This is a genomic window from Caballeronia sp. 11_S32, assembly GCF_056930355.1.
In genome coordinates, this window is the sequence record NZ_JBXOWH010000003.1 from 1,580,290 (window position 1) to 1,637,661 (window position 57,372).

Annotated in this window: 51 protein-coding genes and 1 tRNA gene (2 of these 52 cut by a window edge); 24 read left to right on the plus strand and 28 right to left on the minus strand. The window is 63.8% G+C overall.

Annotation, left to right across the window (positions count from 1 at the left end; translation table 11 throughout):
- On the plus strand, positions 1-70 hold the final stretch of the coding sequence (locus tag AC1Z32_RS18920; protein ID WP_483480045.1) for a DUF4118 domain-containing protein. It extends 2,711 nt beyond the left edge of the window; only the last 70 of its 2,781 coding nucleotides appear in the window; the start codon falls outside the window, past its left edge; it ends in the stop codon at positions 68-70.
- A gap of 66 nt (positions 71-136) precedes the next feature.
- Entirely contained in the window at positions 137-721 is a 585-nt protein-coding gene (locus AC1Z32_RS18925) for a GNAT family N-acetyltransferase (RefSeq protein ID WP_483480046.1), read from the plus strand.
- On the opposite strand, the gene AC1Z32_RS18930 is transcribed toward AC1Z32_RS18925, so the two are convergent.
- Complete coding sequence (locus AC1Z32_RS18930) at positions 705-1,604, minus strand: LysR family transcriptional regulator (RefSeq protein WP_483480047.1); 900 nt, start codon at positions 1,602-1,604, stop codon at positions 705-707. The two genes, AC1Z32_RS18925 and AC1Z32_RS18930, sit on opposite strands and share 17 nt — an antisense overlap.
- 108 nt (positions 1,605-1,712) lie before the next feature.
- Between AC1Z32_RS18930 and AC1Z32_RS18935 the strand changes: the two genes are divergently transcribed.
- Together AC1Z32_RS18935 and AC1Z32_RS18940 are read left to right on the plus strand one after the other, a co-directional pair.
- Entirely contained in the window at positions 1,713-2,561 is an 849-nt protein-coding gene (locus tag AC1Z32_RS18935; protein WP_483480048.1) for a nitrilase-related carbon-nitrogen hydrolase, read from the plus strand.
- Between the two features lie 82 nt (positions 2,562-2,643).
- Positions 2,644-3,921: an amidohydrolase family protein gene (locus AC1Z32_RS18940; RefSeq protein ID WP_483480049.1), complete on the plus strand. Its 1,278-nt coding sequence runs from the start codon at positions 2,644-2,646 to the stop codon at positions 3,919-3,921.
- 43 nt (positions 3,922-3,964) lie between these two features.
- Here AC1Z32_RS18940 and AC1Z32_RS18945 read toward each other — a convergent pair whose 3' ends face one another.
- The 3 genes from AC1Z32_RS18945 to AC1Z32_RS18955 form a co-directional block, all read right to left on the minus strand.
- Positions 3,965-5,425 (minus strand): MltF family protein, encoded by a 1,461-nt coding sequence (locus tag AC1Z32_RS18945; protein WP_483481682.1) that lies wholly within the window; start codon positions 5,423-5,425, stop codon positions 3,965-3,967.
- A gap of 84 nt (positions 5,426-5,509) precedes the next feature.
- The gene (locus tag AC1Z32_RS18950) at positions 5,510-7,288 is read right to left on the minus strand and encodes a SulP family inorganic anion transporter (RefSeq protein WP_483480050.1); all 1,779 of its coding nucleotides are present in this window, start codon (positions 7,286-7,288) and stop codon (positions 5,510-5,512) included.
- A 50-nt stretch (positions 7,289-7,338) separates the two neighbouring features.
- Positions 7,339-8,760 carry a DUF2252 domain-containing protein gene (locus AC1Z32_RS18955; protein WP_483480051.1) on the minus strand — a complete coding sequence of 474 codons (1,422 nt, stop codon included), beginning with the start codon at positions 8,758-8,760 and terminating at the stop codon, positions 7,339-7,341.
- A gap of 405 nt (positions 8,761-9,165) precedes the next feature.
- Between AC1Z32_RS18955 and AC1Z32_RS18960 the strand changes: the two genes are divergently transcribed.
- The gene (locus AC1Z32_RS18960; protein ID WP_483480052.1) at positions 9,166-9,384 is read left to right on the plus strand and encodes a hypothetical protein; all 219 of its coding nucleotides are present in this window, start codon (positions 9,166-9,168) and stop codon (positions 9,382-9,384) included.
- 73 nt (positions 9,385-9,457) lie between these two features.
- On the opposite strand, the gene AC1Z32_RS18965 is transcribed toward AC1Z32_RS18960, so the two are convergent.
- The 6 genes from AC1Z32_RS18965 to fixL all read right to left on the minus strand — a co-directional run bounded on the left by AC1Z32_RS18965 (position 9,458) and on the right by fixL (position 18,519).
- Positions 9,458-11,569 carry a M3 family metallopeptidase gene (locus AC1Z32_RS18965; protein WP_483480053.1) on the minus strand — a complete coding sequence of 704 codons (2,112 nt, stop codon included), beginning with the start codon at positions 11,567-11,569 and terminating at the stop codon, positions 9,458-9,460.
- A 173-nt stretch (positions 11,570-11,742) separates the two neighbouring features.
- Entirely contained in the window at positions 11,743-12,597 is an 855-nt protein-coding gene (gene folD, locus AC1Z32_RS18970; protein WP_483480054.1) for a bifunctional methylenetetrahydrofolate dehydrogenase/methenyltetrahydrofolate cyclohydrolase FolD, read from the minus strand.
- A gap of 213 nt (positions 12,598-12,810) precedes the next feature.
- Positions 12,811-13,713 (minus strand): DUF2950 domain-containing protein, encoded by a 903-nt coding sequence (locus AC1Z32_RS18975; RefSeq protein ID WP_483480055.1) that lies wholly within the window; start codon positions 13,711-13,713, stop codon positions 12,811-12,813.
- A 59-nt stretch (positions 13,714-13,772) separates the two neighbouring features.
- The gene (locus AC1Z32_RS18980; RefSeq protein ID WP_483480056.1) at positions 13,773-15,185 is read right to left on the minus strand and encodes a DUF3300 domain-containing protein; all 1,413 of its coding nucleotides are present in this window, start codon (positions 15,183-15,185) and stop codon (positions 13,773-13,775) included.
- Positions 15,186-15,352: 167 nt separating this feature from the next.
- Positions 15,353-15,988 (minus strand): oxygen response regulator transcription factor FixJ, encoded by a 636-nt coding sequence (gene fixJ / locus AC1Z32_RS18985; RefSeq protein WP_014190971.1) that lies wholly within the window; start codon positions 15,986-15,988, stop codon positions 15,353-15,355.
- Entirely contained in the window at positions 15,985-18,519 is a 2,535-nt protein-coding gene (gene fixL / locus AC1Z32_RS18990) for an oxygen sensor histidine kinase FixL (RefSeq protein WP_483480057.1), read from the minus strand. The genes fixJ and fixL overlap by 4 nt, the downstream gene beginning before the upstream one ends.
- A 282-nt stretch (positions 18,520-18,801) precedes the next feature.
- Between fixL and aceE the strand changes: the two genes are divergently transcribed.
- From aceE to lpdA, 3 genes are all read left to right on the plus strand, one after another.
- Entirely contained in the window at positions 18,802-21,495 is a 2,694-nt protein-coding gene (gene aceE / locus AC1Z32_RS18995; protein WP_483480058.1) for a pyruvate dehydrogenase (acetyl-transferring), homodimeric type, read from the plus strand.
- 80 nt (positions 21,496-21,575) lie between these two features.
- The gene (aceF, locus tag AC1Z32_RS19000; RefSeq protein WP_483480059.1) at positions 21,576-23,201 is read left to right on the plus strand and encodes a dihydrolipoyllysine-residue acetyltransferase; all 1,626 of its coding nucleotides are present in this window, start codon (positions 21,576-21,578) and stop codon (positions 23,199-23,201) included.
- Positions 23,202-23,304: 103 nt separating this feature from the next.
- Entirely contained in the window at positions 23,305-25,365 is a 2,061-nt protein-coding gene (lpdA, locus tag AC1Z32_RS19005; RefSeq protein WP_483480060.1) for a dihydrolipoyl dehydrogenase, read from the plus strand.
- Between the two features lie 156 nt (positions 25,366-25,521).
- Here lpdA and AC1Z32_RS19010 read toward each other — a convergent pair whose 3' ends face one another.
- Both AC1Z32_RS19010 and AC1Z32_RS19015 read right to left on the minus strand, forming a co-directional pair.
- Positions 25,522-26,097: a phasin family protein gene (locus tag AC1Z32_RS19010; RefSeq protein WP_008350468.1), complete on the minus strand. Its 576-nt coding sequence runs from the start codon at positions 26,095-26,097 to the stop codon at positions 25,522-25,524.
- A gap of 753 nt (positions 26,098-26,850) precedes the next feature.
- Positions 26,851-27,066 (minus strand): hypothetical protein, encoded by a 216-nt coding sequence (locus AC1Z32_RS19015; protein WP_483480061.1) that lies wholly within the window; start codon positions 27,064-27,066, stop codon positions 26,851-26,853.
- Between AC1Z32_RS19015 and pbpG the strand changes: the two genes are divergently transcribed.
- Positions 27,059-28,054, plus strand: coding sequence for a D-alanyl-D-alanine endopeptidase (gene pbpG, locus AC1Z32_RS19020; protein WP_483480062.1), 996 nt, complete (start codon positions 27,059-27,061; stop codon positions 28,052-28,054). The genes AC1Z32_RS19015 and pbpG overlap by 8 nt on opposite strands.
- Before the next feature lie 74 nt (positions 28,055-28,128).
- On the opposite strand, the gene AC1Z32_RS19025 is transcribed toward pbpG, so the two are convergent.
- Entirely contained in the window at positions 28,129-28,944 is an 816-nt protein-coding gene (locus AC1Z32_RS19025; RefSeq protein WP_483480063.1) for an IclR family transcriptional regulator, read from the minus strand.
- A gap of 190 nt (positions 28,945-29,134) precedes the next feature.
- Between AC1Z32_RS19025 and AC1Z32_RS19030 the strand changes: the two genes are divergently transcribed.
- Both AC1Z32_RS19030 and AC1Z32_RS19035 read left to right on the plus strand, forming a co-directional pair.
- Positions 29,135-29,869: a (Fe-S)-binding protein gene (locus AC1Z32_RS19030; RefSeq protein ID WP_483480064.1), complete on the plus strand. Its 735-nt coding sequence runs from the start codon at positions 29,135-29,137 to the stop codon at positions 29,867-29,869.
- Between the two features lie 25 nt (positions 29,870-29,894).
- Positions 29,895-31,307, plus strand: a complete 1,413-nt coding sequence (locus AC1Z32_RS19035) for a LutB/LldF family L-lactate oxidation iron-sulfur protein (protein ID WP_483480065.1) — start codon at positions 29,895-29,897, stop codon at positions 31,305-31,307.
- Positions 31,308-31,348: 41 nt separating this feature from the next.
- On the opposite strand, the gene AC1Z32_RS19040 is transcribed toward AC1Z32_RS19035, so the two are convergent.
- The gene (locus tag AC1Z32_RS19040; RefSeq protein ID WP_483480066.1) at positions 31,349-31,864 is read right to left on the minus strand and encodes a hypothetical protein; all 516 of its coding nucleotides are present in this window, start codon (positions 31,862-31,864) and stop codon (positions 31,349-31,351) included.
- A gap of 274 nt (positions 31,865-32,138) precedes the next feature.
- Here AC1Z32_RS19040 and AC1Z32_RS19045 point away from each other — a divergent pair, with 274 nt between their 5' ends.
- On the plus strand, positions 32,139-32,357 hold the full coding sequence (locus AC1Z32_RS19045; RefSeq protein WP_483480067.1) for a hypothetical protein: 219 nt from the start codon (positions 32,139-32,141) through the stop codon (positions 32,355-32,357).
- A gap of 77 nt (positions 32,358-32,434) precedes the next feature.
- On the opposite strand, the gene AC1Z32_RS19050 is transcribed toward AC1Z32_RS19045, so the two are convergent.
- Positions 32,435-33,634, minus strand: a complete 1,200-nt coding sequence (locus AC1Z32_RS19050) for an amino acid aminotransferase (RefSeq protein ID WP_483480068.1) — start codon at positions 33,632-33,634, stop codon at positions 32,435-32,437.
- 387 nt (positions 33,635-34,021) lie between these two features.
- Here AC1Z32_RS19050 and uvrB point away from each other — a divergent pair, with 387 nt between their 5' ends.
- From uvrB to AC1Z32_RS19080, 6 genes are all read left to right on the plus strand, one after another.
- Positions 34,022-36,118, plus strand: a complete 2,097-nt coding sequence (gene uvrB, locus AC1Z32_RS19055) for an excinuclease ABC subunit UvrB (RefSeq protein ID WP_483480069.1) — start codon at positions 34,022-34,024, stop codon at positions 36,116-36,118.
- Between the two features lie 369 nt (positions 36,119-36,487).
- Positions 36,488-37,033, plus strand: a complete 546-nt coding sequence (locus tag AC1Z32_RS19060; protein WP_483480070.1) for an iron transporter — start codon at positions 36,488-36,490, stop codon at positions 37,031-37,033.
- Positions 37,034-37,088: 55 nt separating this feature from the next.
- Positions 37,089-37,421 carry a cupredoxin domain-containing protein gene (locus AC1Z32_RS19065; RefSeq protein WP_483480071.1) on the plus strand — a complete coding sequence of 111 codons (333 nt, stop codon included), beginning with the start codon at positions 37,089-37,091 and terminating at the stop codon, positions 37,419-37,421.
- Between the two features lie 67 nt (positions 37,422-37,488).
- A complete protein-coding gene (locus AC1Z32_RS19070) occupies positions 37,489-38,340 on the plus strand; it encodes an FTR1 family iron permease (protein ID WP_483480072.1) in 852 nt (283 codons plus the stop codon).
- Complete coding sequence (locus AC1Z32_RS19075) at positions 38,337-39,752, plus strand: 4Fe-4S binding protein (RefSeq protein WP_483480073.1); 1,416 nt, start codon at positions 38,337-38,339, stop codon at positions 39,750-39,752. The genes AC1Z32_RS19070 and AC1Z32_RS19075 overlap by 4 nt, the downstream gene beginning before the upstream one ends.
- Positions 39,753-39,790: 38 nt before the next feature.
- On the plus strand, positions 39,791-40,204 hold the full coding sequence (locus tag AC1Z32_RS19080) for a GlcG/HbpS family heme-binding protein (RefSeq protein ID WP_483480074.1): 414 nt from the start codon (positions 39,791-39,793) through the stop codon (positions 40,202-40,204).
- 275 nt (positions 40,205-40,479) lie between these two features.
- On the opposite strand, the gene hemP is transcribed toward AC1Z32_RS19080, so the two are convergent.
- The 4 genes from hemP to AC1Z32_RS19100 form a co-directional block, all read right to left on the minus strand.
- Positions 40,480-40,728, minus strand: coding sequence for a hemin uptake protein HemP (gene hemP, locus AC1Z32_RS19085; protein WP_483480075.1), 249 nt, complete (start codon positions 40,726-40,728; stop codon positions 40,480-40,482).
- Between the two features lie 160 nt (positions 40,729-40,888).
- Entirely contained in the window at positions 40,889-41,377 is a 489-nt protein-coding gene (locus AC1Z32_RS19090) for an SRPBCC family protein (RefSeq protein WP_483480076.1), read from the minus strand.
- 39 nt (positions 41,378-41,416) lie between these two features.
- Complete coding sequence (locus tag AC1Z32_RS19095) at positions 41,417-41,815, minus strand: OsmC family protein (RefSeq protein WP_483480077.1); 399 nt, start codon at positions 41,813-41,815, stop codon at positions 41,417-41,419.
- Positions 41,816-41,944: 129 nt separating this feature from the next.
- Entirely contained in the window at positions 41,945-42,817 is an 873-nt protein-coding gene (locus AC1Z32_RS19100) for a pirin family protein (RefSeq protein ID WP_483480078.1), read from the minus strand.
- A 173-nt stretch (positions 42,818-42,990) separates the two neighbouring features.
- Between AC1Z32_RS19100 and AC1Z32_RS19105 the strand changes: the two genes are divergently transcribed.
- Complete coding sequence (locus tag AC1Z32_RS19105) at positions 42,991-43,953, plus strand: LysR family transcriptional regulator (RefSeq protein WP_483480079.1); 963 nt, start codon at positions 42,991-42,993, stop codon at positions 43,951-43,953.
- Positions 43,954-44,295: 342 nt separating this feature from the next.
- On the opposite strand, the gene AC1Z32_RS19110 is transcribed toward AC1Z32_RS19105, so the two are convergent.
- The 9 genes from AC1Z32_RS19110 to AC1Z32_RS19150 form a co-directional block, all read right to left on the minus strand.
- Entirely contained in the window at positions 44,296-44,718 is a 423-nt protein-coding gene (locus AC1Z32_RS19110; protein ID WP_483480080.1) for an ExbD/TolR family protein, read from the minus strand.
- Between the two features lie 17 nt (positions 44,719-44,735).
- Positions 44,736-45,482: a MotA/TolQ/ExbB proton channel family protein gene (locus AC1Z32_RS19115; protein ID WP_483480081.1), complete on the minus strand. Its 747-nt coding sequence runs from the start codon at positions 45,480-45,482 to the stop codon at positions 44,736-44,738.
- Between the two features lie 33 nt (positions 45,483-45,515).
- Positions 45,516-46,244 carry an energy transducer TonB gene (locus tag AC1Z32_RS19120; RefSeq protein ID WP_483480082.1) on the minus strand — a complete coding sequence of 243 codons (729 nt, stop codon included), beginning with the start codon at positions 46,242-46,244 and terminating at the stop codon, positions 45,516-45,518.
- 327 nt (positions 46,245-46,571) lie between these two features.
- The gene (locus AC1Z32_RS19125) at positions 46,572-46,808 is read right to left on the minus strand and encodes a (2Fe-2S)-binding protein (protein ID WP_062606598.1); all 237 of its coding nucleotides are present in this window, start codon (positions 46,806-46,808) and stop codon (positions 46,572-46,574) included.
- Positions 46,809-46,983: 175 nt separating this feature from the next.
- The gene (gene murI / locus AC1Z32_RS19130) at positions 46,984-47,859 is read right to left on the minus strand and encodes a glutamate racemase (protein WP_483480083.1); all 876 of its coding nucleotides are present in this window, start codon (positions 47,857-47,859) and stop codon (positions 46,984-46,986) included.
- An 11-nt stretch (positions 47,860-47,870) separates the two neighbouring features.
- Complete coding sequence (bfr, locus tag AC1Z32_RS19135; protein WP_483480084.1) at positions 47,871-48,347, minus strand: bacterioferritin; 477 nt, start codon at positions 48,345-48,347, stop codon at positions 47,871-47,873.
- Positions 48,348-48,550: 203 nt separating this feature from the next.
- Positions 48,551-50,074, minus strand: a complete 1,524-nt coding sequence (locus AC1Z32_RS19140; RefSeq protein WP_483480085.1) for a fumarate hydratase — start codon at positions 50,072-50,074, stop codon at positions 48,551-48,553.
- A gap of 48 nt (positions 50,075-50,122) precedes the next feature.
- Positions 50,123-50,710, minus strand: coding sequence for a TIGR00645 family protein (locus AC1Z32_RS19145; protein ID WP_483480086.1), 588 nt, complete (start codon positions 50,708-50,710; stop codon positions 50,123-50,125).
- Positions 50,711-50,901: 191 nt separating this feature from the next.
- Entirely contained in the window at positions 50,902-51,801 is a 900-nt protein-coding gene (locus tag AC1Z32_RS19150) for a DMT family transporter (RefSeq protein WP_483480087.1), read from the minus strand.
- Between the two features lie 335 nt (positions 51,802-52,136).
- Here AC1Z32_RS19150 and acs point away from each other — a divergent pair, with 335 nt between their 5' ends.
- From acs to AC1Z32_RS19175, 5 genes are all read left to right on the plus strand, one after another.
- Complete coding sequence (acs, locus tag AC1Z32_RS19155) at positions 52,137-54,119, plus strand: acetate--CoA ligase (RefSeq protein ID WP_483480088.1); 1,983 nt, start codon at positions 52,137-52,139, stop codon at positions 54,117-54,119.
- A gap of 77 nt (positions 54,120-54,196) precedes the next feature.
- Positions 54,197-54,538 (plus strand): DUF4212 domain-containing protein, encoded by a 342-nt coding sequence (locus AC1Z32_RS19160; RefSeq protein ID WP_483480089.1) that lies wholly within the window; start codon positions 54,197-54,199, stop codon positions 54,536-54,538.
- Positions 54,535-56,559, plus strand: a complete 2,025-nt coding sequence (locus AC1Z32_RS19165) for a sodium:solute symporter family protein (protein WP_483480090.1) — start codon at positions 54,535-54,537, stop codon at positions 56,557-56,559. Before AC1Z32_RS19160 ends, AC1Z32_RS19165 begins: the two co-directional genes overlap by 4 nt.
- A 43-nt stretch (positions 56,560-56,602) precedes the next feature.
- Positions 56,603-56,692, plus strand: a tRNA-Ser gene (locus AC1Z32_RS19170).
- A 649-nt stretch (positions 56,693-57,341) separates the two neighbouring features.
- Positions 57,342-57,372, plus strand: partial view of a hypothetical protein gene (locus tag AC1Z32_RS19175; RefSeq protein ID WP_483480091.1) — the start only. 320 nt of this gene lie beyond the right edge of the window; only the first 31 of its 351 coding nucleotides appear in the window; it begins with the start codon at positions 57,342-57,344; its stop codon lies beyond the right edge, outside the window.

A 57,372-nucleotide genomic window follows, 5' to 3' on the forward strand; every position in this document is an offset into this window, starting at 1 on the left:
CGATGCGCCGCCCGAAGACGTGCCGCCCGACGAGGAAGTCGAATCGAAGTCGGCCGGGCCCGAAGCGTGACCGGAGACGGCGTCGATCGGCATCGCGGCTTATGATGTCGGCTCACGCAAAACACGCAATCGAACGATGAGCCAACCGACCCTGACCGGCGCACGCGTCCACCTGCGCCCGCTGCAGCGCGATGACCGCGCCGCCCTGCTCGAAGCCGCCGCCGATGGCGAGCTCTGGAATCTGCGCGTGACGGTCGTGCCGAACGACGACACGATCGACCGCTATATCGATACCGCGCTCGCAGGCCGTGAAGCGGGTACGGTGATGCCGTTCGTCATCGCGCGGGCGGATGATGGGCGTGTCGTCGGCAGCACGCGCTACTGGAAGATCGATCGCGTGAACCGCAAGCTCGAGATCGGCCATACGTGGCTCGCGGCATCGACGCAGCGCACGGGCATCAACACCGAGGCGAAGTATCTGCTGCTCGCGCACGCGTTCGAAGCGATGCACTGCGTGCGCGTGCAGTTCACCACCGACGAGCTCAACGAGAAGTCGCGCGCGGCGATCCTCGGCATCGGCGCGAAAGAGGAGGGCGTCGTGCGGCACGAGCGCATCATGCCCGATGGCCGCAAGCGCAACTCGGTGCGCTTCTCGATCATCGACGACGAATGGCCCGGCGTCAAAGCGATGCTGCTCGCGAAGCTCAGTCGCCGAGCGTAGCGCGGGCCTTCAATGTCTTCACGCGCGCTTTCATGAACGCGACGAAGCCGCGTGTCACCGTGTCATCGCGCTCGGCTTGCCATGCGAGACCGACGCGCCATCGTGCGGCCCGGTCGCGCAAGCTCAGCACGCGCGCATCGCGCAGCAGGTATTGCGCACGCGATGGCAGGAACGCCGCGCCCACCCCGCCCGCCACCGACGCCAGCACGGACTGGATGTCATCCGCTTCCTGAATTACACGCGGCACGAAGTCGTGCTCCGCGCACCAGCGGTCGATCTGCGCGGCGAGTCCCGGCCCGCGCGTGCGCGACAGCGCGATGAATCCCGGCTCGTTCAGTTCGTTCAGGTTCGCGGGCAGACGCTTGTGGCGCGTGTGCTCTGGCACGGCCAGCGCGAGCGTTTCGTCGAGCATGGTGAAACCCGACAGCCCGGCGCCAGCGGGCATGCGCATGAAGCCGACATCGAGCTTGTTCGCGAGGATGCGGCGCGTCTGCTCATGCGACGACAGATCGTGCAGCGTGATGCTCACGCCCGGATTGAGCGCGCCGAATTCCGCGATCAGCCTGGGGACATGCGTGAGCGTCGACAGACACAGTCCGACGCGCAAGAACCCGCGCGTGCCGCTCGCCGCTGCGCGCGCGCGGGCGAGCACGGCATCGGCGTCGCGCACGAGCGATTGCGCATCGGCGATGAAGCTCGCGCCGAAGGTCGTCAGGTCCGCGCCGTGACGGCCGCGTTCGAACAGGCGCGCGCCGAGGCTTTCTTCGAGTGCGGCGATCTGCTTGCTGAGCGCGGGCTGGCTCAGATGCAAGGCTTCGGCGGCGCGGCCGAAATGGCGCAGCTCGGCAATCGTCAGGAAGGCGCGCAGGAGTCGGAGTTCCATCTCGGGCTCGATTCCAATTGGTGATCGAATCGATCGAAACATTCATTTTACTTATCGATCCGCGAGCGTTTCAATGAGGTTATCTACTCGTTTTCGCCGGGGTTTCGCATGAATGCCGCTTCGTTTCGTGTCGCTGTGCTCGCGTTGAATTCATCGCATGAAGATAACGCGCGCAAATGCTCGCATATTGCCGCGCGACTCGCGCACGCCGCGCGTGAGGACGTGCAGCTCGCGGTGTTTCCCCAGTCGAGCATCAGCGCGCCGCACGAAGAAGCGCGCGCCGAGCCTTTCGACGGTCCTTCGATCGACGCGATCGCCGCCGCCGTCGATGAAACCGGCGTTGCGGCGGGCGTCGGCTGGCTCGAGCGCACGGAGGACGGACGGCTCTACGACAGTTACGCGATCTGCTTTGCGGGCGGCATGCGCGCGCGACATCGCAAGCTGCATGCGGCGCATCCGCGCCTTCACGGCGGCAACTGCTTCACGGTGCTCGATGCGCCTTTCGGTGTGCGGATCGGCATACTGATCGGCGAGGACAACGATGTCGTCGAGAATGTGCGGATGACGGCGCTCATGGGCGCGACGCTCCTCATCGCGCCGATGCGCGGCGACCGATCGCATCGCGCGACGCTCGCCGCGCGCGCAGCCGACAACGGCATGTACATCGCATACAGCCACGCGGCCGGCGAGGAGTCGATGATCGTCGGCCCCGATGGCCGCGTGCTCGCGTGCCGCGCGACGGCGCACGAAGGCCTCATCGTCGCGGACGTGAGCCCGTCGCTGGCCGAGGCGAGCATCGGCCAGCAGGCATTGGCCGCGCGCCGGCCCGATCTCTACGCGCCGCTCGCGCGTCAAGGCAATGCGTATCCGCTCACGCCGGAAACGGAACGCGCGAGGCCGCGCGGTTCGCTGCCGCTCAGTTTCGCGATGATCGGACGCAATCGCGCGATACGTTGAATCGATCCTCCGCACGGCATTTCTGTCCCGATACAATCGGACGAACGAATTGGCAGAACAGCCAGGGACGGAGGTTTCGCACATGGATTTGATCATTCGCCGCGCGGCGCTCGCGGACTCGCGCGAGCTTGTCGATATCGGCATGGAAGCGGGACGCATCGCCGCAATCGAGCCGCATCTCGCGGCCGCGGCGCGCGAGGAAATCGATGCGAACGGCTCGCTCGTCACCGCGCCTTTCGTCGACGCGCATTTCCACATGGACGCGACGCTCTCCTACGGCTTGCCGCGCGTGAACGCGTCGGGCACGCTGCTGGAAGGCATCGCGCTGTGGGGCGAACTGAAGCCCGATCTCACGCAGGAAGCGCTCGTCGAGCGCGCGATGCAGTATTGCGACTGGGCCGTCGCGCGCGGGCTGCTCGCAATCCGCTCTCATGTCGATGTCTGCGATCCGCGCCTGCTCGCGGTGGAAGCGCTCGTCGAAGTGAAGCGGCGCGTGAAGCCGTACCTCGATCTGCAACTCGTCGCGTTTCCGCAGGACGGCGTGTTGCGCAGCGCGGGCGCGTTCGAAAACCTGAAGCGCGCGATCGCGCTGGGCGTCGATGTCGTCGGCGGCATTCCGCACTTCGAGCGCACGATGGCCGACGGCGCGGCATCCGTGAAGCTCCTGTGCGAGTACGCGGCGGAGCAGGGCTTGCGCGTCGACATGCACTGCGACGAATCCGACGATCCCATGTCGCGGCACATCGAAACGCTCGCGGCTGAAACGCATCGCCTCGGCCTGCACGGACGCGTGACCGGCTCGCATCTCACATCGATGCATTCGATGGACAACTACTACGTCAGCAAGCTGATTCCGCTGATGCGCGAGGCGGGCGTGTCTGCTGTCGCCAATCCACTCATCAACATCACGCTGCAAGGGCGCTCGGACACGTATCCAAAGCGAAGGGGCATGACGCGCGTGCCGGAGCTGATGGCGGCGGGCATAGACGTCGCGTTCGGCCACGATTGCGTGATGGATCCGTGGTACAGCCTCGGCTCCGGCGACATGCTCGAAGTCGCGCACATGGGCCTGCATGTCGCTCAGATGACAGGCGTGGACGCAATGCGCGCATGCTTCGATGCGGTGACGAAGAACCCGGCGCGCATTCTCGGGCTGGAGGGCTATGGGATCGAAGTGGGATGCAACGCCGATTGCGTCGTGCTCGATGCGCGCGACCCGATCGAGGCGATCCGGCTGAGGGCGGCGCGCACGGCGGTGGTGAGGAGGGGGAAGGTGGTGAGCCGCAGTCCCGCCGTGCGCGCGATGCTTGCGCTGGAAGGACGGCCTTCGGAGGTCGACTTCAGGATCGACAGGCGATAGAGAGGCGGTTTTCTCGCGGAGAAACCCGGCCCGCACGAAACGCTCAGCGATTCAGTTGTTTCACTGCGCGGGCCTTCTCCGCATTCGCTTCCTTGAGTAGACGATAGGAAGCGTAGTACTTGTAGATGTTTCTCACGTAGGTCGTCGTCTCGATGCCGATCTTCTCGGCCACGACGACCTCCACGTTGTTGAACCAGACATCGGGATCGAAACCGCGCTCGGCAGCCAACTTGCGCATCTTCGCGATGTTCCCCGGCCCGGCGTTATAGCTGGCGAAGGCGAACAGCGGCCTGTCCACTTCGGAGAAATGGGCATCCTGGAAGTAGCGTGTCATCAGTTGGTCGAGGTACTTCGCACCCGCATGAATATTGGACTGCGTTAGCTTGATGTCGCCGACGTCGAGCGATTTTCCGGTAGCCGGCATCAGTTGCATGATACCGACCGCGCCGACCCGGCTCTTCGCGTCCTGATTCAGCTGCGACTCCTGAAATCCCTGGGCCGCGAGCATCAGCGGATCGAAATGGTATTGCTGGCCGTACTGGTCGAAGAAAGCCACGGTCTGTCTGAAGCGCTTGAGTTCCTCGGTCTCGGTGTTGTCATGGATCTGTTTGATCCCTTGCATGTACTGTTTGAGGCGCACCTGCGCGACGCTTTGCTTCTTGATGAAGTTGTCGTAAAAGTTGCTTACCACCGCCTGCAACTGAGGACTTTGCTTGCGGATGGCCCATCCGATCTGCCCGCCCTCACGCACCGCGATGTTGTCGTGCACCTTGACGTCCGGCAATAGCTGCTTCCACATGTTCGCCTTCCAGTCATCGACGACCAGGATCTGAACGATGCCGACGTTCAGCATCTCCATGGCGTCTTCATCCTCGAGCGCATCCGGCAATGGCACGAGGCGCATCGGGGGCTTGCCGGCCTGCTCGAAGCGCTTGTTGAGCGCGCTCAGACTGTCGAAATAGCTGCTGGAGCGGCGCACGTGCACGGTCTTGCCGCTCAGATCGTCGAGCGTCGAAAGAGCGGGTGACTTCGGACCGGTCAACACGAGTTCACGGGTCGGCTTCAGTCCATGCGCCGTGACGAAATCGACCTGTTTCAGGCGATCCGGAGTCACCGTCAGATTGCCCGCGGCGATATCCCCGACACCTTCCACGAGGCCGGGCAGCAACTTGTCGCGCGTGGAGGGGATCATGATGACCGTGATCGGGCGCTTGCCGAGGCGATGAGCATAGGTCTTGTTGAGGAAGCCTTCGAAGTCGCGCACGAAGTCCGCGGTCAACCCGCGCTCATGCCCCCGGTCATTGAAATACAGCGTGCGGCTGAACGGGACGAGAACGCGAATCATGCGTCGTTCGAGCATCGCGTCGAAATCGCCGCGCCAGGGCTTGTTGGTGAGATCGATCCGGCGCGAGGGGCCGGCACGAGGCGGCGCGGACGCTGCGGGCGCCGACGCCGACGAGGCCGGCGATGCCTGCGGTGCCGTCGCGCAAGGCGAGCTCCACATCAGGAGCGCAATGACGATCAGGCCCGTCGCCGGCCACGCGTGATGAAAATGCATCATATGCACCGTTGCGGCTCGTTTATCACGTCACGTCACGGCACGGCCGTCCGGCAGCGCGCCGTTCCCCGTTTCGGGTGATGAAGTGGAACCGCTCTGGAATTCGTCGATGACATCGGCCACTGCAAGGTGTCGGTCCAGCGCGCCGACCTGGTCTGTCACGCCCTCTTTGCGCAGGATGTCCCGCACCGCCGCGTGGGCTTCGACGAGCCGGAAGCTGATGCCCGCCGCCTGCAGTTCGGCGTGCAGGGTCGCGAGCATGCGCGCGCCGGCAAGATCGACGACAGGCGATGTCGAAAGATCGCAGATCACCAGTCGAGGCATCACCGGGTTCGCGCGAATGCTTTGCCATACCATCGCTCGAACGTGTTCCACGTTGAAGTAGAAGAGTGACGTTTCCACGCGGAACATCAGCACGCCCGGAATGGTCTCGTTGTCCGGATGGCGTTCGAGATCGGAAAAGCGGCGGGTGCCGGGAATGCGTCCGAGAATGGCGACATGCGGGTGCGCTGCGCGCCTGATGAGCAGGAGCATCGAGAAGACCATCGCCACGATCACGCCCTGCAGGATGCCGAGCAACAACACGGCGGCGAAGGCTACGCCTGCAATGAAGAACTCGTAGCGGTTGACTCGCCAGACGTGGCGCAACTCGCGCACGTCAACGAGCCCCTTCACGGCAACGAGCACGATCGCCGCAAGCACGACGCTCGGAAGATTGCGCAGCAGGTCCGTCAGGAACAGCAGGCTCAGGCCGATCGTCACCGAAGCGAACACCAGGGCGAGGGGAGTCCTCGCGCCGGCCTTGTCATTGACCGAAGATTGCGAAAGACCGCCCGCCACCGGATACCCCTGGAACAGACCCGCGGCCAGATTGGCGGCGCCCAGCCCGAGCAGTTCCTGACGCGGATCGATCTCATAACCGTTCGCCCGTGCGATGGCCCGCGCAGCCGACACGCTTTCGACGTAGGAGAGCAGAAGACACGCGAAAGCGAGCGGCACGATGCCGTCCACATCGCGCACGCGCAGACCCGGCAGTTGGAATTCCGGCAGGCCGCGCGGCAGCTGGCCCACGACCTTGAATCCCATGTCGCCCAGGGGCGTGGCCGAAAGCAACACGATGGACAACACGACGACCACGAGCGCGACCGGCCGGCCCGGAAGAAACTTCTCGCCGAGCAGCAGCAGGACGAGCGCGGCGATGCCGAAGGCAAGCACGGTGTAATGCGTTTGGGGCAACTGACGGGCGAGCACGAGGACGCGCTCGTAGAATTGGTCTCCGCCGCCCGGGACGCCGAACAGTTTGGGCAATTGCGTCAGTGCGATCGTGAGGGCAGCACCCGCCTTGAAGCCGAGAAGAATCGTCTCGCTGATGAAGTTGACGAGTGAACTCAGACGCAGGATCCAGGCCGCCAGGCACATGGCCGCGACGAGGATCGCGGTCAATGCCGCGATCGACGCGAAGCGAGCCGGGTCGCCGCTGGCCATGCCGGCAACCGTCACGCCGACGAGCATCGAGATCGCCGATGTAGGCCCGATCGCGAGCTGACGCGAAGAACCGAATACGGCGTATGCAACGCCGCCAGCCAGATAACAGTAGATGCCGTATTGCGGCGGCAGCCCCGCGAGCGTCGCATAAGCCAGCGATACCGGTATGCCGTAGGCCGCAAGGGTCACGCCGGCGACGGCATCGTGCGCGAGCCAGCGAGGCTGGTAGCCGTGCAGCCATTGCGCGATCGGGAACCTCGCGCGCGCACCGGCCCGGTCGGTCGACTTCGCGATATCGCCGGCCGGACTCATCTTGTCGCTCATGGCAACACCTCCTCCGGCCCGCCGGTCGGATTCACTAAGGGGCAGACCTCCTATTCCTCGATCGTCGCCTGGATCCGCCCTTCACGGATGGCGCGGACGAACGCGCGGTAGTCCCGCCGGTTCTGGGCGCTGTAATCGGTGGCGAATTCGGTGATTGCATCGTCGAAGGTCTGCCCCGAGCCCAGGTAGCCCGCGATCATCGCGGCATCGCCCGAGCGTGCGTGCGCCCGGGCCAGCGCGTGCGCGCACATGCGTGCGTACTGCCGCAGCAGACCCGCATCCAGATCGTCGATGAGCACGGACATCTTCATGTCCCGAAGCTGGCGGATGTAGAAATCGCGGCCGTTGCTGCCGCGTGTCCATCCGAGAAACACGTCGCTGGCGGCCTGCATGATGCGCTGGCCGGCGATCACGCGCTGGCCGTGATTGGGATGCCGGCTCTTGCCCGCATAAGGTTCGAGCACCGAGGCTCGCGCCTCCTTCACCTGCAGGAACAGCGGATCGTTGTTCCCCGCCATGAACAGGCCCACGGCGCACATCGTCCCCACGCTGCCCACGCCGACCACCTTGATCGCCAGATCGATGAAGCTGTAGCGGTTGAAGAGGGTGCGGACATGCTCGGGGAGGCTCTCTCGGTAGGCATCGATCGCCTCTGCATATCCCGAGGCAACGCCGGGCGCCATTTCTTCCTCCGGATGGAAGATGAGCGGCGGATCGTCCTTGATTCTCGGCAGCGTGCCCGCTTCCGAGACGAGTTTCGGATAAAGATGATCGGGGATGGTCTTGCGGCGCACATCATCCATGCGCTGCGCGATTCGCTTGCGCACCTCGGCCATGACGGCGGGATCGCCCGAGCGGTCTTCATACTTCTGCAGATCGATGCGGTCGTACCAGACATCGAGCGCCCTCATCGAGGCGTAGTCGCGCATCCGCTCGCGGTACTCGCGCACCAGCCCCGAGACCATTCGTGCGCCCTCGCTGGGGGTGAACGCCAGATGTTCCGCGGCGATCTCCACGCTCGCCGCCAGCCGTTTGAGATCCCACTCGAACGGCGCCGGCAGGGTCTCGTCGAGATCGTTGATGTCGAAGATCACGTTCCGCTCCGGCGTCGCGAAGCCGCCGAAGTTCATCAGGTGCGCGTCTCCGCACGCCTGCACCCGGATGCCGCTGGTCGGCGTGGTGGCGAGGTCGGCGGCCATCAGCGCGGCCGCGCCGCGATAAAACGCAAACGGCGACGCCGACATTCGCCCGAAGCGGACAGGGATCAGCCCCGTCAGGCGGCCTTCGTTCGATTCGATCAGGATTTTCACCGGGTCGACGCGCTTCTCGGCCGGCTTCCATCCGGCCTGTGAAGGGCGCGGCACCGAGTCGCGCAACGCGCGGCCCTGAGCGGCGCGGTCGTCGGCGGACTGGTAGGTGGTCTCCGAGTCGGAGCGCGCACGGGCATGCTTTGAATTCACTGCTTTATCCATGTCCGCTCCAGTCGGAAACACGGCGTGCTTCGCGGCGCCGACGCGAAGTGCGAGCGCCGCGCAAGGGTGTGCTGATTGCCGGCTGTCCCGTCATCCCGTCGCCATTGCGACGATGCCGGACTCAGCGCAAATGCCCGGCGTGTCATGAAGCCTATGCTTGAAGACTAGGTATATCGTTGCCTTGAATCAAGAGATAGACGCGGCGTAGCGAACATGCGCGCGCAAAGTGTCTTCTCGAGCCGATCATCTGCACGGCTGACCGGCTCGAGATAAGTAAGCCCGTTGTTACCGGCAAAGTGCTCGATGTCGACGGATGGCTCCCGTTTCGTGCGGGAACGCCGCGCGCGGCCGATGGCCGGATTGCCTCAGTCGACCCTGAGCACTTTCATCGATGTGGAGACGAACATGAAATTCGATTACAAGCACTTTAGTATCGACGCTTCGTGTCTCGAGGAAGGCGGCCGCTACTATGCCCGCGCGAAGATATTCCAGCGCACGTCGGCGGCCGACGATGCACGCGAAGTGAAATGGTCCGGCGACATCGGCGACTACCGGAGTGACGCCGATGCGGTCGAGGCCGCGCAGCGATGGGCGCGTCAATGGTGCGACGAGAACGAACACTGATGCGGGACGCCCGGAAGAACCAAAGAAAAACCCCGGCCCTATGGACCGGGGTTTCTCGCTAAAGCCAGGCGCCTCAATGCATCGCCTGTCCCGACATCCCGTTATGACGCAGCAACGCGTCGATATCCGGCTCCCGCCCACGGAACGCCTTGAATGAGTCCATAGCCGGACGGCTGCCGCCCACTTCGAGAATCTCGCGGCGATAGCGCGTGCCCGTCGACACATCCAGCACCGAGCCGTTGCCGGCCTTCGCGGCTTCCTCGAACGCGGCGTACGCATCGGCGGACAGGACTTCGGCCCACTTGTAGCTGTAGTAGCCCGCCGCATACCCGCCCGCGAAGATATGGCTGAAGGTGTTCGGCCAGCGCGAGAACGGCGCCTGCGGGATCACATGGAACTTCTCGTTGATCGTGCGCGCAAGGTCGTTGACGTTCTGGGTCGCGTTCGCGGGATCGTAGGACGTGTGCAGCACCATGTCGAACATCGAGAAGACGATCTGGCGCAGCGTGCCGAGACCGCTCTGGAAGTTCTTCGCGGCGAGCATCTTGTCGAAGAGCTCGCGCGGCAGCGGAGCGCCCGTGTCGACGTGCGCGGACATGTCGGTCAGCACGTCCCACTCCCAGCAGAAGTTCTCCATGAACTGCGACGGCAACTCGACCGCATCCCATTCCACGCCGTTGATGCCCGATACGCCGAGCTCGTCGACGCGCGTCAGCATGTGATGCAGGCCGTGTCCGAACTCGTGGAACAGCGTGATGACTTCATCGTGCGTGAAGCACGCGGGCTTGCCGCCCACCGGCGCGGAGAAGTTGCAGGTGAGATACGCGACCGGCGTCTGCACGCCGCCTTGCGTGCGCTTGTGACGCGAGCGGGCGTCGTCCATCCATGCGCCGCCGCGCTTGCCTTCGCGCGCGTAGAGATCGAGATAGAACTGCGCGACGAGCGTGCCGTCCTTGTTCTCGACGCGGAAGAAGCGAACATCAGGATTCCACACGGCCGCTTCGTCGCGGCGGATCGACACGTTGAAGAGCGTCTCCGTGACCTTGAACAGGCCCTTCAGCACGGCTTCCTGCGGGAAGTACTGCTTCACTTCGTTCTCGGAGAACGAGTAGCGCTTCTGACGCAGCTTCTCGGCCGCATACGCGATGTCCCACGGCTGCAGCTCGGGCATGCCGAGCTCGGTCGCGGCGTACGCGCGCAGCTCCATCCAGTCGTTCTCGGCGTAAGGGCGGGCGCGCTTCGCGAGATCCTCGAGGAACGCGATCACTTGCGCGGGCGATTCGGCCATCTTCGGCGCGAGCGACACTTCCGCGAAGTTCTGATAGCCGAGCGTCTTCGCTTCTTCCTCGCGCAGCTTCAGATGCTCGACGACATTCGCCGTGTTGTCCCAGTCGGCACGGCCATCGCCATAGGTTTCGCCGAGCTCGGACGCGCGCGTGACATACGCGCGATACATCGCCTCGCGCATCGGGCGATGCTCGGCATACTGCAGCACCGGGAAATACGACGGGAAATGCAGCGTGAACTTCCAGCCTTCCTTGCCGTCGCGCTGCGCGGCTTCGCGGGCGGCTTCGATGACGTCGTCGGGCAGGCCGGCGAGATCGCCTTGCTGCGTGACGATGTACGCGTAGGCATTGGTGGAATCGAGCACGTGATCGGAGAACGCCTTCGAGAGCGCCGCCTGCTCTTCCTGCAATTGCGCGAAGCGCGGCTTGCGGTCTTCTGGCAGTTCGGCGCCCGAAAGACGGAAATCGCGCAGCGAGTTTTCGAGGATCTTCTTGCGCTCGGCGGACAAGCCGGCGAATTCCGGTCCGGCGGCGATCGCCTTGTACTTCTCGTAGAGCGCGAGGTTTTGACCGACGCTCGCCGAAAATTCAGTGACGCGCGGCAGGTTTTCCGCATGCGCGGCGCGCAGTTCGGGGGTATCGGCAACGGCGTTCAGATGGCCGATGACGCCCCACGCGCGGGAAAGCTTTTCCGATTCCTGCTCCAGGCCCTCGACGACGTCCTTCCACGTCGCGGGCGTATCGGGCGCGCTCGCGCGGTCGACGGCGGCTTTCGCATCGGCGAGCAGCACGTCGAGCGCCGGCGTGACGTGAGCGGGCTGAATCTCGCCGAAGCGCGGGAGATCGGAAAAATCGAGCAGCGGATTGGCCGCCGCCGTAGTGGACGTGTTATCGCTCATGGCTCTCCCGTTCTGGTGTTGGGTGAAGCGCAGGCGGGGGGATTGCACCCGGCATCCGGGCACCCCGCGCCGGCTCTCCTCGAGATTATTGGGGCGGGCGGGGCAAATTCCAATGGATTGTTTTAAAGGGGCCGATTAGCCGGGCCCCTTTGCGCAGGCCGCGAGACGATTTATTACGCTCGTGCCGCGCGTTCGGCCGCCTCGATCGTGTTGACGAGCAGCATCGTGATGGTCATCGGGCCGACGCCGCCCGGCACCGGCGTGATATGGCCGGCCACTTCCTTCACGCCCGCGAAATCGACGTCGCCGCACAGCTTGCCTTCGTCGTTGCGGTTCATGCCGACGTCGATCACCGTCGCGCCCGGCTTCACCATGTCGGCGGTCACGATGTTGCGGCGGCCGACCGCGGCGACGATCACGTCGGCGTCGCGCGTGTGCTTCGCGAGGTCGCGCGTCTTGCTGTGGCAGATCGTGACGGTCGCGCCGGCTTCGAGCAGGAGCAGCGCCATCGGCTTGCCGACGATGTTCGAGCGGCCGATCACCACCGCGTTCGCGCCTTTAAGGTCGATTTTGTGCGCCTCGAACATCTTCATCACGCCGTAGGGCGTGCACGGGCGAAACAGCGGCTTGCCGGTCAGGAGCGCGCCCGCATTCGCGACGTGAAAGCCGTCGACGTCCTTCGCGGGGGCGATCGCCTCGATGACCTTGTGGCTGTCGATATGCGCGGGCAGCGGCAGTTGCACGAGAATGCCGTGGATCGACGGATCGGCGTTGAGCTTCGCGATGTGCGCGAGCAGTTCGGTTTCGGAGAGGGTCGCGGGGAAGCGGTCCATCACCGAGTGCAGGCCGTTGTCGTGGCACGCTTTCACCTTGTTGCGCACGTAGACTTCGCTGGCGGGATTGTCGCCGACGAGCACGACGGCGAGTCCCGGCTTGTGTCCACGTTCGGTGAGGGCGGCGGCGCGCGCGGCGACATCGGCGCGAAGGGTCTTGGAAAGGGCGTTGCCGTCGATGAGTTGGGCAGTCATGGCGAATCGGATCGAGGATGGGCGAGGGCGCGCGAGGGCGTGAAGCCGTCGCCGTGCCCGCCGCTCTGTGCGGCCGCGGTGCGCGGCGCTCGCGCATGTTGCCGGGCGCTCGATTTCGACGATCTTCGATAACCGCGCCCGTGAGAAGGGCGAAATTATACCGCCGGGCGCCTTCTCACGTTCCGATGCCCCGTTCCCGGTGCGTCGCCGCCCCTACGGCGAGACCTGTTGCCACGACGAATCCGGGTCGAACGACTGGATGGCCGCCGCGCGTTTCGTCGATGCGGGGCCGAGGTCCTTCTCGTAGACCTGCCCGTCCTGATTGACGATGAAGGTCATCACGCCGGTCTCGCCGTAGCGCGCGGGCGCGGCGATCAGGCCGAAGCCCTCGGTCAGCTTGCCGCCCTGCGTGAAGTGCTTCGCGCCGCCTTTCGCATGCGGGCCCTGCGCGGTCAGGACGCGGTAGTGATAGCCGTAGTAGCCGTCCGCCGCGCTCGGCTTGTTCGGCATCATCGCCGCGAGCGGTCCGAGCGGACTGTCCGGCTCGCCGGCCGCGGTCTTCCAGTAGAGGCCGTCGTGCTTGCCGGGCGTGGAGACGAGGCGGTCGGCGTAGTGGTTCATCGCCTGGTGATAGTCGCTTTGCGCGGCGATGTACGCGAGCGCGACCTGCATCGCCGAGCGCTCGTTGCGGCCAATGCGCCGCGTGAGCACTTCGTCGCGCGCGGCGCGCATGTCGAAGCGCCAGCCGTTCGCGACCTTGATGAGCGGAATCGGCAGCGTCCAGCCGCTCGTGCCCGCCTCGATATGCGCGGCGGGATGGCCGTCGACCGGCTGCGGATCCTCGACAATGCGATGCTGCTGCGCCCACGCGCCGAGATACGCATAGATGTCCTCTTCGCCGATGCTGCCTTCCGGCACGTAACGGCCGTGGTCTTTGCCGAGCACCTTGGCGAGCGCGGTTTCGTCGTTGCTCGCGATGGCGTCGGTGAGCGCCTCTGCCGCGGCTTCGGCGGTGGGATACACGGCCTGCGCGCGCGCGAGCGATGCGCCGAGCGCGAGCGAAGCGGCGATGATCGCGCACAGGACTGGCTTCTTCGATGAGGCGAATGCTTGCATGTCGGGCTCCTGGTTCTGGCGTGCGCCGCTCGCGCGGCGTTTGACGATGGACGCGCTCATCAACGGCGAAAACCTCCGCCACCGCCGCCGCCTCGCTGGAACCCGCCGCCACCGTGCTGAGCCCCTCCGCCTCCGGCACCGAGCCCGCCGCCGTGCTGAACCCCTCCGCCTCCGGCACCGAGCCCGCCTTGCTGCTGCCGCTGAACGCCGCCGCCTCCCGCGCCGCCCTGATGCTGCACGCCGCCGCCGCCCGCGCCGGGCCGGTTCTGCGCCTGATTCGCGTACGACTGCCGGCTCGCCTGTCCGCGCTGGGTGTCCTGCCGCGCACCGTTGCCGTCGCCCGCGCCGCGCAGCGCGTTGTCGCGGTTCACGTCCTGCGAGCGCTGCTTCAGATCGCTGGTGTCGCGCGCGTTCGGCCCGCCCTCCTGACGGATGCTCTGCACGCGCTGGCTCGCCGGCTCGTTGAGGTTCTGTCCCGTGCGCTGCTGCAGGGTCTGCGCCGCCTGCGCGCGCGCATCCTCGCGGCCGCGATACTGGTTGGCGTTCGCGCCGCGATTCGCGCTGTTCAACGTGTTCTGCCGGTTCGCGACATTGGTCCGGTTGAACTGCGGATCGTTGCGGTTCCAGCGCACGTTGTTGCTGTTCGAGCTGATGCGGTTGTTCACGTTGATATTGTTGTAGCGGTTCACGTTGACGTTCACATCGCCGCGATTCCAGTCGCAATTACCCCACAGCGAATTCGCGACCGCGATCCCCGCGCCGAACGCAAGTCCCGACATGAACCCCGACGCGATCGCGTAGCCGGGCGGCGGCGGCACATAGACCGGCGGATACGCCGGATACGGCCACGTGCCGTAGACGACCGTCGGGTTGTACGTCGGCACGTAGACCACTTGCGGATTGGCCGGCTCGATCTGGATCGTCGTGGTGCTGCTGCTCGGCGCCTGCTGCACGACGACCTTCTGCTGCTCGGTCGTCTTGAGATTCCCCGCGCTCTGCGCCGCGCGCCGCAGACGCTGCACCGAATCCATCACGTCGCTCGGCTGTGCGATGAAGGCGTTGCCGAGCTGTGTCACCCAGTCGATCTTGGAGGCCATCGTCTCGAGCGCCTGCGGGAATGCGACGAGCGACTGCACGCTCGGATCCCACGGCTCCGACTGCACGGCTTTCACGGCATCGTCGCCCTTGACGTTCGGATTCGCCTTCGACCACGCGGCCGCTTCGCTGATCTGCGATGGATACGTCGACGCCATCAACACCTGCGCGAGCAGCGCGTCGGGATAGAGCGCGACGGGCGCGGTCAACGCATCGAGTTGCTGGTTCGTGAGCTTCTGGCCGGCTGGCGCGTTGGCCTGCGCGAGCGCGTCACCCGAATACGCCGCGAGAAGCGGCATCGTCGCGAGCGTAGCGGCGAGCGCGATCGCTCTCAATGTGCCGATACGCGAACCAATGACACGAATTCGTTTCGACATCGAATCCCCCGTACAAGAGCCGGCGTGATTCAGCCAATATCACTTTTCACTTCGGCCGACAACGGGACTTTGAAGGGAGGCAGACGCGGGCGCATTCGCTCGGGAGCGCGCCGGTAAAGGCGCGGCCGGCATGACGATGCCGGCCGCGAAGGGAGAGGATGCAGCGGTTACTGTTGCGGCTTGTTCGACAGCGCGAGACGCAGCAGATCGGCGACGGTGTTCACGGAGAGCTTCTCCATGATGTTCGCGCGATGCGCTTCGACCGTCTTGATGCTGATGCCGAGATCGTCGGCGATCTGCTTGTTGAGGCGCCCGGCGATGATGCGCTCGAGCACCTGATGCTCGCGCGCCGTCAGCTTGCCGAGCCGCTCCGCAGCGGCGCGCTGCTGCTGCACGCTGGTGCTTTCGCTGCGCGCCTTTTCCAGCATGCGCTCCACGAGCTTGCGCAGTTCGGCTTCGTCGAAAGGCTTTTCAATGAAGTCCATCGCGCCTTTCTTCATGGTCGAGACGGCCATCGGCACGTCGCCATGACCCGTCACGAAGATGATCGGCAGAAGCGAGTTTTCCGCGATGAGCTTCTCCTGCAGCTCGAGACCCGTCATGCCGGCCATGCGCACGTCGAGGATAAGGCAGGAGATCGCGCCGGAATGGGAAATCGGCAAATAGACGTCGAGGAACGATTCCGCGCTGGAGAAACACTGAACGCGATAGCCGTTTGCTTCGAGCAGCCAGCGCAAGGAATCACGCACGGCTTCGTCATCGTCGACGACGAAGACGGTTTCCTGGGTGGTGACTGTGCTCATAGTTCTCCCGTAACTGTTTGTTGTCTCGTATGTTCGTCCTGCGCATCCGTGCCGCCCGTGTCCGACGAGCCGCCCACCTCGCCGATCGGCAGGCTGCAGTGGAAGGTCGCGCCGGTCACGTGGCCGTCCGCTTCGACGTTGTTGACCACCCAAAGGCGTCCGCGATGCGACTCGATGATCGAGCGGCAGATGTTCAGCCCCATGCCCATGCCGTCGGACTTGGTGCTGTAGAACGGCTCGAAGAGGCGCTCGGCGGTGGCTTCGTCCACGCCCGGACCCTGATCGACCACGCTGATGCGCACGAACCCGCCGTCCATGCGTTGGACGACTACGCGTATCACCGGATCGACGGCGTTTGGTTTCGCATCATGCATTGCCTCGGCCGCGTTTTTCAACAGGTTGACCAACACTTGTTCGATCAAAACCGGGTCGACGTAGATCACCGGCATGCGCGAGCGGATTTCGGTGAGGATGCGGATCTTGCGTTTGCGCGCCTCGATCTCGGCGAGACCGACCGCGTCCGCGACGATATCCGCGACGCGCGCGGCCTGGCGCTTGGGCTCGCTGCGCTTCACGAACTCGCGGATGCGCTTGATGATCATGCCCGCGCGCACGGCCTGCTGCGCGGTCTTTTCGAGCACGGGAAGCAGCGTTTCCTGCGTCATGCGGCCGGACTTCACCATCGCGACGCAGCCCGAGCAGTAGTTGTTGATCGCGGCGAGGGGCTGGTTCAGTTCGTGCGCGAGCGACGAGGCCATTTCGCCCATGGTCATCAGGCGGCTCGTGAACTGCAGCTTTTCTTCCTGCTGATGCGCGAGCTCCTGCGCCTGCTTGCGCTGCGTGATGTCGGTCGCGATCTGCATCTGCGCGAGATGGCCGTCGACCCACTGGATGTACTGGCGGCGCACCTCGAACCACTTCTGGATGCCGTCGACATAGACTTCCTGCGCATCTGCCGAGCTCTCTGTGAGCGCGGTGGCGGGCAGGCCCGCGTAGGTGTCGACCATGTCGATGGTGTCGGACGAGCTTTGCGCGCTGCCGTCGAACGCGGCGCCCGCGAGCTCCAGATGGCCGTCCGGTCGAATGCCGAAGAGATGCCGGTAATAGCGGTTCGCGAAGAGCAGTTCGGCTTCGTCGGCGGCGAGCACGGAGACGGCGGCGTCGAGGCTTTCGAGCACCGTGGTGAAGCGTTCGTGCGCGGCGGCGAGTTCCTCGCGCGCGCGCTTGGGCTCGGTGATGTCCGTCATCGACGACATCCAGCCGGTCTGACGGCCCGAGCTGTCGATGAGCGGCGAGACGTACAAGCGCGCGTGAAAGAACGAGCCGTCTTTGCGGCGCACGCGCAGTTCGAAACCGGAAGAGGGCGCCTTGCCGCGCAAGGTCATGTCGAGCTGACGCTGCATCTCCGGATACGCATCGCGTGGCCAGTACGGGAACGGTGCGTTCTTGCCGACGAGATCGCTTTCGTCCCAGCCCGTCATGCGGCAGAACGCCGGATTCACGTGCGTGATCCGGCCGTGCATGTCGAGCACGCGCATGCCGATCAGCACCGAGTTCTCCATCGCGCGGCGGAAGAACGCTTCGGCGTAGAGCGCCTGCTGCGCCTCGAAGCGCTGGCGCGTGTGCTTCCAGAGGCTCCACAAGCTCCACAGCACGAAGCAGGACAAGCCGGCCACGAGCCACACGAGCGTGTTATTGGTGAAGTTCGTGAGCTGCGGATACGAATACACGCGCACCGACAAGCCCTGGCCCGGCGGATCGAGCGGCAGGTCGTAGAACATGTCGCGCGGCAGGCGCGGGCGGCTCGACGTGGTCGCGAGTTCGCGGTTATTCAGATCGGTGATGGAGATCTTGTACTTCGCCGACAGTTCGCTGGGAATGTCGTGCTTGAGGATGCCTTCGATCGAGAACACCGCGGCGATGGAGCCGAGAAACTCGCGGTCGCGAAAGACCGGCGTCTGCAGCGTGATATAGCCGTTGCCGAGGTCGTCGTAGAGCAGTGGCGAGTAGACTTGGCGTCGGGTGGTGCGCGCTTCGTCGAATGCGGCCTGCACGGCTTCGTCCATCTGCGTTTCGTTCGGCTTCGCGAGGCGCGATCCGAGCACGGGCAGCGGCGTGTTGGGCCAGCGCGGCTTATGCTCGCTCGTGTACCAGTTCATGTAGAGGATCTCGGGATGCCCCTGCATGATGTCGGTGGACGAGGTCTGGAAGGTTTGCGGGTCGCCGTGGCCGGTCGCGAGATCGCGCGAGAGCGCCTGGATCTGCTCCTGCGCGCCGGTCATCGACAGACGAATCTGCTGCTGCGCCCACGCGACATTCCGGTAAAGCGTGTCTTCCTGTTGCTGTTGCTCGCGCCGGTTGAGGCTCCAGAGGATGAGACTCATCACGACCAGAAATACCAGGATCGAAATGAGCGGCGTGAGTAAATAGGAGTTCGACCACCACGGTCCGTGGTGCCAGCGGGAGGGCGAGGCGTCGGTCGGCTTGCGCGCGGACCTCGCCGAGCGTTTGATCAGCCGTTCGGTCAACATGGAAGCGATTGTAACGCAGCACCTGATTGTTAATTGGCGTAAAAAGACGGTAAAGAAGGCTCGATTTCAGGGAAAAGGAGGAGAAACATCTGAACAAAAAAGTGTTATCGGACGGTGCGTTGCAGCAATTTTTCGCATGGTGAGATGTACTCTCATGATTTGAAAAATTCCTTGCGTCATGGTCTGGACCCTCTTTAGAATTGCCGGCACGCGGCCAGTGCCCGCCTTCGATCGGGCGTGCGCCGGCGGTTCTCAGAGTGTTCCTCACATCAGGAGACGAGCATGTCCGCTGTACCCGACGAAGTTCTCAAATATGTCGCCAACGCCAAGGACGACGATCCTCAGGAAACCGCCGAGTGGCTGGACGCGCTCGATGGCGTGATTTCCGCGGTCGGTCCCAATCGCGCGCACTACCTGATCGAGAAACAGATCGAATTCGCTCGCGTACACGGCGAGCACCTGCCGTTCTCGGCGAACACGCCGTACATCAACACGATCCCCGTCGCCTCGCAGTCGAAGATTCCGGGCGATCAGGACATCGAACACCGGATCCGCTCGTACACCCGCTGGAACGCCATCGCCATGGTGCTGCGCGCGGGCAAGGACACGAACGTCGGCGGCCACATCGCGTCGTTCGCATCCGCCGCGACGCTCTATGACGTCGGCTTCAATCACTTCTGGCACGCACCGTCGAAGGATCACGGCGGCGATCTCGTATTCGTGCAGGGCCACTCTTCGCCGGGCGTGTACTCGCGCGCATTCCTGCTCGGCCGCCTGACCGAGAAGCAACTGAACAACTTCCGCCAGGAAGTGGGCGGCGAGGGCATCTCGTCGTATCCGCATCCGTGGCTGATGCCGGACTTCTGGCAGTTCCCGACCGTGTCGATGGGTCTCGGCCCGATCATGGCCATCTATCAGGCGCGCTTCATGAAGTACATGGCGGCGCGCGGCATGGCGAAGACCGAAGGCCGCAAGGTCTGGGCATTCCTCGGCGACGGCGAGACGGACGAGCCGGAATCGCTCGGCGCGATCGGCATGGCTGGCCGCGAGCGTCTCGACAACCTCGTGTTCGTCATCAACTGCAACCTGCAGCGTCTCGACGGCCCGGTGCGCGGCAATGGCAAGATCATTCAGGAACTGGAAAGCGAGTTCCGCGGCGCGGGCTGGAACGTCATCAAGGTGATCTGGGGCAGCCGCTGGGACGCGCTCTTTGCGCGCGACAAGACCGGCGCGCTGATGCGCCGCATGATGGAGGTCGTCGACGGCGAGTACCAGACGTACAAGTCGGAGTCGGGCGCGTTCGTGCGCGAGCACTTCTTCAACACGCCGGAGCTGAAAGCGCTGGTCGCCGACTGGTCCGATGACGACATCTGGAATCTGAACCGCGGCGGTCACGATCCGCACAAGATCTACGCGGCTTTCGACGCAGCGACCAAGACGAAGGGCGCGCCTACCGTCATCCTCGCCAAGACCATCAAGGGTTACGGCATGGGCGAGCATGGTCAGGCGATGAACATCACGCACCAGCAGAAGAAGCTGCCGATCGACACGCTGAAGAAGTTCCGCGATCAGTTCCGTCTGCCGCTGACCGACGAGCAGATCGCCGACGTGCCGTACCTCACGTTCGAGGAAGGTTCGAAGGAACTGGAATACATGCGCCAGAAGCGCATGGACCTCGGCGGCTATCTGCCGACGCGCCGCGAGAAGGCGGAATCGCTGCCGGTGCCGGCGCTCTCCGCGTTCGAGCCGCTGTTGAAGGGCACGGGCGAAGGCCGCGAGATCTCCACGACGATGGCGTTCGTGCGGATCCTCAACATCCTCCTGAAGGACAAGGCGCTCGGCAAGCGCGTCGTGCCTATCGTTCCGGACGAGTCGCGCACCTTCGGCATGGAAGGTCTGTTCCGCCAGATCGGCATCTGGAATCAGGAAGGCCAGAAGTACGTGCCGGAAGATTCCGACCAGCTGATGTTCTACAAGGAATCGGAAACCGGTCAGATCCTGCAGGAAGGCATCAACGAAGCCGGTGGCATGTGTGACTGGATCGCAGCCGCGACGTCGTACTCGACGCACGGCGAGATCATGATCCCGTTCTACATCTTCTACTCGATGTTCGGCTTCCAGCGCATCGGCGATCTGGCATGGGCCGCGGGCGACATGCGCTCGCGCGGCTTCCTGCTGGGCGGCACCGCTGGCCGCACGACGCTCAACGGCGAAGGCCTGCAGCACGAAGACGGCCACTCGCTGCTGTGGGCGGCGTCGATCCCGAACTGCGTGAGCTACGACCCGACCTTCGGCTACGAACTCGCGGTCATCATGCAGGACGGCCTGCGCCGCATGGTCGCGGAGCAGGAGGACGTGTACTACTACATCACGGTGATGAACGAGAACTACGAGCATCCGGCGATCCCGCAGGGCGATGCCGTGGCTTCGGACATCATCAAGGGCATGTACGCGTTCAAGAAGGCCGACGCCGCCGGCAAGGCGCACGTCCAGCTGATGGGCGCGGGCACGATCTTCAACGAAGTGATCGCCGCCGCCGAACTGCTGAAGAGCGACTGGGGCGTCAGCGCCGATCTCTGGAGCGTGCCGAGCTTCACCGAACTGGCCCGCGACGGTCAGGCGTGCGAGCGCTACAACCTGCTGCATCCGACCGAAGAGAAGCGCCTGCCGCACGTCACGGCGCTGCTCAAGGACGCGAAGGGTCCGGTGATCGCATCGACGGACTACATCCGCGCGCTCGTCGACCAGATCCGTGGCTATGTGCCGCAGAAGTTCGTGGTGCTCGGCACCGACGGCTACGGCCGCTCGGATACGCGCGAAGCGCTGCGCCACTTCTTCGAAGTCGACCGCTACTGGGTGACGCTGGCCGCGTTGAACGCGCTGGCCGACGAAGGCACGATCGAGCGCAAGGTCGTCGCTGAGGCGATCAAGAAGTACAACCTCGACCCGTCCAAACCCAACCCGATGACCGTCTAAAGGCATCGCCCCCGTGTGTTGTGACGCGGCCTCTTTCCGAAGCGGAAGGAGGCCCGCGTGCAACCCAGGAGACACTAATAATGAGTCAAGCGATCGAAGTCAAAGTGCCGGACATCGGCGATTACAAGGACGTCCCCGTGATCGAAGTGCTGGTCAAGGTGGGCGACACCGTGGAGCCCGAGCAGTCGCTCGTCACGCTCGAATCGGATAAAGCCACGATGGACGTGCCGAGCTCGGCAGCGGGCACCGTGAAGGAAATCAAGGTCAAGGTGGGCGATGCCGTGTCCGAGGGCTCGCTCATCGTCGTGCTGGAAGGCGGCGGCGCCGCTGCCGCGCCCGCACAGGCGGCGGCGCCCGCACCTGCGCCGGCTGCCGCGCCCGCACCGGCCGCGGCTTCGGGCGGCGGTACGGTCGAAGTGAAGGTGCCGGACATCGGCGACTTCAAGGACATTCCGGTCATCGAGATCGCCGTGAAAGTGGGCGACAAGGTGGAGAAGGAGCAGTCGCTCGTCACGCTCGAATCCGACAAGGCGACCATGGACGTGCCTTCGCCCGCTTCGGGCACGGTGAAGGAGCTGAAGGTCAAGATCGGCGATACGGTCTCCGAAGGCTCGCTGATCCTCGTGCTGGAAGGCGGCGGGGCAGCGGCGCCCGCCGCGGCTCCCGCTCCCGCGAAGCAGGTCGAAGTGCCGTCGGATGCGCCCGCGAAGCCGGTGCCCGCGAAAGAGCCGCCGTCCGCGCTCGCGCAGGCGCCCGTCATGCCCGCCGGCGACGGCACGCGCACGTCGAGCCACGCGTCGCCGTCGGTGCGCAAGTTCGCGCGCGACCTGGGCGTCGATGTGTCGCGCGTGCGCGGCACGGGCCCCAAGAACCGCATCACGCAGCAGGACATCACCGCGTTCGTGAAGGGTGTGATGACGGGTCAGGGCGCCGCACCCGCGGCGGCAGCGCCCGCTGGCGCCGGCGGCGGCGAGCTCGGCTTGCTGCCGTGGCCGAAGGTGGATTTCACGAAGTTCGGCCCGGTCGATCCGAAGCCGCTGTCGCGCATCAAGAAGATCTCGGGCGCGAACCTGCATCGCAACTGGGTGATGATCCCGCACGTCACGAACAACGACGAAGCCGACATCACCGAGCTCGAAGCGCTGCGCGTGAAGCTCAACAAGGAGAACGAGAAGTCGGGCGTGAAGTTCACGATGCTCGCGTTCGTCATCAAGGCCGTGGTCGCGGCGCTGAAGAAGTTCCCGACCTTCAACGCGAGCCTCGACGGCGACAACCTCGTGTTCAAGCAGTACTACCACGTCGGTTTCGCGGCCGATACGCCGAACGGCCTCGTCGTTCCGGTGATCCGCGACGCCGACAAGAAGGGCCTCGTCGATATCGCCAAGGAAATGAGCGACCTGTCGAAGCTCGCGCGCGAAGGCAAGCTCAAGCCCGATCAGATGCAGGGCGGCTGCTTCTCGATTTCGTCGCTGGGCGGCATCGGCGGGACGAACTTCACGCCGATCATCAACGCACCCGAAGTGGCGATTCTCGGCCTGTCGCGCGGCCAGATGAAGCCCGTGTGGGACGGCAAGCAGTTCGTGCCGCGCCTCACGCTGCCGCTGTCGCTGTCGTATGACCATCGCGTCATCGACGGGGCGGAGGCTGCGCGCTTCAACGCTTTCCTGTCGGCGATTCTGGCGGATTTCCGTCGCGTCATTCTTTGATCGTGGCGCGCGCTTCGCTCTTCGTGAGCGAAGCGCGTGATCCCGCTCGACGGCGGAACCGCGCCCGAAGCACGGTTCCATCCGCTCTTCTTTAGGGGACAACATGAGTCTCGTCGAACTGAAAGTACCCGACATCGGCGACTTCTCCGATGTCGATGTCATCGAAGTCAATATCAAACCCGGCGACGCCATCGAAAAGGAACAGGGCGTCATCACGCTCGAAACCGACAAGGCCACGATGGAAGTGCCCGCCGATGTCGCAGGCGTCATCAAGGAAGTGAAGGTCAAACAGGGCGACAAGGTCAGCCAGGGCTCGGTCATCGCGATGGTGGAAACCGAGGGCGCCGCTGCTGCTGCTGCTGCTCCGGCTGCCGCTCCCGCGCCCGCCGCGGCTCCGGCTGCGGCACCGGCTTCGGGCGGCGGAACGCAGGACGTGAAGGTGCCGGATATCGGCGACTTCAAGGACATTCCGGTCATCGAAGTGCACGTGAAGCCGGGCGATACGGTCGAGAAGGAGCAGTCGCTCATCACGCTCGAATCCGACAAGGCCACGATGGACGTGCCTTCACCCGCCGCCGGCACGGTGAAGGAGCTGAAGGTCAAGGTCGGTGACAACGTGTCGGAAGGCACGCTGATTCTGACGCTCGAAGGCGGCGCGACGGCTTCCGCGGCCGCGCCTCAGAAAGCGGCGCCGGCCCCGGCCGCGGCAGCCCCGACGCCCGCGCCGCAAGCGGGCAGCTATTCCGGCGCGGCGGATGTCGAATGCGACATGCTCGTGCTCGGCGCGGGCCCCGGCGGTTATTCGGCGGCGTTCCGTTCCGCCGATCTCGGCATGAAGACCGTGCTCGTCGAACGTTATTCGACGCTCGGCGGCGTGTGTCTGAACGTCGGCTGCATTCCGTCGAAGGCGCTGCTGCACACCGCGCTCGTCATCGACGAAGCGGCTGAGCTCGCGGCGCACGGCATCAGCTTCGGCGAGCCGAAGGTCGATCTCGACAAGCTGCGCGGCTTCAAGGAAGGCGTCGTCAAGAAGCTGACCGGCGGTCTCGCGGGCATGGCGAAGGCGCGCAAGGTGCAGGTCGTGACGGGCGTCGGCACGTTCGTCGATCCGTATCACATGGAAGTGAACGGCGCGGACGGCAAGAAGGTCGTGAAGTTCAAGCAGGCGATCATCGCGGCCGGTTCGCAGGCCGTGAAGCTGCCGTTCTTCCCGGACGATCCGCGCGTCGTCGATTCGACCGGCGCGCTCGAACTGCGTCAGCTGCCCAAGCGCATGCTGGTGGTGGGCGGCGGCATCATCGGGCTGGAAATGGCGACGGTGTATTCGACGCTCGGCTCGGACATCGATGTCGTCGAAATGCTCGACGGCCTGATGCTCGGCGCGGACCGCGATCTCGTGAAGGTCTGGGAGAAGTTCAATTCCAAGCGCTTCACGAACGTGATGCTCAAGACCAAGACGACCAAGGCCGAAGCGAAGGAAGACGGCATCTACGTCACGTTCGAAGGCGAGAAGGCGCCGGCCGAGCCGCAGCGCTACGACCTCGTGCTGCTCGCGGTCGGACGCAGCCCCAACGGCGGCAAGATCGGCGCGGACAAGGCGGGCGTGGCGGTGACGGATCGCGGCTTCATCGACGTCGACAAGCAGATGCGCACGAACGTGCCGCACATCTTCGCGATCGGCGATCTCGTCGGCCAGCCGATGCTCGCGCACAAGGCCGTGCACGAAGGCCACGTCGCGGCGGAAGCGGCGCACGGCGAGAAGGCGTATTTCGACGCGATGCAGATTCCGTCCGTCGCTTATACGGATCCGGAAGTGGCGTGGGCCGGCAAGACGGAAGACCAGTGCAAGGCCGAAGGCATCAAGTTCGGCAAGGCGGTGTTCCCGTGGGCCGCATCGGGCCGCGCGATCGCCAATGGCCGCGATGAAGGCTTCACCAAGCTCATCTTCGATGAAGAGACGCATCGCGTGATCGGCGGCGGCATCGTCGGTCTGAATGCGGGCGATCTGATCAGCGAAGTGTGTCTCGCGATCGAGATGGGCGCGGATGCGACCGACATCGGCAAGACCATCCATCCGCATCCGACGCTCGGCGAATCGGTCGGCATGGCCGCCGAATTGTACGAAGGCGTGTGCACGGACCTGCCGCCGCAACGCAAGAAGTAAGCTCGCGCACTGGAAGATGTGCAAAGGCGCGCTCCTTCACGGGAGCGCGCCTTTTTATTTGCGAAGCGCAAACGCCAGACGACAAAAAACCCGGCGCAATGGCCGGGTTCTTCGTGATGCGTGCTGCGCTAAACCGGGCAGGGCCCGGCTGCAAACTTACGCGACCGACTTCTTCGTGGCGCGGGCAGCTTGCTCGGTCGCTTGCGTAGCGGCCTTCGTCGCAGCCGTGGCGGCAGCGTTGAAGTTGCTTTCGGCGATTTCGACAGCTTGCTTCGTTGCCTTGTGAACCGTTTCGTACGTCGTGTTGGCGGCGGTGATGGCCGACTTCATCACGGCGACAGCGGTTTCCGAACCGGCCGGTGCGTTCTTCGCGACGTTGTCGACGAGCGTTTGCACCTTGCGGTTTTGCTCTTCGTACTGCGCTTCCGCGACGCGGGCGAATTCGGCTTGCGTGGCCGATGCGATTTCATACAGGTGACGGCCGTACGACAGCACCTTTTCCGCGACCGGCTGGGTCAGGCTGGCTTGCAGCGCGAGGAGTTCTTGCGCATCCTTCACCGACAGCGCGCGCTGTGCGTTTTCCTGGCTTTCGGCCAGCGTGGACTTCACGACTTGCAGGTTCAGTTCGACCAGCTTCTCGACGCCTTCGAACGCCTTGTTCGTCAGACCGAACAGCGTGTCGAAGTTGGCTTTCTGTGCAGCGGCGATTTGCTCGGGGGTCAACAGCGTCATCTCAGGCTCCTGATGGCCGACCCATCAAACGCGGGTCGTGGTTTGGGTAGATCCGGCACGGTGAACCTGGCCGGCTAGGTGCAACTGCGATTGGTGCGTCGCAACATGAAGCTCATTTTAGAGATATTCCGATGGATGTCAAGCGCTTTTTGTGCGCCGCACAAAAGACCGAAATCGCTTATTAAACAAGAACTTACTTGTGACAAAACGACGCTGGAGGGAAGTCGGTGGAAACCCTAGCGGCCAAGGCGGAGTAAGGCTTTCCGGGCGGGATCGTGCGTCGTCTATGAGTGATGAAAGCACAATCGGATGAACATTTGATGTTGCGCACCCACGGAGCCGGGCCGCCGTGTCGCGCCGCAAAACGAGAGCCTTCTTAAGTTCGTCCTATTTTTAGGATGCCGCCGTACACCAAATTGTTGAAGAAACGTTAACATTTCGTCTGCCCGATTTTTCCGTGAATGTGTCCGAGGCATCCGACCTTACCTGCTTCGATTCAAGAGTCTGCCTCTTGTCCGATCTGAAGCTCGATTTTGACTAAAGTCGTGGAAAGTTTTGCCGATAGTGCGTTGGTCGCCATGAAGAAAAGCGCGCTTCGGGCAACACTGTTCCGCCCGAACGATCGTTTTTGCCGATCGAGGCGCGCTGTTGATCAGCAATATGCAATCGCGGCTTACAACTCGGTTTAACGTGTGCCGATAAGTGCTTAATATTGCTTAAATTTCGTAGCTTCACTACACTTGGCGGTACTCCTCAGCCGCCCAACAGAACACTAATGAAAACCGAAATGTTTTCGTCGTTGAAGGTGGTGCATGGCGTGGCGATGCGCTCCGCATTGTCCCTCGCCGTCTCCATCGCAGTAGCGACGTCCTTCGCAGCGGCTCCGGCTGAAGCCCTCGCAAAGACTGCCACCGCAACCAAGACCGCAAAGAAACCCGCCACGGCTGAAAAACCGGCGCGCGTGGCCAAGACCGTGCTCAAGGCGCCGAAGCCGGTGAAAGCCGCAAAGGTCGCCGCTGCCGATGACGACGATGACGCGCCGCGGGTCTCGCGCAAGCGCCGTGCGTCGTACCGGATGGAGCCGCACGCGCGCCGCGCCGCGGTGCATGCGGTCGCGTTCCAGCCGCGTTCGCCGTCCGTCGGCCAGGCGTTCGGCCTGCACGACACGCCCGACAGCCTCGCGCTGCGCTCGAGCGTCGCGTATGTGGTCGATCAGAACACGTCCGAAACGCTCTTCGACAAGAACTCGCGCGCCGTCGTGCCGATCGCATCGATCACCAAGCTGATGACGGCAATGGTCGTGCTCGATTCGCACATGCCGCTCACCGAAGACCTTTCCGTCACCGACGAAGACCGCGATTACGAAAAGTTCACCGGCTCGCGCCTCGCCGTCGGCTCGGTGCTCAATCGTGAGGACATGCTGCATATCGCGCTGATGGCCTCGGAGAATCGCGCGGCGGCTGCATTGTCGCGCTACTACGCCGGCGGCCGTCCGGCGTTCATCGCCGCGATGAACGCGAAGGCGAAGTCGCTCGGCATGACCGACACGCACTTCGAGAACTCGACCGGTCTCACGAGCCAGAACGTGTCGAGCGCGCGCGACCTCGTGAAGATGGTCAACGCGGCGTATCAATACCCGCTGATCCGCAAGTTCTCGACCGACCGCAGCTACGATGTCTTCACCGGCAAGCGCAATCTCGCCTACAACAGCACGAATGCGCTGATCCGCAATGCATCGTGGGATATCGGCCTGCAGAAGACGGGCTTCATCAACGAAGCGGGCGAGTGCCTCGTGATGCAGGCGAACGTGAATGGCCGCCCCGTCGTGATCGTGCTGCTCGATTCATACGGCAAGTACTCGCGCTTCGCCGATGCCGGCCGCCTGCGCTCGTATCTCGATACGCTCGGCGAGCCGCACATCATGAGCGCCGACATGGGTACCGGCGCGAATCCGTAAGCCTTAGCCGGCCGCCGCTGAAAAGCAAACGGGCTTCGTCGCAAGACGAAGCCCGTTTTTTCATGCCGCGTGCATCAACGTTGCGCGTGCTGAGCCTGTTGCGATTCGATCACCGCTTCTTCAGGGCGATAGCCCAGCGAGCGCGAAATTTCGAGCGCGGTATGGCTCAACTGCTTGAGCCACGCGTCCTGCAGACGATCGGCCGGCGCCGACAGCGACAGCCCGGCGACGAGCCGCCCCGTGTCGTCATAGATGCCCGCCGCGATGCAGCGCACACCCAGTTCCAGCTCTTCGTTGTCCCGCGCGCACGCCTGCTGGCGCACGTGCGACAGTTCGCGCTCGAGCTTGCCGAGATCGGTGATGCTGTTCTGCGTGTGGCCCGAGAGGCCGGTGCGCATCGCGTAGGCGCGCACACGCGAGGCTTCGTCGGCGGCGAGGAAGAGCTTGCCGACCGAGGTCAGATGCAAGGGCGCACGCCCGCCGATAGCGCGCACGACCTGCATGCCCGAGCGCTCGGAATACGCGCGCTCGATATAGACGATCTCGTCGCCCTGGCGCACCGACAAGTTGACGGTCTGTCCCGTCTGCCGATGCAGTTCGCGCATCGGCGGCATCGCGGCTTCGCGCACCGAAAGGCGCGCCTTCACCAGATTGCCGAGCTCGAGCAGGCGCATGCCGAGCCGGTACGTGCCGGGATCGGAGCGGTCGACGAGGCGGCACAGCACCATGTCGTTCAGGATCCGATGCGCGGTGGACGGATGCAGATCGGTGCTCTGGGCGAGCTCTTTAAGGCTGACGGGGTCAGTGTGATCGGCGAGGGCGTCGAGAAGACGCATCATGCGCTCGATCACCTGGATGGAGGTTTTGGAGTCCGGGTTCGTATCGCTCATCGTGAAAAATCGGTTGATGCGTCAAACAGCGGAACAGCAATTGTATCTCATAATGTGAAAAAAGCGAACGCTGCCAAGAAACAATGAGCTTGCAGGTGGCGCGTGCGGAGCGCGCGAGCGCCGTCGTGTGGGACTTTTCGCGGATAATCGGCGTGCGTTCATCACTTCTACAAAACAGGAAACGCCCCCAATGCGAGTCGGACTATTCGTCACGTGTCTCATCGACATGATGCGCCCCGAAATCGGCTTCTCGGTCATCAAGCTGATCGAGCGCGCGGGCTTCGAAGTCATCGTGCCGCCGTCGCAGACCTGCTGCGGCCAGCCTGCCTATAACTCGGGCGATCGGCCGCTCGCCCGCGATCTCGCCGAGAAAACGCTGAGCGAGTTCGAGCAGTTCGATTACGTCGTCGTTCCGTCGGGTTCGTGCGGAGGCATGATCCGCGCGCATTACGGCGATCTTTTTCGCGACGATCCGCAATTGATGAACCGCTTCGCGCGCCTGCAGCCGCGCGTGTTCGAACTCACGGATTTTCTCGTGAACGTCGCGAAGGCGCGTATGGAGCCGGGGGCCTTCGACGGCATGGTGACGTATCACGATTCCTGTTCGGGCCTGCGCGAGCTGGGCGTGAAATCGCAGCCGCGCGAGCTGCTCGCCCAGGCCGGCGTGGCGGTCACGGAGATGAGCGGCTGCGAGCACTGCTGCGGTTTCGGCGGCACGTTTGCCGTGAAGTACGGCGATATCTCGACGGCGATCGTCGACGAGAAATGCGCGAACATCAAGGCGAGCGGGGCGGAGGCCGTCGTGCTCGGCGACCTCGGCTGCATGCTGAACATCGAAGGGCGCCTGCGCCGCACCGGCGACACCTCGACGCGCGTGCTGCATATCGCGCAGGTGCTCGCGGGCGATGTGCAGGGCCGCGCCTGAGCGTATCCGAAAAGAGAGACCTCACATGCAAGTCCAGACGATGCATTTCAAGGCGCGCGCCGCCAGCAAGCTCGCCGACGAGCGCCTGCAGCAGAACCTGACGAAGCTCTCGACCAAGTTCGTCAGCGCGCGGGCGAGCGCGGTGCGCGACATCGACTTCGAAGCGACCCGCGCCGCGTTGAAGGAGCGCCGCAACCGCGCGCTCGACAATCTCGACGTGTGGCTCGAAACCTTCGAGCGCGAGGCGACGCGGCGCGGCGCCACGGTGCTGTACGCCGAATCGACCCAGGACGCGGCGCGGCTCGTCGCGGATATCGCCCGCAAACACGACGTGAAGAAGGTCATCAAGACCAAGTCGATGGTCTCGGAAGAGATGCAGTTGAATCGCGTGCTCGGCGAGATGGGCGTGCAGTCCATCGAAACCGATCTCGGCGAATACATCCTGCAGATCAACGACAACGAGCCGCCGAGTCACATCATCGCGCCGGTCGTGCACAAGGATAAGGAGCAGATCGCCGATCTCTTCGCGAAGACGCACAACAAGCCGCGTCTGACCGACATCCCCGAAATGACGCGCGAAGCGCGCGAAGTGCTGCGGCCGCATTTCATGTCGGCGGACATGGGCGTGACGGGCGGCAACTTCCTGATCGCGGAGACGGGATCGGTGGCCGTCGTCACGAACGAGGGCAACGAAGGCATGTGCACGGTGATGCCGCGCGTGCATGTCGCGGTGACGGGCATCGAGAAGGTCCTGCCGACGCTCGAGGATCTCGCGACCGCGATGCGTCTCTTGCCCCGTTCGGCGACCGGACAGACGATCTCCAACTACTTCTCGCTGTTGACCGGTCCGCGCGCGGTCGGCGAAACGGACGGTCCCGAGCATATGTACTTCGTGCTCGTCGATGGCGGGCGCACGGGGCTTATCGGCGGCGAGTTTCAGGAGATGCTGCGCTGTATTCGCTGCGGCGCGTGCATGAACCATTGCCCGGTGTATCAGAAGATCGGCGGGCATGCGTACGGCTGGGTGTATCCCGGTCCGATGGGCTCGGTGCTTACGCCGGCGTATGTCGGCATCGATCGCGCGCTCGATCTGCCTCAGGCCGCGACGCTTTGCGGCGAGTGCAACAGCGTCTGTCCGGTGGGCATCCCGCTATCGGACCTGTTGCGCAAGCTGCGCGAGAAGCAGATGGAGCGGCGGCTGCGTCCCCGCAACGAACGCGTGGCGCTCGCGCTGTGGGGTTATCTGGCGAAGCGTCCGGCCGTGTACGCGCTCTTCACGAAGCTCGCGGTGCGCGTGCTCGAACGCATGGGCGGCGACAAGAAAGCGATTTCGCGCCTGCCGTTCGGCGCGGGATGGACCGCGACCCGCGATATGCCCGCGCCCGTCGGGCGCACGTTCCGCGAGCTTTACAAGGCGCAGCACTCGCATCTGGGTTAGAGCAAGGCCGCGCCAGTTCATGCGATCTGGCGCGGCCCGTTTCAACCGCCGTATCGGCCGATAAAGCCGCGGGAGTTCCCGCTGTTGCCGCTGTTGCCGCCGTTGTCGCGATTGCCGCCGTTGGCCGACGGCGGCGGGGCGCGATTCGGCCCCGGGGGCTGTCCGCCGACCGCTTTCGGCAGCGGCGCGCCGCCGCCTGCTTGCGGCGGTGGGCCGTTCGGGTGTCCGCCGCCGCCACCGCCCGCTTGCGGCGGCGGTCCGCCGGATCCGTGATCGTGCGGCGGCCGGCCGCCATGCCACCCGCCCGGCGGCGGACGACGCCAGCCCGGACCGTCATCCCAGTAACGTCTCGGTCCCGGACCGTAGTACGCCGGGCCATTGTAGTAACCGCCGCCGATGACGACGCCCGGCTGAACGACCGGCGGGCCGCCGTAGTACGCGTAGCCGGGATCGTCATAGACACCCGGGTAGCCGCCATAGGCGTCAGGATAGGCCGCGCAGCCGCCGAGAAGCGCGACCGACGACCCAAGCAAAAGACCAGCGACTGCGAGTTTCATGATGTTGAAAAAATCTGTCGAGCCATTACTGCATAAGACAGCAGCGTCGCGCCGATGTCTCCAAGAACTTTGTAAGCCTTTATGACGGCGAGACGTCATAAAGGGGCGATGCGGTGCGTCTCTCATCCAAGACGGGCTTGTTGCTGCAAGTGCAACAATCCTTTGCTTTTCAATGGCTTTTTAAGATCGGGACGATTCCGTACCATTCGAAGCGTCCGTTAGTGGGTTTTCGACATCTGTAACCCGCCGCGACAATTCGACTAAAGGCAGTCCCATGAAAAAGACAATATCGACCTATTGGCCCGTCGCCATCCTGCTTCCGATCGCGCTGGCGTTCTGCATGCACGCGGGCGAAAGCGGCAGCGCGGCCATGCGCCACGAGGAAACCAGCGTGGCCGGCGTCAGCGCCGAACTGGCCCGCGCGATCTCGCTCGGCTTCGTCGAGGACGACGACGCGACGCCGCCTGTCGTCGCCACGGAAAAGACGCTCTGAATCATCGGCTTTCGACACGCACAAAAAATGGCGCCCCGAAAGGGCGCCATTTTTGTTCCGGCAGCAGCGGCGCGGAATTACTTCAGCACAGCGGCGACGGCGTTCGCGACGACATCGAGGTTGCGCGTGTTCAGCGCGGCCACGCAGATGCGGCCGGTGCTGACCGCATAGATGCCGAACTCTTCACGCAGGCGGTCCACTTGCGCGGCCGTCAGGCCCGAGTACGAGAACATGCCGCGCTGCTTGTTGACGAACGAGAAGTCGCGATCGACACCGCTTGCCTTCAGGCGCTCGACGAGACCGTTGCGCATCGCGCGGATGCGGTCGCGCATTTCGCCCAGTTCCTGCTCCCAGGTCGCGCGCAATTCCGGCGACGCCAGCACGGCCGCCACGATCGAGCCGCCGTGCGTGGGCGGGTTCGAGTAGTTGGTGCGGATCACGCGCTTCAGTTGCGACAGCACGCGGGCCGATTCGTCCTTGCCGGTCGTGATGATCGACAGCGCGCCGACGCGTTCGCCATACAGCGAGAACGACTTCGAGAACGACGACGACACGAACACGTTCAGTTCCGATGCCGCGAAGAGGCGCACCGCGGCCGAGTCCGCGTCGATGCTTTCCGCGAAACCCTGATACGCCATATCGAGGAACGGCACGAGATTCTTCGCCTTCACGACATCGACGATTTGTTTCCACTGGTCGTCCGACAGATCGACGCCCGTCGGGTTGTGGCAGCACGCGTGCAGCACGACGATCGTGCCCGGCGCATAGCCGTTGAGCGCGGCGAGCATGCCGTCGAAGTTCACGCCGTGCGTGGCGGCGTCGTAGTACGGGTAGTTGACCACTTCGAAGCCGGCGCTTTCGAAGAGCGCGCGGTGGTTTTCCCAGCTCGGATCGCTGATCGCGACCTTCGCGTCCGGATTCACGCGCTTCAGGAAGTCCGCGCCGATCTTGAGCGCGCCCGTGCCGCCGAGCGCCTGCGCCGTGACGACGCGTCCCGCGGCGATCAGCGGCGAGTCATTGCCGAGCAGCAGCTTTTGCACGGCGGCGTCATAGGCGGCGATGCCGTCGATGGGCAGATAGCCGCGCGGCAGCGCCGCGTCGACGCGTGCCTTCTCGGCTTCACGAACGGCGCGCAAGAGCGGAATCTTGCCTTCCTCGTTGGTGTACACACCGACGCCCAGATTGACTTTGGTCGTGCGCGTATCGGCGTTGAAGGCTTCGTTGAGGCCCAGGATCGGGTCGCGGGGAGCGAGTTCGACGGCAGAGAAAAGAGACATGATCTATCGGCAGTGAAGGAAAGACGTGCGGCAGGGTGCAAGGGAATGATGCGGGCGCGGCTGAAAAACATCGCGCGGGAAGGCGCGGCGCGCGTGGCGAAAAACGGCTGGAAACCGTTTGGCCCAGTCGCACATTGTAGCGAATCCCGCAGGGCTTTTCGGACGAATATGACGCGAATGCGTGCGCTCTTTGGCCCTTTTTTGCCGGAAAGCGCTATGGGCCGGCGATAAAAAAGGGCGCGAATATCGGTGCTTGAGTTTGACGATCCGCGCCCAACATCACGAAGACGAAGCTCCCGAATTCCCCGTCACGTCATGGCAAGCGCGTGTTTCGCGTACGACGCTAGAATGATTGTTTGCCTCAGGCGTTGACTCTCCCGATTTCTCATGTCCGATACTCTCATCGAAACGCCCGACGAACTGGACGAGTCGAAGTTCGTTACGTTCGAAGGCTCGCCGTTTCAGCTTTATCAGCCGTATCCGCCCGCGGGCGACCAGCCCGAGGCAATCAACACGCTCGTCGAGGGCGTCGAGGACGGCCTGTCCTTCCAGACCCTGCTCGGCGTAACCGGCTCGGGCAAGACTTTCACGATGGCCAACGTGATCGCGCGCCTCGGCCGTCCGGCGATCGTCTTCGCGCCGAACAAGACGCTCGCGGCGCAGCTCTACGCGGAGTTCCGCGAGTTCTTTCCGCGCAATGCCGTCGAGTACTTCGTCTCGTACTACGACTACTACCAGCCGGAAGCGTACGTGCCGCAACGTGATCTCTTCATCGAGAAGGATTCGTCGATCAACGAGCACATCGAGCAGATGCGGCTCTCGGCCACGAAGAGCCTGCTCGAGCGCCGCGACGTGGTGATCGTCGCGACCGTATCGGCGATTTACGGTATCGGCAATCCGTCGGAGTATCACAGGATGATTCTCACGCTGCGCACGGGCGACAAGCTCGGCCAGCGCGATGTCATCGCGCGCCTGATCGCGATGCAGTACACGCGCAACGAAGCCGATTTCCAGCGCGGCTCGTTCCGCGTGCGCGGCGACACCATCGATATTTTCCCGGCGGAGCACGCGGAAATGGCGGTGCGCGTCGAGCTCTTCGACGACGAAGTCGAATCGATGATGCTCTTCGATCCGCTCACCGGCCGCGTGCGCAACAAGATTCCGCGCTTTACCGTGTATCCGTCGTCACATTACGTGACGCCGCGCGACACGGTCATGCGCGCAATCGAAACCATCAAGCTCGAACTGCGCGAACGGCTCGAGTTCTTCCACAGCGACGGCAAGCTCGTCGAGGCGCAGCGGCTGGAGCAACGCACCCGCTTCGATCTCGAAATGCTCCAGGAGCTGGGTTTCTGCAAGGGCATCGAGAATTACTCGCGGCATTTCTCGGGCGCGGCGCCCGGCGAGCCGCCGCCGACGCTCGTCGACTATCTGCCGCCCGACGCCGTGATGATGCTCGACGAATCGCACGTGCTGATCGGCCAGTTGAACGGCATGTACAACGGCGACCGCGCGCGCAAGGAAAATCTCGTCGATTACGGCTTTCGCATGCCGTCCGCGCTCGACAACCGTCCGCTCAAGTTCAACGAGTTCGAGCGCAAGATGCGCCAGGCGATCTTCGTTTCCGCGACGCCCGCCGATTACGAGAAGGCGAAGACGGGTCAGGTGGCGGAGCAACTCGTGCGTCCGACCGGCCTCGTCGATCCGGAAATCGAGGTGCGTCCGGCGCGCTCGCAGGTCGACGACGTGCTTTCGGAAATCAACGCGCGCGTGGCGGCGCACGAGCGCGTGCTCGTCACCGTGCTCACGAAGCGCATGGCCGAGCAGCTCACCGAGTTTCTGGCCGATCACGGCGTGAAGGTGCGCTATCTGCACAGCGACATCGATACGGTCGAGCGCGTGGAAATCATCCGCGACCTGCGGCTCGGCACGTTCGACGTGCTCGTCGGCATCAATCTGTTGCGCGAGGGTCTCGATATTCCCGAGGTGTCGCTCGTCGCGATCCTCGACGCCGACAAGGAAGGCTTCCTGCGCGCCGAGCGCTCCCTGATCCAGACCATCGGCCGGGCGGCGCGTAACGTGAACGGCAAGGCGATCCTCTACGCCGACAACATGACCGACTCGATGAAACGCGCCATCGACGAAACCGAGCGGCGCCGCGCCAAGCAGATCGCGCACAACGAGAAGATGGGTATCACGCCGCGCGGCGTGGAGAAGCGCATCAAGGACATCATCGATGGCGTCTACAACGCCGACGAAGCCCGCGCCGAACTGAAGGAAGCGCAGGCGCGCGCGAAGTTCGAGGACATGTCCGAGAAGCAGCTCGCGAAGGAAATCAAGCGGCTCGAAAAGCAGATGATGGATCACGCCAAGAATCTCGAATTCGAAAAGGCGGCCCAGACCCGCGACCAATTGGCGCTGCTGCGACAGCGCGTATTCGGCGCGAACGTGGGCGATCACGTGAGCGGAATCGGCGGAAAGTAAGTGATATGTAAGTGTTTTTCAGGGCTTGATGCAAGAAGCGCGGCGAATCAAAAGGTTCGCCGCGCTTTTTTATCGCCGGGCGGTACGTTCCGATCCCGCGAAAAGCCTTACTGCGCCTAGGTCTGTAAGCTCGCTCAAATTGTTCCGCGTGTGGGATGATGCTAAACTGACGAACATTGAGAATGGTTCGTATTAACGTTCACGGAGTTGTGCTAGCGCGCCTCCGGTAAACGGCGGTCCGACCATTCCGACGGGAGGTGTTGCCCCGGCCGGCGCTTTCTTTTCCGGGCGCCTGGCGTGCCGGTCCGGTGTTCCAGTGGCAAGGCTCGCGTGGCACGCGCGCCAATCGATAACAAGAAGGAGTTTCTGATGGGTTCAACGTTGATGCGCGGCCTCGTCGCCGCCGCAGGTCTCACGGCGATGATGGCAGCTTCGGCCGCCGAATATCCGATCGGCAAGCAGCACATCGAGGGCGGCATGGAAACCGGCGCCGTGTACCTCCAGCCGATCACGATGGCGCCGGAAGGCATGATGCGCAAGGCGTCGGATTCGGATATCCACCTCGAAGCGGATATCCACGCGGTCAAGAACAACCCGACCGGTTTCGCCGAAGGCGACTGGATGCCGTATCTGAACGTGACGTATGAACTCACGAAGGTCGGCACGACGCAGACCGCGAAGGGCGACCTGATGGCGATGGTCGCAAGCGACGGCCCGCACTATGGCGACAACGTGAAGCTCTTCGGCCCGGGCAAGTACCACCTGAAGCTGCATGTCTCGCCGCCGACGGAAACGGGCCACATGGCCTTCGGCCGTCACACCGACAAGGAAACGGGCGTAGGCCCGTGGTTCAAGCCGTTCACGATCGAATACGATTTCCCGTTCGCGGGCATCGGCAAGAAGGGCGGTTACTGATCGTCCGAAGCGCCCGGCATCCCGGACCGGGCGCGTTCTTTCTCAGGAAGTACGCATGAAACTGAAAAGCCAGATCGTCGCGCTCGCGGTATCCGTGTTCGCTTCCGGGATCGCATCCGCCGCGGATCTGCCGACGTTCAAGCTCGAAATGAACGACGGCAAGCTCAACCCGGCTCGCATCGAAGTGCCGGCGGGGCAGCGCATCAAGATCGAAGTGCACAACATCGGCAAGGGCGCGGCCGAGTTCGAAAGCGTGCAGTTGCGCAAGGAAAAGGTGCTCGCGCCGGGCGCCGATTCGTTCGTCGTGATCGCGCCGCTGGAGCCGGGCGAGTACAAGTTCTTCGACGACTTTCATCAGACCGCGCAGGGCGTGATCGTCGCGAAGTAACGGACGCGCCGCGCGAGCGCTACATGCTGCGCGCGGCCGATTGAAGTGGAATTGCTGGAGGTTCGAAATGGGGCAGGTACTTTTCATCGTATGGCGGGAGAGCGTCGAGGCGTTGCTCGTCGTCGGCATTCTCTACGCGTGGCTGAAGAACGGCGACCATCAGGCGCGCCGCGGCCTGCCTTATCTGTGGACCGGTGTCGCCATCGGTCTGTTCGCAGCGGTGGGGCTGGCGGCCGCGCTCGTCGGTTTCACGGAAGTGCTGTCGGGCAATGCCCAGGATTACTTCCAGACCGCCATGGTGCTGATCGCGTGCGTGCTGATCGTGCAGATGGTCTTGTGGATGAAGCGCCACGGACGCACGCTGAAGCGCGACATGGAGACGTCGCTGCAAAAGAGCACGCAGGACGGGCACTGGTGGGGCATCGCGGTGCTGGTCGCGCTCGCAATCGCGCGTGAAGGCAGCGAGACCGCCGTGTTCCTGTATGGCGTCGGCTTCGGGCAGTCGGGGCATGTCGACGCGTCTCAGTATGTCGCGATCGTCCTCGGCTTCGGTCTCGCGCTGCTGACCTTCTACCTGCTGCAGCTCGGCGGCAAGATCTTCTCGTGGCGGTCTTTCTTCCGCGTCACCGAAATCATGTTGCTGTTCCTCGCGGCGGGCCTCTTCGAGACGGGCGTCGACAAGCTCATCGACATGGAAGTGCTGCCGGTCATCGTGAATCAGGTGTGGAACACGTCGTGGCTGCTCGACGATTCGAGCACCTTCGGCTCGCTCGTCGCCGCGCTCACCGGCTATCGCGCGCATCCGGCGGGGATGAACCTCGTTGCGTATGCGGTGTACTGGATCGTCATCTATCTTCTCCTGCGCCGTTCGAATCACCAGATGGCGCAAAAGCAAAAGGCGGCAAGCCGTCCAGCATGAGCTCTGTAATGCCTAGAGGCCCGGAAAACTCGGGCCGGCTTCAGCAAGCCGGCCACTGGATGCAGCGTCACGGCAGCACGATCCGCATGATTCAGTGGATCGTCGTTGCCGTGTATGCGTTTCTGATCATCGTTCCCGCCGTGATGCCGCTGCCCGACGGCTCCGCGCACCTGTGGAGCAATCTCACGCTCGCCGCGCAGTTCGTGTTCTGGGGCATCTGGTGGCCGTTCGTGCTGCTGTCGATGGTCATGCTCGGCCGCGTCTGGTGCGGCGTGCTGTGCCCCGAAGGCGCGTTGTCCGAGTTCGCGAGCAAGTTCGGCCGCGGCTGGGCGATTCCGCGCTGGATGCGCTGGGGCGGCTGGCCGTTCGTCGCATTCGGCCTGACGACGATCTACGGCCAGATGGTCAGCGTCTATCAGTATCCGAAAGCGGTGCTGCTCGTGCTCGGCGGCTCGACCGTGGGCGCGATGATCATCGGCGTGCTGTATGGCCGCGAGAAGCGCGTGTGGTGCAAGTACTTGTGCCCGGTGAACGGGGTGTTCTCGCTGCTCGCGCGTCTCGCGCCGTTCCACTACAAGGTCAACGAAGACGCCTGGCGGCGGTCGTACACGAAAGGCGAGCACGGCCATCGCGTGATTCCGATCAACTGCGCGCCGCTCGTCCCGCTGCGCAACATGAAGGGCGCCGCCGACTGCCACATGTGCGGCCGATGCAGCGGCCATCGCGATGCGATCGCGCTCACGTGGCGCTCGCCTTCGGAAGAGGTCGTCAGGCTCGGCGACAAGGCCGCGAACCCGTGGGACACCGCGCTGATTCTGTACGGCCTGCTCGGCATCGCGATCGGCGCGTTCCACTGGACCGTGAGCACTTGGTTCGTCGATCTGAAGCAATATCTCGCGGCGTGGCTCATCGATCACGACATCCTCTGGCCGCTCGACACGACCGCGCCGTGGTTCCTCTTCACGCACTATCCGGAGCAGAACGACGTCTTCTCGTGGCTCGACGGCACGATGGTCATCGGCTATATCGTCGTGACGGGACTCGTGTACGGCACCGCGCTGCTCGCGCTCCTCGCCGCAGGCACGCGCATGCTCGGCAAGTTCGATGCGACGCGTCTGCATCACCTGACGCTCGCGCTGATTCCGCTCGCGGGCTGCGGCGTGTTCCTCGGCCTGTCGGCGACGACCGTGTCGCTGCTGCGCGCCGAGCACGTGCCGCTCTGGTGGGTCACGGATCTGCGCCTCGGTCTGCTCTTCATCGCGAACGCATGGAGTGCGTGGCTCGCGTGGCGCGTGACGAGCCGCTATGCGTCGACCCTTGTTCCGCGCGCACTCACGATGGTATGGTTTATGGCTGCGCTGGCCGTCGCGGACAGCGCGTGGTACCTGATGTTCTGGGGCTTCAGCCGATAAACCGTCCACGCCGTGTCGAACGGCAACGAGAGCGAGAAGTGAGAACCAAACCTGTACTGACCGACGAAGACGTCAAGTCGATGGCCGCCGCCGCCGAGGCGCATGCGAAGGAACACAACTGGAACGTGACGATCGCGATCGTCGACGATGGCGGGCATCTGCTGCACCTGCATCGTCTGGAAGGGGCGGGCGCGAGCACCGCCGAAATGGCCACGGGCAAGGCGCGCACCGCCGTGCTCGGCCGCCGCGAGACCAAGGTCTACGAAGACACGATCAAGCAGGGCCGCACGGCGTTTCTGAGTGCGCCGATGACCGCGATGCTCGAAGGCGGCGTGCCGATCTTCGTGGGTACGGATATCGTCGGGGCGGTGGGCGTGTCGGGCGTGAAGTCGGACCAGGATGCGCAGATCGCGAAGGCGGGTATCGCGGCGTTGGGCATCGAGAACGTCTGATTCTTCCGCTGCGGTTAATCACGGCAAACAAAAACGGCACGCCTTCACAGGAAAGCGTGCCGTTTGTTCGATCATCATCGCGTGGCTTGCTCATCAAGCGCATCGCGAAAGCGCGGGAACCAAAAAAAGCGGCTTCGCTTGCTATCGACGACTGGCTGGTGTTTGCACGAAGGGGTCTGAATTCTCGCGTGCAAGTCGTCCTCGCTGGCTAAGGCCAAACACCTCTTGGCGAGGTGGTCCCCACAATACCCGGTACGTACTGCTGTTCTTGCGGCTTACTTCGTCAGGATCAGTTTGCCCAGACGCGTCGCGCGCAACTGATAGGTCTCCCCGTTATGCACAATGCTCACGTGGCTGCGCCCCTGCAACAGCGCGTCGCTCTTGAGCGAGCGCTCGCCGCTGCTTTCCGCCGCGTGGGCGACATGAACCGTCGTGACGGTGGTCGCCTTCGGGCGGGTGATCGCGGCGTCGCGGACAGCCGGGCGGCGCAGCCTGAGCGTGGAGGATCGCGGCGTGTCGGTCATGGCGAAGTGTGTGCGTTCGTTGATTCGATGGGTCTATAGTAAATGATAACTATTCCTATTTGCAAATAGACTTTCCGATTGAAGCACGACTTCTGATAGCCAGTCTCGATGCGGCCGCGAGGCATCCGCCGCCGCATCGACGCACTGTGCCAACAGCCGCTCAATGCAGCGGACTTTGATCCTGACGGCCGTGCGCGAACTGGCGAATCAGCCGCACGGTGTCGATGTCCGACTCGCGATACGCCGACTTCACGATTTCCTGCGTCTGACGCTCGTCAGGCGTTGCATTCTCGTTTTCCGGCAGCGTCGTGCTGTAGCTGAAGCGCAGGAAGAGCTGGAGCGGGTCGGGCTGCTCGATCGCCATCGTGAGCGAGCCGCCGACATATTCGGCGGTCGGCAGGATGTCGTAGCGCACGCTCGAACCGGGTGTGAGCGTCACGCGATCGCGCACGGTGGCCTGGCCATAGTGGAGCTCGCGCTCCATCGTGTCGCCATCGCGCGAGATGATGTCGCAGCTATCCAGGCCCAGCACGAACAACTGCGGCTGCTCGGCACGCAGGACGAGCCCTTCCCAAAGCTGCTCGCGCGTGAGCGACTCGACGAGCGGATTGAGCGGATCGTTGATCTGGATGAGGTGTTCGAAATTCAAGACGACGGTTTCCTTGGACGTTCGTGTGCCCGCGATGCATCACTGCGGCGTAAGTCCGGACTCGATGTGAATCGCGCCGGACAGAACCTTGTGCATCGGACACGCATTGGCAATTTGCAAGAGCCGTTCCCGCTGTTCATCGGAGAGGGCGCCCGTGAGCGCGATGCGCCGGTCGATGTTCGTGCCTTCCGCGGTGCTCTTCATCGACAACTCGACGTGCACCGCTTCGAGCGGCCATTCCTTGCGCTTCGCGTACATCTTCAGCGTGATGGACGTGCATGCGCCGAGGCTCGCGAGCAGGAGCGAGGCGGGTTCCGGTCCCGTGTCGCCGCCGCCGATACGGGCGGGTTCGTCGGCGAGCCACGAATGCGTGCCGTCCGCGAGACGGACTTGATAGTCGATGTTGCCGATGCTTGCGGTCACGGAAGGTCCGGCCATGCGTTGCTCCTGCTTTGATTGGACTGTATGAATGACAAAAACGGTGCGGCAAGAACGGTCATTGTGACGCAATGTGTCCGTTCCTGCCGCACCGCTTTGCCGATTTCGACTGCTTCGGCACTAAGGCGCCTAGTGCGTGATCGCGCCCATGCGGCCCGCCTGATAGTCGATCACCGCCTGGCGGATCTCGTCCTCGGTGTTCATCACGAACGGACCGTAGCGCACGACGGGCTCCTTCAGCGGCACGCCGCCGATCAGCAGCAGTTCCACGGGCTCGTCGCCGGCGGCGAGCGCGATCGTGTCGCTGTCGTCGCGAAAGATCACCATCTGCTGCGCGCGCACCGGCTGGCTTTGCGGGCCGTACAACGCGGTGCCCGAAAGCGGATACGCGAACACCCGATAATCACGCGGCACGGCCAGTTCGATCTTCGCGCCCGGCTTCAGCGAGAAGTGCTGATACAGGATCGGCGTGCGCGTCTCGACCGCGGCCTTCACGCCAAGCGCCTCGCCCGCGATGACCTTCACGCTGACCTTGCCGTCCTCGCTCGTCGCGACGGGAATCTGCGTCGACGGAATCTCCTGATAATGCGGCGCGATCATCTTGTCGCGCTGCGGCAGGTTCACCCACAGTTGCAGACCATGCACGCGGCCGCCCTGGCGAGTGAATTCCTCGGCGGGCATTTCGCTGTGCACGACGCCCGCGCCGGCGGTCATCCATTGCACGTCGCCGGGACGCAGCGTGCCGGAGTGGCCCGCCGAATCCTTGTGGCCGAACTCGCCTTCGAGCATGTACGTCACCGTCTCGAAGCCGCGATGCGGGTGATCGGGCGCGCCTTTGGCCTCGCCGGGCGCGTAGTCGGCGGGCCCCATCTCGTCGAGGAGAAGGAAGGGATCGAAATCCATCAGAAGACGGGTCGGAAACGGACGATGCACGACGAACCCGCCGCCTTCAACGGTGCGGGTCGCCGGAATGATGCGTTCGATGCTGCGGCTGGTGGACATGTTGCCTCGCGTCGTGAATACGGAAATAAGGGAATAGCGATAAATTTGAAACACAGAGCTATTATATGGGCCGCATTTCGCGGTAAAAGACGTCGCGGCGCAATGGATTGTCCCGCTGGCGATAACGAACCGCACGGGTACGTGCGCACACTTCCGAGTCTCACCGAGCGACCATGAAAGCCGACTCGCATGATCTGAACGATCTGATGTATTTCTCGCACGTCGTCGAGCACGGCGGATTTTCCGCTGCGGAGCGCGTGCTCGGCATCTCGAAATCGCGGCTGTCGCGGCGCGTGTCGGAGTTGGAGGCGTCGCTCGGCGTGCGCCTGCTGCAGCGCTCGACGCGCAAGCTCGCGCTGACCGAGGCGGGGCAGCTTTTCTACCAGCATTGTCAGGCGATGCTCGCCGAAGCCCAGGCGGCCGTCAACGTCGTGCAAAGCCTGCGCGATTCGCCTCGCGGCACGGTGCGCGTGAGCGTGCCGGTCACGATCGCGCAGACCTTTCTCTCCGCGGTGATGCCGGACTTCATGCATCGCTATCCGGAAGTGCGCGTCGTGATGCGCGTGACGAACCGCGTCGTCGATCTGTTCGAGGACGCGGTCGATGTCGCGCTGCGCGTGCGCTCGGAGCCGCCGGCGAGCTCGAACGTCGTCGCGCGGCCGCTGTGGCGCACGGAGCAGATGCTCGTCGCGGCGCCGTCGCTGCTCAAGTCGAACGCGCCACCCATGACGCCGGCGGAACTCGCCCAGTACGACACGATCGACATGCCTTCCGCCGACGGCCGTCACGTTTATCGGCTGATCGCGCCGGACGGCACGCGCCACGAGTTCGAGCACGAGCCGCGGCTCGTCACTGCGGACCTGTCGATGATCCGCGAGGCCGTGATGCGCGGCGTCGGCATCGCGGCGCTGCCCGAGATGATGTACGGCGCGCCGTTGCGCACGGGCCAGCTGTCGCCTGTGATGCCGGGCTGGACGTTTCCGTCGCCGCAACTCTATGCGGTCTTTTTGTCGCGCCAGGGCATGGTCCCTGCAGTGCGCGCGTTCGTGGATTTTCTCGTCGAGTCGATCGGTAGCGGCGAGCGCTTTCCTGGAGAATGTCCTGTTCACGAAAGCGCGGATCGAGAAACAGTTTGACCGCATCGGCGCTTGTCATTGATTTCTGACATTGAAGCGCGCGCTTGCGATGGACAGATTCAATTGATCGTCAAAATTCGCAGCGGTATATTGAAGCCTCCTTCGCTAAGGAGCTCCTTATGCGAAAACTGACGGCTGCTCTGATAGTTAGCCTGATAGGGTTGATTGCACTGTCCGTGTCGACCACGGCTGCTGCATGCGACGGAACTTCTGGTTCTGGCTATTCGAACCCAAAGTGACCGCCTCACCCGAATGCGCCGAGTGCGCACAAAAAAAGGCCTTCATCTGACGATGAAGGCCTTTTACTTTTGGCGCCCGGAAAGAGGGCGCCGCGTTCCTCGCTTACTTGCCGCTCTTCGGCTCGGTGACGAAGCCGATCTTGGTCAGTCCGCCTGACTGCGCCGCCGACATCAGATCGGCGACTTTCTCGTAGGCCACCTGGCGATCCGCACGCAGATAGATCTCGGGCTGCGGCGTCTGCTGCGCGGCTTGCGCGATGCGCGCGTCGAGCGTCGCTGCGTCGACCGGCTGATCGTCCCACAGCGTCGTGCCGTCGGCCTTGATCGCGATGTTGACGTGCGCGGGCTTCTCGTCTTGCGGCGCGCTGCTCGCGTGCGGCAGGTCGATCTTCACCGCGTGATGCATGGCCGGAATCGTGACGAGGAAGATGATCAGCAGAACCAGCATGACGTCGACGAGCGGCGTCATGTTGATCTCGCTCATCATGCCGTCGTCTTCATCTCCGGCGAATGGGCTCATGGCCATGATGCAAACCTCCCGGCTTACGACGCGCGCGTCGCGAGACGCAGGCTGTCGGTCGAGGCGTTGGTCGCGCGCTTGGTCGACGAGAGCTTCGAGCCCGTCACGAAGAACGCGTGCAGGCCGTGCGCGAAGCGGTTCAGCTTCGTGACGATGCCCTTGTTCGCGCGGGTGAGGGCGTTGTAGCCGAGCACCGCCGGAATCGCGACGAAGAGGCCGAACGCGGTCATGATCAGCGATTCGCCGACCGGGCCCGCGACCTGATCGATCGAGGTCTGGCCCGTCGCGCCGATGGTCAAAAGCGCGTGATAGATGCCCCAGACGGTGCCGAACAAGCCGACGAACGGCGACGTCGAGCCGATCGACGCGAGAATCGCGAGACCCGACTGCATGCGGCCGACGCCTTCGTCCATCACATCCTTGAGGCAGCGCGTGATCCAGTCGGACACGTCCATGCGGTCGTGCAGATGCGGCTGCGTCTGATGATGATGGTCCGCCGCTTCCTGGCCGGCGAGCGCGAGTGCGAGGAACGGGTTGTCCGCCGCGCTCGACGACTGGCTGCCGAGCTTCTTGATACCGTCGTTGAAGTCGTCGGAGTGCCAGAAGGCCTGCTCGGCGTTCTTGGTCAGGCGCTTCAGGCGCACGACGTTCCACGCCTTCACGACGATCACCGTCCACGAAAGCACCGACATGATGACGAGCGCGAGGGCGATGCCCCGCGTCACGAAATCGCCTTGCGCCCAGACGTGCGCAATCCCGTAGTTTTCCATTTCTCGTTCCTTCCTTGTATCTGATTAAACCGGTCAGTCGTTCAGACTGAAAACAAATGGGACCGTGGCGGTCGCGCGAATCGCTTCGCCATTTTCCTTGTAGGGGCTGCACGCGCTGCCCCGCACCGCGTCGAGCGCCGCGTCATCCAGCCGCGACGAGCCGCTGCTCTTTTGCAGCGTGACGTTTTCGATCTTGCCCGCGAGGCCGACCGTCAGGCGGACGACGGCCGTGCCCGTTTCGCCGCGGCGCTTGGACATTGCCGGATAGTCAGGCTGTGCGATGTTGCAGCTCAGACGCGCGACGTTCTTCGGTGCGGCGAGATCCATGCTCGGCTTTCCGATGGCCGGAGCAGCAGGCGGCGGCGCGGGTTGCGCCGGCGCGGGCGGTGTCGGTTCCGGCGCGGGCGCCGCGATCTGCGACGGCGCTTCGGTCACCGGCATCGGCGTGGGCTTCGGCTCGATCTTCGGCTTGACCTTCGGTTTGGGTTGCGGCTTCGGGACCGGTTGCGGCACCGGCTTGGGCGGCGGCGTTTCGACTGCAACGGGTTGCGGCGCCGGCTGCGGCGTCTCGCTGATGAGCTGCGCGGTAATCGACTTGGCTTCGATCGGACGCGGCAGCGGCTCGTTGCGCATCGACAACGCAGTGCCCAGCAGCGCAGCGTGAATCACGACGACAGCGGCGCACGCCGCGATCACGCGCGGATTCGCGTTCGATGCCGGGGCCGTCCGGAGAGCTGCGGGAGAAAGGGTCGGGGACTGCATTGTTATTGGCTGCTTGTGGTGCTGCGTGAGTTCTTGCTGATGGCGCGGCCTTCCAACTCGAGGTCCAACGACTGCACAAGCGCGGCGCGGAAGAAACCTGACGACGTCATTTTCGGAAAATAAGCAGGGAGATAAACAGGGTGGCCACGAAACCGATAAGCAATTCCATCTTTCCCTCCAGGGGTAAAAGAGTTGCGCGGCTGGCTAAAGTGACCGGATGCCCGAGTGACCGGATGCTCGAAGGTAACCTGGCTTGCGAAGGCGGTAAGACGACCAAACGACGCAGACGCCGTTGGTTGAGCGCGGCACGGCGGCCGCGCGGATGCATCAGGCGGCCTGGCGCTCGTAGAACGTGAGCGGCGCCACCATGTCACGCTGCTCGACGCCGCAGCGCGACGCGCACACGCCGCTTTCCGCCATTACGTCGCGAACGCTCGCCTCGCACTTGCCGCAGCACATTGCTACGCCGAGCTCGAACTGAAGTTCGTCGAAGGAGTCCATTCCCTCGGCGATGGCGGCTCGGATCTTTCGGTCAGACACTGATTTGCAGACACAGACAATCATGATCGTTCGCGATAGCTAGCGTTAATGCGAATTATTATCATTCGTCATGAGCGCGTTTGCAAGCGGGCCACTGTGTTTTTTGTAACAGAGTGAGCGAGTTAGCGGGTTTATTGCTAGGAGCCTTGTCTGGCGGGGAAAAGCGCGCTGGGAAATTGATGCAGCGCGAGAGAAACCCTCAGACGATGTCGGGTTCAGCGAGGCGCGTGCGGCGCGAAGGGATGTCGACGTGCTCGACTTGGGCGTCGAGTTGGAGCAGGGATGCGGCGAGCTGGCGCTGGGATTCGCCGTCGGCGGTGGAGAAAAAGCGCGGCAGGGTGTCTGCCGGTGCGGCGACGTGCCTGAGCGCGTGGGCATCGAGCAGACGGTCGAGCTGGCGCGCAATGGCGACGCTGGTATCCACGATATGCAATCGTTCGCCCGCGATGTCGCGAATCGCGCGGTCGAGAAAAGGGTAGTGCGTGCAGCCGAGCACGAGGGTGTCGGCGCCGGCGTCGAGCATCGGCGCGAGATAGCTTTCGAGCAAGGCCATCAGCGCCGGCGACGACGTGTCGCAGCGCTCCACGGCCTGAACCAGACCGTGTCCGGCCTGACAGATGAAGCGGCAATCGCCCGCGTAGCGCTCGAGCAGCGACTGGAACCGCGCGCTTCGCAGCGTCACGGCCGTGGCGAGAACGCCGACCACGCGCGACTTCGACACCGCCGCCGCCGGCTTGACCCCCGGCTCGACGCCGACGAGCGGAATCGGCAGGCGCTCGCGCACGAAGGCGATCGATTGCGCGGTAGCCGTATTGCACGCGACGACCAGTGCCTTCGCGCCTTGCCCGACGAGCCATGCGCCGATCGCCATGGTGCGGTCGACGATGAAATCGTCATCGCGCTCGCCGTAGGGTGCGTAAAGCGAATCGGCGACGTAGATCAGGCGCTCGTGCGGCAGCGTCGCGCGCACGGCGCGCAACACCGACAGACCGCCGAGGCCGGAATCGAAAATACCGACCGGCGCGCTCGCGTCGGACGGAGCACGCTCGTTCGGAAGCAGGGAAGCCACCGTCATGGACGCCCGATTTACTCGTGATCGCCCATCATGGTTTGCTGGTAGTTCTGGATGCCGACCTTGTCGATGAGATCCAGCTGCGTTTCCAGCCAGTCGATGTGCTCTTCGGTGTCGTGCAGAATCTTTTCGAAAATTTCGCGCGAGACGAAGTCACGCACCGACTCGCAGTACACGATGGCTTCCTTGCAGGTCGACTGGGAAATCTGCTCGAGCTTCAGGTCGCACTCGAGAATTTCCTTGGTTTCCTCGCCGATGAGAAGCTTGTGCAGGTCCTGCAGGTTCGGCAGTCCATCGAGCATGAACACGCGCTGGATCAGCCAGTCGGCGTGCTTCATTTCGCCGATCGATTCGTCGTACTCGTGCTTGTTGAGCTTTTCCAGGCCCCAGTGCTGATACATCCGCGCGTGCAGGAAGTATTGATTGATCGCGGTCAGCTCGTTTTTCAGTTGCGCGTTCAGATATTCGATGACTTTCGCGTCGCCTTGCATGGTTGTTCCTTTTTTGTAACGTGGGGCACTTGAACAAAGATAAACCTTGAGCGCGAGAATGCCAAGGTTGAGTAGAAATTTTTGCTTTCAGACAAAACTGAGAATGAAAATCTTTATCGAGACGGATCGATTCAAAGAAAAGAGCCGGGCGAAACGCCCGGCTCTGTCATTCACTGAAGGTATAAACCGTCTTTAACCCGGGTTCAAGCCGTCGCGACCGGGATTTTTCCGATTTTTGCCTGCCATTCGGCCGGACCCGTCTTGTGAACGGACGTGCCGCTCGAATCGACCGCAACCGTCACCGGCATGTCCTGCACGTCGAATTCATAGATGGCTTCCATGCCGAGGTCTTCGAACGCAAGCACCTTCGCTTCACGAATCGCCTTCGACACGAGATACGCCGCGCCGCCGACCGCCATCAGATACGCGGCCTTGTGATTTTTGATCGCCTCGATCGCGACCGGGCCGCGTTCGGCCTTGCCGATCATCGAGATGAGGCCGGTTTGCGCGAGCATCATCTCGGTGAACTTGTCCATGCGCGTGGCGGTGGTCGGGCCCGCAGGGCCGACAGCCTCGTCGCGCACCGGATCGACCGGTCCGACGTAGTAGATCACGCGGTTCGTGAAGTCCACCGGCAGCTTCTCGCCCTTGGCGAGCATGTCGGCAATGCGCTTGTGCGCGGCGTCGCGGCCCGTCAACATCTTGCCCGACAGCAAGAGCGTCTGGCCCGGCTTCCATGACGCGACTTCTTCCGGCGTCAGCGTGTTCAGGTCGATGCGCTTGCTCGTTTCCGTGTTGGGCGCCCACGTGACCTTCGGCCATGCGTCGAGCGGCGGGGCGTCGAGCTTCGCGGCGCCGGAGCCGTCGAGCGTGAAATGCGCGTGGCGCGTGGCCGCGCAGTTCGGGATGATCGCGACCGGCTTCGATGCCGCGTGCGTCGGCGCTGCCATGATTTTCACGTCGAGCACGGTGGCGAGGCCGCCGAGACCTTGCGCGCCGATGCCGAGCGCGTTCACCTTCTCGTGCAGTTCGACGCGCAGCTCTTCGATCCAGTCCTGCGGACCGCGCGCGATGATGTCCTGAATGTCGATCGGGTCCATCAGCGATTCCTTCGCCATGACCATCGCCTTTTCAGCCGTGCCGCCGATGCCGATGCCGAGCATGCCCGGCGGGCACCAGCCCGCGCCCATCGTCGGGACGGTCTTGAGCACCCAGTCGACGATCGAATCCGACGGATTCAGCATCGCGAACTTCGACTTGTTCTCCGAGCCGCCGCCCTTGGCCGCGACCTGCACATCGACCTTGTCGCCCGGCACGATCTCGTAATGGATCACGGCCGGCGTGTTGTCCTTCGTGTTCTTGCGGCCGCCTTCGGGCGGGCTCACGATGGACGCGCGCAGCACGTTGTCCGGGTTCAGATAACCGCGGCGCACGCCTTCGTTGATCATGTCGGTGACGCTCATCGTGGCGCCGTCCCAGCGCACGTCCATGCCCACCTTCACGAACACCGTGACGATGCCCGTGTCCTGGCAGATCGGGCGCTTGCCTTCGGCGCACATGCGGCTGTTGGTCAGGATCTGCGCGATCGCGTCCTTTGCCGCCGGGCTCTCTTCGAGCTCGTAGGCGCGGCCGAGCGCCTGGATATAGTCGAGCGGATGGTAGTAGCTGATGTACTGCAGCGAATCAGCGATGCTCTGGATCAGATCTTCCTGCTTGATGACGGTCATGGCTTGAGCTCTGGGGGACGAAATTTTGTGTGCGTTCTGTCGGACGCTTCAGTCGAGCGCGCTTCGGGGCGCGATGGTTTCGCTATGGAAGTGCTTCGGATGCGTATGCGTGGTCAGCCGGTCGACATACGCCATGATCAGCGCGGACACGAGGAACGCGACGTGGATGATCACCTGCCACAGCACCGTGTGGAACGTGTGCTGGTCGGGGTTGATGAAGGTTTTCAGCAGATGGATCGACGAGATGCTGATGAGCGCCATCGAAAGCTTCACCTTCAGCACGCCCGCGTTGACGTGATCGAGCCACTCGGGCTCGTCGGGATGGCCTTCCACGCCGAGTTTCGACACGAAGGTTTCATACCCGCCGACGATCACCATGATGAGCAGGTTCGAAATCATCACCACGTCGATCAGGCCGAGCACGACGAGCATGATGTTGGTTTCGTCGAGCGTCATCGCGTGCGAGACGAGGTGCCACACTTCCTTCAGGAACAGCACGACGTAGACGGCTTGCGCGACGATCAGGCCCAGATACAGCGGCACCTGCAGCCAGCGGCTCATGAAGATGATTTTCGGCAGCGCTTTCATCGTGCCGGTCTGCGAGGGCGAGGTGGAAGCATGCTTGGGAGCGGACATGGGCGGCTTTTGAGTCGGTGCGGTCGGGCCGGAAATGATGACGGAAGAATATGACGAGCCAAACCGTGCGATGCGCCGGCCGGGGCGCGCGTGGGCGCATTGGCGGTGTCGGGAAGCCCGCTATTGTAGCGCGTCGCCATGCGGACTTGCCGAAACCTTTCAGAATGCGCTGATGAAACGCTGAGACGGTGCTAGACGCCCGTCTCACGCGATACGGCGCCGGCGCCGCGCGTCCTGAGGCTCGCGAGCCCGATTCCCGCGACGACGCACGCGAGCGCGATGCCGTGCGCGAGCGTCGGCCGCTCGTCGAGGAACGCGATGCCGTAAAGCGCCGCCGCGACCGGCAGCACGGCGCAGAAGACGCCGGCGAGACTGCCGTCGACGTGGCGGATGCCTTTCATCCACAGCCAGAACGAGAAGATGCTGGCCGAGAGTCCGTACCAGACGACGAGCGCCCAGGTATCCCACGCGACGTTCGTCCAGTCGAAGCCCGTGAGCGACGTCGCGCCGAGCGGCAACATCAGCAGAAGGCCGATCGCGTGCGTGTAGGCGCAGATGTCGATGGCGGGCAGCGTCTCTGTGAGACGGCGCGAGAGGATCACATAGAGCGATTCGCAGCACACGGCGCCGAGCACCATCAGGTTGCCGCTGAACGAGCTTGCACCGGCGCCGCCCGCCTGCGCGACGTTGATGACGAGCACGCCCGCGATCGCGAGCCCGATCGACGCGAATGCGCGCCCGCCCGGCTTTTCCTTCAGGAAGAGCCACGCGAAGAGCGCGACGACCGCCGGAATGGTGCTCGTGATCACGCCCGCCGCGACCGCGCTCGTGCGCGCGACGCCGTTGAGCATCAGGAGCGTGAAGCCGAAGGTGCCGAAGAACGCCTGCAGAAAAAGGTTGACCCATTCGCCGCGCGCGACGCGCTTCATCTTCGACCAGCGCAAGAGCGGCCAGAGCACCGCGAGCGCGATCACGAAGCGCAGAAGGGCAAAGAGCGGAACGGGAACGGAAGCGACGATCGACTTGCCGATGCCGACATTGCTCCCGACGAGCAGCATGGCTGCGATGAGAAGAAAGGCGTAGCGATTCAAGCTGGATACCGCGCGGCGAGTTCAGTTACGATTGTGGGGACGCATTGTAGAAGCCGCACGGACTCCGTGTATACCCCGTGCCCGCTGGCCGGGCCACGTAAGAAGCGGGTAAGTTGGGCGGCTTATCTTGAAATCAATGCGGGATGTCGCTGGCAGACGAATGTGCCGTGACATTCTTCCGTGCCGCCTCGGTACGGTACAAATGGAGACAAGGTCGGAACCGGATACGCCGCGCGCTTTTCGTTTTTCGAACCTCATAAACATGCGGCGTGCGCAGCCCATTCAGCGATGCGCGCGCCGCCGGATTTTGGAATCACCATCAGGAGAGGTTGTCGATGTCTGCGATCGAATCGGTTCTTCAGGAAAAACGTGTGTTCCCGCCGTCAGCCAAGGCAACCGCGGGTGCGGCAATCTCCGGCATGGACGCCTACAAGGCGCTTGTAGCGGAAGCGGAGCGTGATTACGAAGGTTTCTGGGCGGGCGTCGCGCGCGACACGCTTTCGTGGCACAAGCCATTCACCAAGGTGCTGGATGAATCGAAAGCGCCGTTCTACACCTGGTTCGAGGACGGCGAGCTCAATGCGTCGTACAACTGTCTGGACCGCCACGTCGAAGCGGGCCGCGGCAACGACAACGCGATCATCTTCGAAGCCGACGACGGCACCGTCACCAACGTCACCTATCAGGACCTGCTCGATCGCGTCTGCCGCCTGGCCAACGCGCTCAAGAAGCGCGGCGTGAAAAAGGGCGACCGCGTCGTGATCTATCTGCCGATGTCGGTGGAAGGCGTCGTCGCGATGCAGGCGTGCGTGCGCATCGGCGCCACGCATTCGGTCGTGTTCGGCGGTTTCTCGTCGAAGTCGCTCAATGAGCGTCTCGTCGATGTCGGCGCGGTCGCGCTCATCACCGCCGACGAGCAGATGCGCGGCGGCAAGGCGCTGCCACTCAAGAGCATCGCCGATGAGGCGATCGCCGCGGGCGGCTGCGAGAAGGTGAAGGACGTGATCGTCTACAAGCGCACCGGCGGCAAGGTCGCGTGGACCGAAGGCCGCGACCTGTGGCTGCACGAGATCGTCGAGAACGAATCGAACAAGTGCGAGCCGGAGTGGGTGAGCGCGGAGCATCCGCTCTTCATCCTCTACACGTCGGGGTCCACGGGCAAGCCGAAGGGCGTGCAGCACAGCACGGCGGGCACGCTGCTGTGGGCCGCGCAGACGATGAAGTGGACCTTCGACATGAAGCCGGGCGATATCTTCTGGTGCACGGCGGACATCGGCTGGATCACGGGGCATAGCTATATCGCGTACGGCCCGCTGGCCATCGGCGCGACGCAGGTGATGTTCGAAGGCGTGCCGACCTATCCGCACGCGGGGCGCTTCTGGGAGATGATCGCGCGCCACAAGGTCACGATCTTCTATACAGCGCCCACCGCGATCCGCTCGCTCATCAAGGCATCGGAAGCAGACGCGAAGGTGCATCCGAAGAGCTTCGATCTGTCCTCGCTGCGAATCCTCGGCACGGTCGGCGAGCCGATCAATCCGGAAGCGTGGATGTGGTATCACGAGAACGTCGGCAAGGGTCAGTGCCCGATCGTCGATACGTGGTGGCAGACGGAAACCGGCGGCCACATGATCACGCCGCTGCCGGGCGCGACGCCGCTCGTGCCGGGCTCGTGCACGCTGCCGCTGCCGGGCATCATGGCTGCCGTCGTCGATGAAACCGGCCAGGACGTGCCGAACGGGCAGGGCGGCATTCTGGTCGTGAAGCGTCCGTGGCCGTCGATGCTGCGCAATGTCTGGGGCGATCCGAAGCGTTATCAGTCGAGCTACTTCCCCGAAGAGCTCGGCGGCAAGCTGTACCTCGCCGGCGATGGCGCCGTGCGCGACAAGGAGACCGGTTACTTCACGATCATGGGCCGCATCGACGACGTGCTGAACGTCTCGGGCCACCGTCTCGGCACGATGGAGATCGAGTCGGCGCTGGTCGCGAATCCGATGGTCGCGGAAGCGGCGGTCGTCGGCCGTCCGGACGACACGACGGGTGAAGCCGTGGTCGCGTTCGTCGTGCTTAAGCGGCCGCGTCCCGAGGGCGATGAAGCGAAGCAGATCGCCATCGAGCTGCGCAACTGGGTCGGCAAGGAAATCGGCCCGATCGCGAAGCCGAAGGACATCCGCTTCGGCGAGAACCTGCCGAAGACGCGTTCTGGCAAGATCATGCGCCGCCTGTTGCGCTCGCTCGCGAAGGGCGAGGAGATCACGCAGGACGTTTCCACGCTGGAAAATCCCGCGATTCTCGATCAGCTCGGCGAAGCGCGCTGATCTTCGCTTCGGCCGCTGCCCGGCGAGCAGCGGTCGATCCTAATTGCCGATGCCGTGCGGTTTTGGTAAATAACCGCATGGTCACGCAGCCTCCCGCCGATACCTCCAATCCGACGCCTGCCACACCGCCGCCCGTTTCGGCGGCGATGGCGCGCGCGCATCGCGCATACTGGCGCTTCAACGTCGCGCTGATCGCCGTGCTGATGGCGATCGGATTCGTCGTTTCCTTCGGCTTGCCGCTTTTCGCGCAGCGCTTCGAGCACGTGCGCGTCGCGGGCTTTCCGCTGCCGTTCTACTTCGGCGCGCAGGGCGCGATACTCGTCTACGTCGCGCTGATCCTCGTCTATATCGTGCTGATGCAGATTGCCGATGCGCGTCTCGCGCGGGCCGCGAGCACGGAACAGGGCGGGGCATCATGAAGCTCACCAACCGGCTGATCCTTTCCTACGCGCTCTACACGGTCGGCTTCCTCCTGTTCATCTTTCTGATGGAGCGCATCGAGCGCACGACGGGACCGGGCATGTGGATCGGCTATGTGTTCCTGTTCGTGCCGATCGCGGTGTACGCGGTGATCGGGCTCCTGTCGCGCACCTCCGATCTCGTCGAGTACTACGTGGCGGGGCGGCGCGTGCCTTCCGCGTTCAACGGCATGGCGACCGCCGCCGACTGGCTTTCGGCGGCATCGTTCATCGGCCTTGCCGGGTCGATCTACGCGAGCGGCTACGACGGCCTTGCTTATGTGATGGGCTGGACGGGCGGCTACTGCCTCGTCGCGTTCCTGCTCGCGCCTTATGTGCGCAAGCTCGCGCGCTACACCATTCCCGATTTTCTCGGCACGCGCTTCTCCAGCAACCTCGTGCGGGCGCTCGCGGCCATCGCGGCGATTCTCTGCTCGTTCGTGTATCTGGTCGCGCAGATTCAGGGCATCGGCCTGATCGCCTCGCGCTTCATCGGCATCGAGTTTTCGATCGGGATCTTCTGCGGACTCGCGGGCATCCTCGTGTGCTCGTTTCTCGGCGGCATGCGCGCGGTCACGTGGACGCAGGTCGCGCAATACATCATCCTGATCAGCGCAATGCTGATTCCCGTGTCGATGATCGCGCATCGCGAAGGACTCGGCTGGTTTCCGCAATTCAACTACGGGCGCGTGATGGAGCGCGTCGAAGCGCTCGAGCGCGCCGTCGCCGTCTCGCCGGACGAGGCGCGCGTGCGCACCGATTACCAGCGTCAGGCCGTGCAGATGCAGCAGCGCATCGACGCGCTGCCGCAGTCGTTCCACGCGGAGCATGCGCGCCTCGTCGCCGAGATCGCCGAATTGCGGCGGCACAACGGGCCGCTGCGTGAGATCAACGAGCGCGAACGCGAGCTCGCCGCCTTCCCGCGCGATGCCGCCGACGCGCAGGCCAAGTGGTCGCGCGAACGCGACGCGCTGACCGAGCGCGTCGCGGCGCCCGTGCCGATGACCGAGGCGTTCGCGCCGGGTTCGGCGGGGGACGAGAGTCCGCGCGTGCATCAGATCAACTTTCTATCGCTGCTCCTGTGCTTGTCGATCGGCACGGCGAGCCTGCCGCATATCCTCACGCGCTACAACACGACGACGTCGGTGTCGTCGGCGCGGCGCTCCGTCGGCTGGACGCTGTTCTTCGTCGCGCTTTTTTATCTGACGGTGCCGGTGCTCGCGGTGCTCATCAAGCATGAGATATTGACGGGGCTCGTGGGGCATCGCTTCGCGGATCTGCCGCAATGGGTCACGCAGTGGCGCCGCGTGGAGCCGTATCTGATCCGCATCAGCGACGTGAACGGCGACGGCATCGTGCGCTGGTCCGGCATTCAGATGCAGCCGGACATGGTCGTGCTCGCGGCGCCGGAGATCGCGGGATTACCGTATGTCATCTCGGGGCTGATCGCGGCGGGCGCGCTGGCGGCGGCGCTTTCGACCGCGGACGGGCTCCTGCTCACGATCGCCAACGCGCTGTCGCATGACGTCTACTACTGCATGGTCGATCGCCGCGCGACGAGCCAGCGGCGCGTAACCATCTCCAAGATTCTGCTGCTCGGCGTGGCCTTGCTCGCGTCGTACGTGGCGTCGCTCAACGCGGGGAATATTCTCTTTCTCGTGGGCGCGGCGTTCTCGCTTGCGGCGTCAAGTCTCTTTCCAGCGCTCGTGCTCGGCGTGTTCTGGAAGCGCACGACGCAGCGCGGCGTCGTCGCGGGGATGATCGCCGGGCTCGTCGTGTGCGTGTACTACATCGTGTCGACGTATCCGTTCTTCGTGCAACTGACGGGCTTTGCGGGGCCGCGCTGGTTCGGCATCGAGCCGATCAGCTCGGGCGTGTTCGGCGTGCCGGCCGGCTTTGCGGTGGCGATCGCGGTGAGCCTTTTCGATCGCAAGCCGGATGCGTACACCCGCGCACTCGTCGATTACATTCGTCACCCGTAGGGGCTGGCGCAGGCGCGGGAACTTGGTATAATCGCGGTCTTCCGGAGAGATGGATGAGTGGTTTAAGTCGCACGCCTGGAAAGCGTGTATAGGGTAAAACCTATCGGGGGTTCGAATCCCCCTCTCTCCGCCAGAATAATCTTGAGCATCAAGCGCTCATATTTTCACAGCTGCGATTCAATCAGCCATATCCTTTGCTGAATCGCACGCTGATCGCAGCATCTCTGCAGCGAATTTCCCCGCCGCCTTACGGCGATATCAAAGTCCGCGTTCAGAATCCGTCGGGCATCAATATTTCAGGGCCTGTAAAGCGTTATTGTGCAAGCCATTTATATTGGTCCACGTTCCCGGCCCGTTGCTGAACGCCGAACGCGCATGTGTGTTCACCGTGGCAAGTAACGATTGATTCGTCATCAATTGGCCCGCCCGGAACGCCGCATACGGCGTGTTGAGATTTTCTCGAGACCTGACCACATCCGTGGAAAGCCGTGCTTGTGCAAGGTCATGAATTCCCTGCTGGCCTTGCACGATTCGCCGGTCTTTAGCGGCCTCACAATCGGCCTGTCCGATTGCATGACATAGACGGGAAGGGACGTCTTCAAACCGCGCGCGATCAATTCAGGCTGTCGTAAGAGCAGTGGGCGCCACGGCATGACTGCGCCTCTAATAATGCACGATGAAATCGCGCACATGGCAGGGCGCAGCGGGCCATGCAGCCCACCTCTTACGACGGTCAGAAGGATAGTCGATGCTGACAGAAAAGAAATCGGAATAAGCGCGATGTGAGCGATATTTCACGCGCTAATCAAGGAG

Bases quoted from the DNA above. Each gene is read 5' to 3' on its own strand.
- AC1Z32_RS18925 (WP_483480046.1), top strand. From the start codon at position 137: ATGAGCCAACCGACCCTGACCGGCGCACGCGTCCACCTGCGCCCGCTG.
- AC1Z32_RS18930 (WP_483480047.1), bottom strand. From the start codon at position 1,604: ATGGAACTCCGACTCCTGCGCGCCTTCCTGACGATTGCCGAGCTGCGC.
- AC1Z32_RS18935 (WP_483480048.1), top strand. From the start codon at position 1,713: ATGAATGCCGCTTCGTTTCGTGTCGCTGTGCTCGCGTTGAATTCATCG.
- AC1Z32_RS18940 (WP_483480049.1), top strand. From the start codon at position 2,644: ATGGATTTGATCATTCGCCGCGCGGCGCTCGCGGACTCGCGCGAGCTT.
- AC1Z32_RS18945 (WP_483481682.1), bottom strand. From the start codon at position 5,425: ATGTGGAGCTCGCCTTGCGCGACGGCACCGCAGGCATCGCCGGCCTCG.
- AC1Z32_RS18950 (WP_483480050.1), bottom strand. From the start codon at position 7,288: ATGAGCGACAAGATGAGTCCGGCCGGCGATATCGCGAAGTCGACCGAC.
- AC1Z32_RS18955 (WP_483480051.1), bottom strand. From the start codon at position 8,760: ATGGATAAAGCAGTGAATTCAAAGCATGCCCGTGCGCGCTCCGACTCG.
- AC1Z32_RS18960 (WP_483480052.1), top strand. From the start codon at position 9,166: ATGAAATTCGATTACAAGCACTTTAGTATCGACGCTTCGTGTCTCGAG.
- AC1Z32_RS18965 (WP_483480053.1), bottom strand. From the start codon at position 11,569: ATGAGCGATAACACGTCCACTACGGCGGCGGCCAATCCGCTGCTCGAT.
- folD (WP_483480054.1), bottom strand. From the start codon at position 12,597: ATGACTGCCCAACTCATCGACGGCAACGCCCTTTCCAAGACCCTTCGC.
- AC1Z32_RS18975 (WP_483480055.1), bottom strand. From the start codon at position 13,713: ATGCAAGCATTCGCCTCATCGAAGAAGCCAGTCCTGTGCGCGATCATC.
- AC1Z32_RS18980 (WP_483480056.1), bottom strand. From the start codon at position 15,185: ATGTCGAAACGAATTCGTGTCATTGGTTCGCGTATCGGCACATTGAGA.
- fixJ (WP_014190971.1), bottom strand. From the start codon at position 15,988: ATGAGCACAGTCACCACCCAGGAAACCGTCTTCGTCGTCGACGATGAC.
- fixL (WP_483480057.1), bottom strand. From the start codon at position 18,519: ATGTTGACCGAACGGCTGATCAAACGCTCGGCGAGGTCCGCGCGCAAG.
- aceE (WP_483480058.1), top strand. From the start codon at position 18,802: ATGTCCGCTGTACCCGACGAAGTTCTCAAATATGTCGCCAACGCCAAG.
- aceF (WP_483480059.1), top strand. From the start codon at position 21,576: ATGAGTCAAGCGATCGAAGTCAAAGTGCCGGACATCGGCGATTACAAG.
- lpdA (WP_483480060.1), top strand. From the start codon at position 23,305: ATGAGTCTCGTCGAACTGAAAGTACCCGACATCGGCGACTTCTCCGAT.
- AC1Z32_RS19010 (WP_008350468.1), bottom strand. From the start codon at position 26,097: ATGACGCTGTTGACCCCCGAGCAAATCGCCGCTGCACAGAAAGCCAAC.
- AC1Z32_RS19025 (WP_483480063.1), bottom strand. From the start codon at position 28,944: ATGAGCGATACGAACCCGGACTCCAAAACCTCCATCCAGGTGATCGAG.
- AC1Z32_RS19030 (WP_483480064.1), top strand. From the start codon at position 29,135: ATGCGAGTCGGACTATTCGTCACGTGTCTCATCGACATGATGCGCCCC.
- AC1Z32_RS19035 (WP_483480065.1), top strand. From the start codon at position 29,895: ATGCAAGTCCAGACGATGCATTTCAAGGCGCGCGCCGCCAGCAAGCTC.
- AC1Z32_RS19040 (WP_483480066.1), bottom strand. From the start codon at position 31,864: ATGAAACTCGCAGTCGCTGGTCTTTTGCTTGGGTCGTCGGTCGCGCTT.
- AC1Z32_RS19045 (WP_483480067.1), top strand. From the start codon at position 32,139: ATGAAAAAGACAATATCGACCTATTGGCCCGTCGCCATCCTGCTTCCG.
- AC1Z32_RS19050 (WP_483480068.1), bottom strand. From the start codon at position 33,634: ATGTCTCTTTTCTCTGCCGTCGAACTCGCTCCCCGCGACCCGATCCTG.
- uvrB (WP_483480069.1), top strand. From the start codon at position 34,022: ATGTCCGATACTCTCATCGAAACGCCCGACGAACTGGACGAGTCGAAG.
- AC1Z32_RS19060 (WP_483480070.1), top strand. From the start codon at position 36,488: ATGGGTTCAACGTTGATGCGCGGCCTCGTCGCCGCCGCAGGTCTCACG.
- AC1Z32_RS19065 (WP_483480071.1), top strand. From the start codon at position 37,089: ATGAAACTGAAAAGCCAGATCGTCGCGCTCGCGGTATCCGTGTTCGCT.
- AC1Z32_RS19070 (WP_483480072.1), top strand. From the start codon at position 37,489: ATGGGGCAGGTACTTTTCATCGTATGGCGGGAGAGCGTCGAGGCGTTG.
- AC1Z32_RS19075 (WP_483480073.1), top strand. From the start codon at position 38,337: ATGAGCTCTGTAATGCCTAGAGGCCCGGAAAACTCGGGCCGGCTTCAG.
- hemP (WP_483480075.1), bottom strand. From the start codon at position 40,728: ATGACCGACACGCCGCGATCCTCCACGCTCAGGCTGCGCCGCCCGGCT.
- AC1Z32_RS19095 (WP_483480077.1), bottom strand. From the start codon at position 41,815: ATGGCCGGACCTTCCGTGACCGCAAGCATCGGCAACATCGACTATCAA.
- AC1Z32_RS19100 (WP_483480078.1), bottom strand. From the start codon at position 42,817: ATGTCCACCAGCCGCAGCATCGAACGCATCATTCCGGCGACCCGCACC.
- AC1Z32_RS19105 (WP_483480079.1), top strand. From the start codon at position 42,991: ATGAAAGCCGACTCGCATGATCTGAACGATCTGATGTATTTCTCGCAC.
- AC1Z32_RS19110 (WP_483480080.1), bottom strand. From the start codon at position 44,718: ATGGCCATGAGCCCATTCGCCGGAGATGAAGACGACGGCATGATGAGC.
- AC1Z32_RS19115 (WP_483480081.1), bottom strand. From the start codon at position 45,482: ATGGAAAACTACGGGATTGCGCACGTCTGGGCGCAAGGCGATTTCGTG.
- AC1Z32_RS19120 (WP_483480082.1), bottom strand. From the start codon at position 46,244: ATGCAGTCCCCGACCCTTTCTCCCGCAGCTCTCCGGACGGCCCCGGCA.
- AC1Z32_RS19125 (WP_062606598.1), bottom strand. From the start codon at position 46,808: ATGATTGTCTGTGTCTGCAAATCAGTGTCTGACCGAAAGATCCGAGCC.
- murI (WP_483480083.1), bottom strand. From the start codon at position 47,859: ATGACGGTGGCTTCCCTGCTTCCGAACGAGCGTGCTCCGTCCGACGCG.
- bfr (WP_483480084.1), bottom strand. From the start codon at position 48,347: ATGCAAGGCGACGCGAAAGTCATCGAATATCTGAACGCGCAACTGAAA.
- AC1Z32_RS19140 (WP_483480085.1), bottom strand. From the start codon at position 50,074: ATGACCGTCATCAAGCAGGAAGATCTGATCCAGAGCATCGCTGATTCG.
- AC1Z32_RS19145 (WP_483480086.1), bottom strand. From the start codon at position 50,710: ATGTCCGCTCCCAAGCATGCTTCCACCTCGCCCTCGCAGACCGGCACG.
- acs (WP_483480088.1), top strand. From the start codon at position 52,137: ATGTCTGCGATCGAATCGGTTCTTCAGGAAAAACGTGTGTTCCCGCCG.
- AC1Z32_RS19160 (WP_483480089.1), top strand. From the start codon at position 54,197: ATGGTCACGCAGCCTCCCGCCGATACCTCCAATCCGACGCCTGCCACA.
- AC1Z32_RS19165 (WP_483480090.1), top strand. From the start codon at position 54,535: ATGAAGCTCACCAACCGGCTGATCCTTTCCTACGCGCTCTACACGGTC.